48 protein-coding genes, 2 tRNA genes and 1 riboswitch (2 of these 51 only partly in view) are annotated in these 57,671 nt (G+C 69.3%); of the genes, 16 read left to right on the top strand and 34 right to left on the bottom strand.

Features of this window, described 5'->3' with window-relative positions:
* Nucleotides 1–703, bottom strand: partial view of an L-lactate permease gene (locus QWJ39_RS11710; protein WP_290258000.1) — the beginning only. Its footprint begins 1,082 nt before the window's first position; 703 of the gene's 1,785 nt are visible here — the first part of the coding sequence; the start codon lies at nucleotides 701–703; its stop codon lies off the left edge, out of view.
* 311 nt (nucleotides 704–1,014) lie between these two features.
* Here QWJ39_RS11710 and QWJ39_RS11715 point away from each other — a divergent pair, with 311 nt between their 5' ends.
* The 8 genes from QWJ39_RS11715 (at nucleotide 1,015) to QWJ39_RS11750 (ending at nucleotide 10,971) form a co-directional block, all read left to right on the top strand.
* Nucleotides 1,015–3,201, top strand: a complete 2,187-nt coding sequence (locus QWJ39_RS11715) for a malate synthase G (protein ID WP_290258001.1) — start codon at nucleotides 1,015–1,017, stop codon at nucleotides 3,199–3,201.
* Nucleotides 3,198–3,626, top strand: a complete 429-nt coding sequence (locus QWJ39_RS11720) for a heme-binding protein (RefSeq protein WP_290258002.1) — start codon at nucleotides 3,198–3,200, stop codon at nucleotides 3,624–3,626. Before QWJ39_RS11715 ends, QWJ39_RS11720 begins: the two co-directional genes overlap by 4 nt.
* A 138-nt stretch (nucleotides 3,627–3,764) precedes the next feature.
* Complete coding sequence (locus QWJ39_RS11725; protein ID WP_290258003.1) at nucleotides 3,765–5,273, top strand: LCP family protein; 1,509 nt, start codon at nucleotides 3,765–3,767, stop codon at nucleotides 5,271–5,273.
* Between the two features lie 135 nt (nucleotides 5,274–5,408).
* Nucleotides 5,409–6,317, top strand: coding sequence for a polysaccharide deacetylase family protein (locus tag QWJ39_RS11730; RefSeq protein ID WP_290258004.1), 909 nt, complete (start codon nucleotides 5,409–5,411; stop codon nucleotides 6,315–6,317).
* 104 nt (nucleotides 6,318–6,421) lie between these two features.
* On the top strand, nucleotides 6,422–6,961 hold the full coding sequence (locus tag QWJ39_RS11735) for a PadR family transcriptional regulator (protein WP_290258006.1): 540 nt from the start codon (nucleotides 6,422–6,424) through the stop codon (nucleotides 6,959–6,961).
* A gap of 5 nt (nucleotides 6,962–6,966) precedes the next feature.
* A complete protein-coding gene (locus QWJ39_RS11740; RefSeq protein WP_290258008.1) occupies nucleotides 6,967–8,676 on the top strand; it encodes an AarF/UbiB family protein in 1,710 nt (569 codons plus the stop codon).
* Between the two features lie 157 nt (nucleotides 8,677–8,833).
* Nucleotides 8,834–8,984: riboswitch (cyclic di-AMP (ydaO/yuaA leader) on the top strand.
* 6 nt (nucleotides 8,985–8,990) lie between these two features.
* On the top strand, nucleotides 8,991–10,049 hold the full coding sequence (locus tag QWJ39_RS11745) for a glycoside hydrolase family 16 protein (protein WP_290258009.1): 1,059 nt from the start codon (nucleotides 8,991–8,993) through the stop codon (nucleotides 10,047–10,049).
* A 52-nt stretch (nucleotides 10,050–10,101) separates the two neighbouring features.
* The gene (locus QWJ39_RS11750) at nucleotides 10,102–10,971 is read left to right on the top strand and encodes a class II glutamine amidotransferase (protein WP_290258011.1); all 870 of its coding nucleotides are present in this window, start codon (nucleotides 10,102–10,104) and stop codon (nucleotides 10,969–10,971) included.
* 92 nt (nucleotides 10,972–11,063) lie between these two features.
* Here QWJ39_RS11750 and QWJ39_RS11755 read toward each other — a convergent pair whose 3' ends face one another.
* From QWJ39_RS11755 to QWJ39_RS11765, 3 genes are all read right to left on the bottom strand, one after another.
* On the bottom strand, nucleotides 11,064–12,464 hold the full coding sequence (locus QWJ39_RS11755; RefSeq protein ID WP_290258256.1) for an MFS transporter: 1,401 nt from the start codon (nucleotides 12,462–12,464) through the stop codon (nucleotides 11,064–11,066).
* Nucleotides 12,465–12,609: 145 nt separating this feature from the next.
* Nucleotides 12,610–13,269 carry a dihydrofolate reductase family protein gene (locus QWJ39_RS11760; RefSeq protein WP_290258012.1) on the bottom strand — a complete coding sequence of 220 codons (660 nt, stop codon included), beginning with the start codon at nucleotides 13,267–13,269 and terminating at the stop codon, nucleotides 12,610–12,612.
* Nucleotides 13,270–13,403: 134 nt separating this feature from the next.
* A complete protein-coding gene (locus QWJ39_RS11765; RefSeq protein WP_290258013.1) occupies nucleotides 13,404–14,150 on the bottom strand; it encodes a lytic transglycosylase domain-containing protein in 747 nt (248 codons plus the stop codon).
* Nucleotides 14,151–14,365: 215 nt separating this feature from the next.
* On the opposite strand from QWJ39_RS11765, the gene QWJ39_RS11770 reads away from it, so the two are divergent.
* Nucleotides 14,366–14,782, top strand: coding sequence for a VOC family protein (locus tag QWJ39_RS11770; RefSeq protein WP_290258015.1), 417 nt, complete (start codon nucleotides 14,366–14,368; stop codon nucleotides 14,780–14,782).
* A gap of 32 nt (nucleotides 14,783–14,814) precedes the next feature.
* On the opposite strand, the gene QWJ39_RS11775 is transcribed toward QWJ39_RS11770, so the two are convergent.
* From QWJ39_RS11775 to QWJ39_RS11795, 5 genes are all read right to left on the bottom strand, one after another.
* On the bottom strand, nucleotides 14,815–15,480 hold the full coding sequence (locus QWJ39_RS11775; RefSeq protein WP_290258017.1) for a DUF2510 domain-containing protein: 666 nt from the start codon (nucleotides 15,478–15,480) through the stop codon (nucleotides 14,815–14,817).
* Nucleotides 15,481–15,689: 209 nt separating this feature from the next.
* The gene (locus tag QWJ39_RS11780; protein ID WP_290258019.1) at nucleotides 15,690–17,273 is read right to left on the bottom strand and encodes a long-chain fatty acid--CoA ligase; all 1,584 of its coding nucleotides are present in this window, start codon (nucleotides 17,271–17,273) and stop codon (nucleotides 15,690–15,692) included.
* The gene (locus tag QWJ39_RS11785) at nucleotides 17,270–17,893 is read right to left on the bottom strand and encodes a TetR/AcrR family transcriptional regulator (protein ID WP_290258021.1); all 624 of its coding nucleotides are present in this window, start codon (nucleotides 17,891–17,893) and stop codon (nucleotides 17,270–17,272) included. Before QWJ39_RS11785 ends, QWJ39_RS11780 begins: the two co-directional genes overlap by 4 nt.
* Nucleotides 17,890–19,974, bottom strand: a complete 2,085-nt coding sequence (locus tag QWJ39_RS11790) for a 3-hydroxyacyl-CoA dehydrogenase NAD-binding domain-containing protein (protein WP_290258022.1) — start codon at nucleotides 19,972–19,974, stop codon at nucleotides 17,890–17,892. The genes QWJ39_RS11785 and QWJ39_RS11790 overlap by 4 nt, the downstream gene beginning before the upstream one ends.
* 50 nt (nucleotides 19,975–20,024) lie before the next feature.
* Nucleotides 20,025–21,215: an acyl-CoA dehydrogenase family protein gene (locus QWJ39_RS11795; RefSeq protein WP_290258023.1), complete on the bottom strand. Its 1,191-nt coding sequence runs from the start codon at nucleotides 21,213–21,215 to the stop codon at nucleotides 20,025–20,027.
* Between the two features lie 250 nt (nucleotides 21,216–21,465).
* Here QWJ39_RS11795 and QWJ39_RS11800 point away from each other — a divergent pair, with 250 nt between their 5' ends.
* Entirely contained in the window at nucleotides 21,466–22,023 is a 558-nt protein-coding gene (locus QWJ39_RS11800; protein ID WP_290258024.1) for a hypothetical protein, read from the top strand.
* 15 nt (nucleotides 22,024–22,038) lie between these two features.
* Here QWJ39_RS11800 and selB read toward each other — a convergent pair whose 3' ends face one another.
* The 3 genes from selB to QWJ39_RS11815 all read right to left on the bottom strand — a co-directional run bounded on the left by selB (nucleotide 22,039) and on the right by QWJ39_RS11815 (nucleotide 25,300).
* Nucleotides 22,039–23,835: a selenocysteine-specific translation elongation factor gene (selB, locus tag QWJ39_RS11805; RefSeq protein ID WP_290258025.1), complete on the bottom strand. Its 1,797-nt coding sequence runs from the start codon at nucleotides 23,833–23,835 to the stop codon at nucleotides 22,039–22,041.
* 3 nt (nucleotides 23,836–23,838) lie between these two features.
* Nucleotides 23,839–25,170, bottom strand: a complete 1,332-nt coding sequence (selA, locus tag QWJ39_RS11810; RefSeq protein ID WP_290258026.1) for an L-seryl-tRNA(Sec) selenium transferase — start codon at nucleotides 25,168–25,170, stop codon at nucleotides 23,839–23,841.
* 35 nt (nucleotides 25,171–25,205) lie between these two features.
* Nucleotides 25,206–25,300, bottom strand: a tRNA-Sec gene (locus QWJ39_RS11815).
* A 43-nt stretch (nucleotides 25,301–25,343) separates the two neighbouring features.
* Between QWJ39_RS11815 and selD the strand changes: the two genes are divergently transcribed.
* On the top strand, nucleotides 25,344–26,366 hold the full coding sequence (selD, locus tag QWJ39_RS11820; RefSeq protein ID WP_290258027.1) for a selenide, water dikinase SelD: 1,023 nt from the start codon (nucleotides 25,344–25,346) through the stop codon (nucleotides 26,364–26,366).
* A gap of 58 nt (nucleotides 26,367–26,424) precedes the next feature.
* Here the strand turns inward: selD and nrfD are convergent, their stop codons facing one another.
* From nrfD to QWJ39_RS11840, 4 genes are all read right to left on the bottom strand, one after another.
* The gene (gene nrfD / locus QWJ39_RS11825) at nucleotides 26,425–27,516 is read right to left on the bottom strand and encodes an NrfD/PsrC family molybdoenzyme membrane anchor subunit (RefSeq protein WP_290258028.1); all 1,092 of its coding nucleotides are present in this window, start codon (nucleotides 27,514–27,516) and stop codon (nucleotides 26,425–26,427) included.
* Nucleotides 27,513–28,514 carry a 4Fe-4S dicluster domain-containing protein gene (locus QWJ39_RS11830; RefSeq protein ID WP_290258029.1) on the bottom strand — a complete coding sequence of 334 codons (1,002 nt, stop codon included), beginning with the start codon at nucleotides 28,512–28,514 and terminating at the stop codon, nucleotides 27,513–27,515. Before QWJ39_RS11830 ends, nrfD begins: the two co-directional genes overlap by 4 nt.
* Before the next feature lie 100 nt (nucleotides 28,515–28,614).
* A complete protein-coding gene (fdh, locus tag QWJ39_RS11835) occupies nucleotides 28,615–31,923 on the bottom strand; it encodes a formate dehydrogenase (RefSeq protein ID WP_290258030.1) in 3,309 nt (1,102 codons plus the stop codon).
* 77 nt (nucleotides 31,924–32,000) lie between these two features.
* The gene (locus QWJ39_RS11840) at nucleotides 32,001–32,942 is read right to left on the bottom strand and encodes a LysR family transcriptional regulator (protein ID WP_290258031.1); all 942 of its coding nucleotides are present in this window, start codon (nucleotides 32,940–32,942) and stop codon (nucleotides 32,001–32,003) included.
* A gap of 120 nt (nucleotides 32,943–33,062) precedes the next feature.
* Here QWJ39_RS11840 and QWJ39_RS11845 point away from each other — a divergent pair, with 120 nt between their 5' ends.
* From QWJ39_RS11845 to QWJ39_RS11855, 3 genes are read left to right on the top strand one after another with little or no spacing between them, the layout of a single operon-like run.
* Complete coding sequence (locus QWJ39_RS11845) at nucleotides 33,063–34,055, top strand: DUF1852 domain-containing protein (RefSeq protein ID WP_290258032.1); 993 nt, start codon at nucleotides 33,063–33,065, stop codon at nucleotides 34,053–34,055.
* 20 nt (nucleotides 34,056–34,075) lie between these two features.
* The gene (locus QWJ39_RS11850; protein ID WP_290258033.1) at nucleotides 34,076–35,122 is read left to right on the top strand and encodes a methionine synthase; all 1,047 of its coding nucleotides are present in this window, start codon (nucleotides 34,076–34,078) and stop codon (nucleotides 35,120–35,122) included.
* A gap of 2 nt (nucleotides 35,123–35,124) precedes the next feature.
* A complete protein-coding gene (locus QWJ39_RS11855) occupies nucleotides 35,125–35,697 on the top strand; it encodes a flavin reductase family protein (RefSeq protein ID WP_290258034.1) in 573 nt (190 codons plus the stop codon).
* A 253-nt stretch (nucleotides 35,698–35,950) separates the two neighbouring features.
* On the opposite strand, the gene QWJ39_RS11860 is transcribed toward QWJ39_RS11855, so the two are convergent.
* Nucleotides 35,951–36,032 (bottom strand) — tRNA-Leu (locus tag QWJ39_RS11860).
* Between the two features lie 207 nt (nucleotides 36,033–36,239).
* Between QWJ39_RS11860 and QWJ39_RS11865 the strand changes: the two genes are divergently transcribed.
* Nucleotides 36,240–36,845 (top strand): response regulator, encoded by a 606-nt coding sequence (locus QWJ39_RS11865; protein WP_290258035.1) that lies wholly within the window; start codon nucleotides 36,240–36,242, stop codon nucleotides 36,843–36,845.
* Between the two features lie 77 nt (nucleotides 36,846–36,922).
* Here QWJ39_RS11865 and pyk read toward each other — a convergent pair whose 3' ends face one another.
* The 11 genes from pyk to hisI form a co-directional block, all read right to left on the bottom strand.
* Nucleotides 36,923–38,422, bottom strand: coding sequence for a pyruvate kinase (pyk, locus tag QWJ39_RS11870; RefSeq protein ID WP_290258036.1), 1,500 nt, complete (start codon nucleotides 38,420–38,422; stop codon nucleotides 36,923–36,925).
* Nucleotides 38,423–38,526: 104 nt separating this feature from the next.
* Entirely contained in the window at nucleotides 38,527–39,984 is a 1,458-nt protein-coding gene (locus QWJ39_RS11875) for a glutamate synthase subunit beta (protein WP_290258037.1), read from the bottom strand.
* On the bottom strand, nucleotides 39,977–44,593 hold the full coding sequence (gltB, locus tag QWJ39_RS11880) for a glutamate synthase large subunit (RefSeq protein ID WP_290258038.1): 4,617 nt from the start codon (nucleotides 44,591–44,593) through the stop codon (nucleotides 39,977–39,979). The genes QWJ39_RS11875 and gltB overlap by 8 nt, the downstream gene beginning before the upstream one ends.
* 262 nt (nucleotides 44,594–44,855) lie before the next feature.
* Nucleotides 44,856–46,145 (bottom strand): prolipoprotein diacylglyceryl transferase, encoded by a 1,290-nt coding sequence (gene lgt / locus QWJ39_RS11885; RefSeq protein ID WP_290258039.1) that lies wholly within the window; start codon nucleotides 46,143–46,145, stop codon nucleotides 44,856–44,858.
* A gap of 3 nt (nucleotides 46,146–46,148) precedes the next feature.
* Complete coding sequence (gene trpA / locus QWJ39_RS11890; protein WP_290258040.1) at nucleotides 46,149–46,964, bottom strand: tryptophan synthase subunit alpha; 816 nt, start codon at nucleotides 46,962–46,964, stop codon at nucleotides 46,149–46,151.
* Nucleotides 46,961–48,325 (bottom strand): tryptophan synthase subunit beta, encoded by a 1,365-nt coding sequence (gene trpB, locus QWJ39_RS11895; protein ID WP_290258041.1) that lies wholly within the window; start codon nucleotides 48,323–48,325, stop codon nucleotides 46,961–46,963. The genes trpA and trpB overlap by 4 nt, the downstream gene beginning before the upstream one ends.
* Before the next feature lie 95 nt (nucleotides 48,326–48,420).
* A complete protein-coding gene (trpC, locus tag QWJ39_RS11900; protein ID WP_290258042.1) occupies nucleotides 48,421–49,236 on the bottom strand; it encodes an indole-3-glycerol phosphate synthase TrpC in 816 nt (271 codons plus the stop codon).
* 2 nt (nucleotides 49,237–49,238) lie between these two features.
* Nucleotides 49,239–49,526, bottom strand: a complete 288-nt coding sequence (locus QWJ39_RS11905) for an HGxxPAAW family protein (RefSeq protein ID WP_290258043.1) — start codon at nucleotides 49,524–49,526, stop codon at nucleotides 49,239–49,241.
* 113 nt (nucleotides 49,527–49,639) lie between these two features.
* Complete coding sequence (locus tag QWJ39_RS11910; protein ID WP_290258044.1) at nucleotides 49,640–50,254, bottom strand: Trp biosynthesis-associated membrane protein; 615 nt, start codon at nucleotides 50,252–50,254, stop codon at nucleotides 49,640–49,642.
* On the bottom strand, nucleotides 50,251–51,819 hold the full coding sequence (locus QWJ39_RS11915) for an anthranilate synthase component I (protein WP_290258045.1): 1,569 nt from the start codon (nucleotides 51,817–51,819) through the stop codon (nucleotides 50,251–50,253). The genes QWJ39_RS11910 and QWJ39_RS11915 overlap by 4 nt, the downstream gene beginning before the upstream one ends.
* A gap of 106 nt (nucleotides 51,820–51,925) precedes the next feature.
* Nucleotides 51,926–52,321 carry a phosphoribosyl-AMP cyclohydrolase gene (gene hisI / locus QWJ39_RS11920; RefSeq protein WP_290258046.1) on the bottom strand — a complete coding sequence of 132 codons (396 nt, stop codon included), beginning with the start codon at nucleotides 52,319–52,321 and terminating at the stop codon, nucleotides 51,926–51,928.
* 244 nt (nucleotides 52,322–52,565) lie between these two features.
* On the opposite strand from hisI, the gene QWJ39_RS11925 reads away from it, so the two are divergent.
* Nucleotides 52,566–53,210: a TIGR03085 family metal-binding protein gene (locus tag QWJ39_RS11925; RefSeq protein ID WP_290258047.1), complete on the top strand. Its 645-nt coding sequence runs from the start codon at nucleotides 52,566–52,568 to the stop codon at nucleotides 53,208–53,210.
* A 48-nt stretch (nucleotides 53,211–53,258) separates the two neighbouring features.
* Here QWJ39_RS11925 and QWJ39_RS11930 read toward each other — a convergent pair whose 3' ends face one another.
* The 6 genes from QWJ39_RS11930 to QWJ39_RS11955 form a co-directional block, all read right to left on the bottom strand.
* Nucleotides 53,259–54,113 carry a response regulator transcription factor gene (locus QWJ39_RS11930; RefSeq protein ID WP_290258048.1) on the bottom strand — a complete coding sequence of 285 codons (855 nt, stop codon included), beginning with the start codon at nucleotides 54,111–54,113 and terminating at the stop codon, nucleotides 53,259–53,261.
* 255 nt (nucleotides 54,114–54,368) lie between these two features.
* Nucleotides 54,369–54,881 (bottom strand): hypothetical protein, encoded by a 513-nt coding sequence (locus QWJ39_RS11935; protein ID WP_290258049.1) that lies wholly within the window; start codon nucleotides 54,879–54,881, stop codon nucleotides 54,369–54,371.
* A 78-nt stretch (nucleotides 54,882–54,959) separates the two neighbouring features.
* The gene (locus tag QWJ39_RS11940; protein WP_290258050.1) at nucleotides 54,960–55,469 is read right to left on the bottom strand and encodes a hypothetical protein; all 510 of its coding nucleotides are present in this window, start codon (nucleotides 55,467–55,469) and stop codon (nucleotides 54,960–54,962) included.
* 134 nt (nucleotides 55,470–55,603) lie between these two features.
* The gene (locus tag QWJ39_RS11945) at nucleotides 55,604–55,870 is read right to left on the bottom strand and encodes a hypothetical protein (protein ID WP_290258051.1); all 267 of its coding nucleotides are present in this window, start codon (nucleotides 55,868–55,870) and stop codon (nucleotides 55,604–55,606) included.
* A 110-nt stretch (nucleotides 55,871–55,980) separates the two neighbouring features.
* Complete coding sequence (locus QWJ39_RS11950) at nucleotides 55,981–56,421, bottom strand: hypothetical protein (protein ID WP_290258052.1); 441 nt, start codon at nucleotides 56,419–56,421, stop codon at nucleotides 55,981–55,983.
* A gap of 406 nt (nucleotides 56,422–56,827) precedes the next feature.
* Nucleotides 56,828–57,671, bottom strand: partial view of a diacylglycerol kinase family protein gene (locus QWJ39_RS11955; protein WP_290258053.1) — the 3' portion only. It continues 53 nt past the right edge of the window; only the last 844 of its 897 coding nucleotides appear in the window; its start codon lies off the right edge, out of view; its stop codon occupies nucleotides 56,828–56,830.

Raw genomic sequence — 57,671 nt, forward strand, 5'->3', positions numbered from 1 at the left:
AGACCAGGGCGACGGGCCAGGTCTGGCGCACGCCGCGCTTGCCGTCGACGATGAAGACCAGGATCAGCGGGACCAGGACCGCGACGAACGGGGTCTGCCGGCCGGCCATGGAGCTGAGCTCGTGCAGCGGGATGTTGGTGACACCGTTGAGCGCGATGATCGGCGCGGCCATGGCGCCGAACGCGACGGGCGCGGTGTTGGCCAGCAGCGCCACGATGGCCGACTTCAGCGGCTTCATGCCGGCCGCCATCAGCATGGCGCCGGAGATGGCCACCGGCGCGCCGAAGCCGGCGAGGGCCTCGAGCAGGGCGCCGAAGCAGAACGCCACCAGGATGGCCAGGATCCGCAGGTCGTTGGAGATGGAGCGGATGGTGCGGCCCAGCGCCTCGAACCACGGGGTGGCCACGGTCAGTTTGTAGACCCACAACGCGTTGATGAGGATCCAGAGGATCGGGAAGATCGCGTAGAAGGCACCCTGGGCCGTGGCGCTGAGGACCTGGACTATGGGCATATGCCAGCCCACGACCGCCAGGACGATCGAGAGCAGCAGGCTGGCGATGGCTGCCTTCGGGGCCCTGACCCGGAACACGCCGAGCAGGACGAATAAGAGGAGCAGCGGCAGCGCGGCCACCACGGCGGAAACAGCAAGGGACCCGGCGATCGGGTCTACGACCTGCTGAAACGGCTCAAACCTGGGACTCACAAAAACTCCTTTGTTTTACGAGTGGTGGCGGGCCTCTGACCCGGGCGTCATGGGGCGACGGGAAGATTTTCCGCATGGCGAAATAGATCTCTTATTGTGTGGATAGACCATATGTGCGATCCACATCACAGTCAACAGCTTGCCGCAGAATGGTCGGACCACCGCCGACGGTCCGCGGACGGGCGTTGACAGTCCGCCGCGGGGCTGGATAGTTTTTACTTATTGATATTTTATTTCCGCATTACGGAACTGCTAAGACACCGCAGAGACACCCGCAATGCACCACAGCAACTGAACGGAGCGTGACCGGAATGTCGAATCACCTGGAGACCAACGGACTCCACGTCGCGGAGGAGCTGTACTCCTTCGTACGGGACGAGGCGCTGCCCGGCACCGGACTCGACGCCGGGGAGTTCTGGGACGGCGCGGCCGGCCTGATCGCCGAATTCTCCCCCCGCGTCCGCGAACTCCTCGAGGTCCGCGACCGGCTGCAGCAGCAGATCGACGAGTACCACCGCACGCAGGCCGGCGCGGAGATCGATCACGAGGCGTACGAGGAATTCCTGCGCTCGATCGGCTACCTGGTGGAGGAACCGGCCGACTTCAGCATCAGCACGGACGGCGTGGACAGCGAGATCGCCAGCGTCTCCGGCCCGCAGCTGGTGGTCCCGCTGCTGAACGCCCGCTTCGCCGCCAACGCCGCCAACGCCCGCTGGGGTTCGCTCTACGACGCCCTCTACGGCACCGACGCCATCGACGACGCCGAGGGCCGCGGGCACACGGAAGGCTACAACCCCGTCCGCGGCGCCGCCGTCGTCGACTTCGGCCGGCGGCTCCTGGACGAGCACACGCCCCTGGCCTCCGGCTCCCACGCCGACGTCACGGCCTACCGGATCACCGACGGCGCGCTCGCCGCCGAGACCCCCGCCGGGACCACCGGCCTGGCCGATCCCGCCCAGTTCGCCGGCTACCGCGGCAACGAAGACCAGCCCGAAGCCATCCTGCTGGTCCACCACGGGCTGCACATCGAGATCCAGGTGGACCGCGGGCACCCGATCGGCTCCGGTGATCCGGCCGGCGTCAAGGACATCGTCCTCGAATCTGCGCTGACCACCATCATGGACCTCGAGGACTCCGTGGCCGCCGTCGACGGGGGCGACAAGGTGGACGGCTACCGCAACTGGCTGAAGCTGATGCAGGGCACGCTCACCGCCGAGGTGTCCAAGGGCGGCCGCAGCTACACCCGCCGGCTGAACGAGGACCGAAGCTACACCGCCCCGGACGGTTCCGAGCTGGTCCTGCCCGGCCGTTCCCTCCTGCTGATCCGCCAGGTGGGCCACCTGATGACCAGCGACGCCGTCCTGGACGCCGAGGGGCAGCCCGTCCCCGAGGAGATCCTGGACGCACTGTTCACCGGGCTGGGCTCGGTGCACGACCTGCGCGGCGCCACGGCCGGACGGAACTCCCGCGCCGGGTCCGCCTACGTGGTCAAGCCCAAGATGCACGGCCCCGAGGAGGTCGCCGTGGCCTGCGCGCTGCTGGCCGGCGCCGAAAAGGTACTCAAGCTCGAGCCGCTGACCCTGAAGATCGGCATCATGGATGAGGAACGCCGCACCTCGGCCAACCTCAAGGCCTGCATCAAGGAGGCCCGGGACCGTGTGGCCTTCATCAACACCGGCTTCCTGGACCGCACCGGCGATGAGATCCACACCTCCATGCTCGCCGGCCCCATGGTCCGCAAGGCGGATATGCGCAACTCCAGCTGGATCAAGGCGTACGAGGAGTCCAACGTGGACACGGGCCTGGCGTGCGGCTTCGCCGGACGGGCCCAGATCGGCAAGGGCATGTGGGCCGCCCCGGACAACATGGCGGACATGCTGGCGCAGAAGGCCGGCCACCCGCAGGCCGGCGCCGACTGCGCCTGGGTCCCGTCCCCCACCGCGGCAACATTGCACGCCATCCACTACCACCAGGTGGACGTCGACGCCCGGCAGGCCGAACTGGCGGGCAAGCGCCGCTCCACCCTGCGCCAGCTGCTCACCATCCCGCTGGGCGACCCGGCCGGTTGGTCCGCCGAGGACCGCCGGAACGAGCTGGACAACAACATCCAGAGCACCCTGGGCTACGTGGTCCGCTGGGTCAACGACGGCGTGGGCTGCTCCAAGGTCCCCGACATCCACGGCACCGCCCTGATGGAGGACCGCGCCACCTGCCGGATCAGTTCCCAGCACGTGGCCAACTGGCTGCTCCATGGCATCGTGACGCAGGAGGAGGTGGAAGCCTCGCTGCGGCGGATGGCCGCCGTCGTCGACGGGCAGAACGACGGCGACCCCGGCTACCGGCCGATGTCCCCCGAGTTCGATGGCGAGGCCTTCCTCGCCGCCCGCGAATTGGTCCTCGAGGGGGCCGCCCAGCCCTCCGGTTACACCGAACCCGTGCTGCACCGCCGCCGGGCCGCCCACAAGCACGCCAACGACCTTGCAAGGAACGCCTCATGACCCTGACCCTGGACACCGCCCGGACCATCATCGACCAGGCCCTCGCAACGGGCGCCGAGCACGGCTTCAAGCCGCTCACGGTGGTCGTCCTGGACGCCGGCGGCCACGTCACCGCCGCCGCCCGCCAGGACGGTGCGTCGAACAACCGCTTCGAGATCGCCCAGGGCAAGGCCTACGGGGCGCTGGCCCTGGGCATGGGTTCCCGCTCGATCATGGCGCGCGCCGAGCAGCAGGCGTACTTCATCGCCGCGGCCGCCGCGGCGATCGGCGGCCGGCTGATCCCGGTCCCGGGCGGGGTCCTGATCCGCGACGCCGACGGCGCGCTGCTGGGCGCCGTGGGCATCAGCGGGGACACCTCGGACAACGATGAGACGGCGGCCGCAACCGCCGTCCGTGCGGCCGGCCTGACCGCCCAGGTGGACTGAGAAACCACCCGGCGGTTGACAGCGGCACCGGCAGGGGACGTGACACCCCCGGCCGGTGCCGCTGGCGTTTTCCGGGGAAATCTCCAGCGACGGCCAGTATCATGGCCGGGTTCGAGAGTCTGTCGAGAGGTTGCTCCATTGCGTCACGAATCGTCCGCCCCGGGCAAGGGGACCCCTGAGCCCTACCCGGGCTACGGCACCCTGGTGGAGGGCAGCAGCAACTACCGTCAGGGCCGCCGGCCGCGCTGGCTCAAGATCACCGGCATCACCGCGGCCGTGATCCTGGTGGGTGTGATCGCCTTCGGCGGTTACTGGCTCTGGCGGCTCCAGTCCAACATCAGCACCTCTGCGCTCGGCGCCGGCGGGGTGCGCACCGAGGGCCCGGTCAACGACAGCAAGGACCGGCTGCAGATCCTGGTGCTGGGCAGCGACACCCGCAGCGGCAAGAACGGCCAGTACGGCTCGACGGCCGACTCCTCCGGCTACGGACAGTCGGACGTGATGATGCTGTTGGACATCTCGGCGGACAACAACCACGTCAACGTCGTCAGTTTCCCCCGCGACCTCCTGGTGGACGTCCCCGCCTGCAAGGACAGCGCCACCAACGAACAGCATGCGGGCCGGTCCGGAGTCATGATCAACTCCGCCATGGCCGAGGCCGGCATCGGCTGCGCGGTGGACACCGTCAACAAGCTCACCGGCATGGAAATCGACCACTTCATGATGGCCGACTTCAACGCCGTGAAAGAACTCTCCAACACCGTCGGCGGCGTCGACGTCTGCGTGGACACCGCCGTCAACGATCCCGACTCCGGCCTGAAGCTGCCCAAGGGCACCTCCCAGGTCCAGGGCGAACAGGCCCTGGCCTTCCTGCGCACCCGGCACGCCTTCGCCAACGGCGGGGACCTCGGCCGGATCAAGGCCCAGCAGTCGTTCCTGGCGTCCCTGACCCGGAAGCTGAAGGCCGACGGCACGCTCAGCGACCCGCAGAAGGTGCTCAGCATTGCCGACACCATGACCAAGAACCTCACCGTCGACGACGGCCTCGCCTCGGTCCCAACCATGCTGACCCTCGCCAACCGGCTGAAGAACATCGACCCGGCCAAGGTCAACTTCATCACCACCCCCACCGTCCCGGCGCCGTCGGATCCCAATCGGCTGACCTTGGACGAGCCGGCGGCGGACAACCTCTTCGCCGCACTGCGCCGCAGCCCGGACCTGTCCCAGCCCGCGCCGGCCTCGGCGGCCCCGGAGACCTCCAGCGCCCCGGCCGCCCCCGCCTACAACAAGGCACTGCAGCCGGTCACCGTGGCCAACGGCACCAACGTCGCCAGCCGCGGCACCGAGATCGGCACGATCCTCTCCGACGCCGGGTTCACGAAGCTCTCCCGCATCCCGGCCCAGCCGCGGCAGCAGACCATGGTCTACTTCGGCGCCGGGTTCGAGGACGTCGCCGCCGACGTGGCGGCGGTGTTTGGCCTGCCGGCTTCCAGCGTGCAGCAGGTCCCCGGGGTGCAGGGCGTCCAGCTCTACGCCGGCGAGGACTTCGCCACGGGTTCCAAGCCCGCGGCGCCGCCGTCGCAGGCCGGCGGGGCAGTGTCCCAGACCGGCAGCGACACGACCTGCCAGGCCACCGCCGGCGGGTAGCGGCCGACACGCGGCGGGACACCGCGTCACCGGGGCGCCGGCACGCCCCGGCGTCCACTACGATGGGCGAGGTTTGAGACGGCAGGATTACGCAGACTACCCAGTAGCCGGGCCGCGAAGAGAACGGACATGCACGTGGCGTGGACCCCTGACCGGAGGTCATTCCTGGCGGCCGCTGCCGCCCTTTCCCTCGGGGCCCTGGCGGCGCTGCCGCAGGACAGCCGCCCGAAGGATCTCCGCGAGCCCGACGCAACCCCGGCCGACGGGCCTCTGGTGGAGACGGCCGGCGCCGACGCGCAGCCTGCCCCGGTCCCGGCCACGGCCCAGCCCCAGGGTGCCCCGTCCCGGGACCAGGTTATTGGGGCCTTCTCCCATCGCACCGCCGGCTACTGGGGGCTCGCCGCCCCAGGTGTGCTCTCGCGCCTGCCCGCGCCCGCCGGCGTCGCCCTGACCTTTGACTTCTGCGGCGGTACCGGCGGCAACGCCGCGGACACTGGCGTCCTCACCGAACTCCGCCGCCACGGGGTTCCGGCAACGCTGTTCCTCAACCACCGCTGGATCGCCGCCAATGCCGCCCTGGCCGCTGAACTCGCCGCGGATCCCCTCTTCGAGCTCGCCAACCATGGCACCTCACACCGGCCGCTGTCCGTGTCCGGCAAGAGCGCCTACAACATTCCGGGCACCCGCAACCCGGGCGAGGTCTACGACGAGATCATGACCAACGACGCCCGCATCGCGGAGCTCACCGGAAAGCGCCCGCTCTTCTTCCGGCCGGGGACCGCCTACCTCGACGATGTCTCCGCCCAGATCGTGCATGCCCTCGGGGTCACGCCCGTCGGCTTCTCCGTCAACGGCGACGCCGGTGCCACGCTCCCCGCCCCGGCCGTGGCCAAGGAAATCTCCGGCGCACACGCCGGGGACATCGTCATATCCCACGGCAACCACCCCGCCGGCGGGACCGCGGCCGGCCTGGCCCGCGCCCTCGATGCGATGAAGCAGCGCGGCGAGGTCTTCGTCCACCTCCCCCGGCCCGCAGCCGCCTGAGGCTCCCACCCCCGTCGCCCTATCGCCCACAGCGCAACCCTGTTGTTTCCGCATATCGGGACGTATCGTTAAGTATCGTTAGCGAACCCTTGGAGGAGAGCACCATGCGTAACTCATACCCGATGGGCGGCTTCGGCGCCCCCAGCTTTGATGGCATGTGGCAGGCCGTCGAGGACCTGCGTTCACGCTTCGAAAAGCGCACCGGCAGCCGCGCCGGCCGCGGCGAGGTCCGCTCGGCCGTACTGGCGCTCCTGGCGGAGCGGCCCATGCACGGCTACCAGATCATCCGCGAGATCGAGGAGCGCAGCAGCGGCAGCTGGAAGCCGAGCGCCGGCTCCGTCTACCCGACCCTGCAGCTGCTGGCCGACGAGGGCCTGATCCGCGCCGAGGAGTCCAACGGGCGGAAGATCTATTCCCTGACGGACGCCGGCCGCGACGAGGTCTCCGGCGGCACCTCGGCTCCCTGGGAGTCCGCCGACGCGGACCAGGCCCCCGGTTTCGGGGCACTGCCGAAGGCCGGCATCGAGCTGGCCCAGGCCGCATCCCAGGTGGGCCGCACCGGCACGCCGGAGCAGGTCAAGCAGGCCGTGGCCGTGCTGGACGAGGCGCGCCGCCGGCTGTACTCGATCCTGGCCCAGGACTGACGCGGGTGGCGGAGGCTGGCCGGGCCCGGGCGGACCCGGCGGCCGGGACCGGGAGCACCCGCGCCCGCTACCGGAGGATCCTGCGCTTCGCGGCCTGGCACCTCGCCGTGACCTGGTGGCACGAGCTGCTGCTCCCCCGCCTGGGCCTGCGACGGATCACCGAGCGCAGCCGGACCCGACGGATGATCCGCTTCGCCCGGCGCTTCCGCGCCCTGGCCGTGGAGCTGGGCGGCCTGATGATCAAAGTGGGCCAGTTCCTCTCCTCGCGCCTGGACGTCCTCCCGCCGGAGATCACCAAGGAACTCGAGGACCTCCAGGACGAGGTTCCCCCGGTCCCGTTCCCGGCCATCCGGGACCTGGCCGAGGCAGAACTGGGCACACCGCTGGAGAACATCTTCGCCGTCATCGAGGAGACGCCCATCGCCGCGGCGTCCCTCGGGCAGGCGCACCGCGCGACGCTGCTGCCCGCGGCGGCGGAGGATGCCGGCATGAGCGGCGTCGTGGTGAAGGTTCAGCGCCCCGGGATCGAGGCGATCGTCGACGTCGACCTGGCCGCCCTGCGCCGGGTGGGCGGCTGGCTGAGCCACTTCCGGCTGGTCTCGGACCGGGCGGACATGCCCTCCCTGGTGGAGGAGTTCGCCCAGACCAGCCTCGAGGAGGTCGACTACCTGCAGGAGGCGGCCAACTCCGAGCGGTTCGACGCCGACTTCGCCGGCGACGAGCGGGTGGCGGTCCCCCGCGTCGCCTGGGAACGGACCACCCGCCGGGTCCTGACCCTGGAAGACGTCACCGCCATCAAGATCACGGATACGGAGGGTCTTCGCGCCGCGGGGATCGACCCCGTGGAGGTGGCTCCGGTCTTCGCATCGGTGATGTTCGACCAGCTCTTCACCACCGGGTTCTTCCATGCCGACCCGCACCCGGGGAACATCTTCGTCACCCCGACCCCCGGCGCCGGAGGGTTGCCCTGGCGGCTGACGTTCATCGATTTCGGCATGATGGGCGAGGTGCCCCCGGGCACCCGGAGCGGGCTGCGGAAGCTGCTCATCGCGGCGGCCGCGCGCGACGGCGGAGGCCTGGTCTCGGCGATCGGCGAGATCGGGGTGCTGCTGCCCACGGCGGATACCGCCGAACTGGAGCGGGCCATGTCCCGGCTGTTCACCCGCTTCGGCGGCATGGGCTTCGCCGAACTGCGCGAGGTGGACCCGCGGGAGTTCCTGGCCTTCGCCAACGAGTTCGGCGAACTGGTCCGCTCGCTGCCGTTTCAGGTCCCGGAGAATTTCCTGCTGATTATCCGGGCGATGTCGCTCACCTCCGGGGTGTGCAGTTCCCTCGACCCGCGCTTCAACCTCTGGGACTCGGTGGAGCCGTACGCGGCACGGCTGCTGCGCGAGGAGCGCGGAAACCTCCTGCAGGACGCCGGCCGCCAGGTCTTCGACGCCGCGGCGGTGGCCTTCCGCCTGCCGCAGCGCCTCGACCGCCTGGCGGCCCGCGCCGAGGAGGGTTCCCTGACCGTGGGCAACCCCCGGCTGGAGCGCCAGGTGGCCCGGCTGGACCGCACCGTGCGCCGCGCGGTGTCCGCCATTCTCTTCGCCGCCCTGCTGATCGCCGGCGCCATTCTCCGGCACGACGATCCGGCCCTCGGGACGGTACTCCTGGCCGTCTCCGTGCTGCCGCTGCTGCATTCGGCCTGGCCGGGACGCCGCGGCCCCTGAGCCGCGCCGTTGACTCGGTTCCGGCCGCACCTCAAGCCGCCACGCGGAGGCCGGTGACTGCCGTTACTTAATTGTGATTAACCGGCTCAATGCCGTACGGTCGACGGGTGGACCGTCAACGTTGGTCCCAATTCCGTGCGTCGCTGAGCTCTGCCGCGCCCGGGATCCGCTAGATATAAGGCAGAGGCGGGGGACCCAAGTGTCCCGGGTATGGCGTTGGCCTGCCCTCGGGGTGAAGCCGTGGTGTCCCACGGCCGGATGACCTCATCCGAACCCGACAGCTAACTCCGCAGGCGTCGAGAGGTAAACCTTCCATGTCTGCACCCCAGGATCAGACGTGCGCCCCCGCGCGCCGTCGTGACCAGTCCGCTCCCTCCCCCCTTCGACGCACCGCCCTTCGGCTGAGGTCCCCCCGCGTCCTGTCCCTCGCCGCCGCGGCGGCCGTCGCCGTCGTCGGCCTCGGTTCACTCGGCCAGGCCACCCTGAACAGCCTGACCCAGGCGCAGGCGTCGGAGGTCTCCCAGGCCGCCCCCGCTTCCGCCCCGGCCTCGCCGTCGGCAACCCCGGCCGCACCGGCCAGCACCGCGGCCGCAGCCCCGTCCGCCCCGGCGACGACGGCGGCCCCCGCGCCGGCGCAGGCCGCTCCCCCGGCGGCGGCCCCCGCAGCCGTGCAGGCCGCACCGGCACCCGCCCTGGCCGTAGCCTCCACCGGCGGCCCCGCTCCCCTGGGTGTCCCCGGCAACTGGACCCTGGCCTTCAACGACGACTTCAACGGTGCCGGCCTGGATACCAACAAATGGGCCGCCTGCTGGTTCGCGCCCGGCTGCGGAACCATGAACAAGGTCAGCACCAGCCCCGCCAACGTCTCGGTCAGCAACGGCAACCTGGTCCTGAACCTGGCGTCGGCCACGTCCGGGGCGCTGGTCTCCTCCAACCCCCGCGGCGGCGCCGGCACCGGCTACCAGTTCACCACCGGCTACGTCGAGGCCCGGATCAAGTTCCCCGGCAACGCTAACGGCCTCTACAACTGGCCGGCATTCTGGTCCACCGGCCAGTCCTGGCCCGCCACCGGCGAGAACGACATCGCCGAGGTCCTCAAGGCCAAGATGACGGTCAACTACCACTCCACCAGCGGCGCCCAGAACCAGGGCGGCGTGGGGGGCAACTGGGCCAACGAGTACCACACCTTCGGCCTGCACCGGATGGCCAGCTCCTCGGACGTCTACTTCGACGGCGTCAAGGTCAAGTCCTACCCGACCAACGACGGCAACGCCCCGCAGTACCTGGTCCTGAACGTCGGTGCCTCCTCGACCAACCCGGCCTACGGCCCGGCGTCGCAGGTCCTGGTGGATTACGTCCGCGCCTGGCAGTAGCCCGGACGTACACTGGCTCCCATAACGCCGCGTAAACCACGGAGGAGCCACCATGTGCCGACTGTTCGGGCTCCACGCCGGCGCCCGAACGGTCCGCGCCACGTTTTGGCTGCTCGACGCGCCGGACAGCCTGTCCGTCCAGAGCCGGCGCGAGCCGGACGGGGCGGGCATCGGCACCTTCGACGAGTTTGGACAGCCGCACGTGGCGAAACAGCCGCTCGCGGCGTGGGAGGATCACGCCTTCGCCCGGGAGGCCAGGACGCTGCGGAGCACCACGTTCCTCGCGCATGTCCGCTACGCCAGCACCGGCGCCCACACCGTGGCCAACACCCACCCGTTCGAGCAGGACGGGCGGCTGTTCGCGCACAACGGCGCCTTCGGTGGCCTGGACCGGCTGGACGTACGGCTCGCGGAGTTCGGTGTCGCCGACCTGGTCCGGGGGCAGACGGACAGCGAACGCCTCTTCGCCCTGATCACCGCCGAAACCCGGCGGGCGGACGGCGACGTCGGCGCCGGGATCACCCACGCCGTGGCCTGGGCCGCCGCCGAACTGCCGGTGCTCAGCCTGAACCTGATCGTCACCACGGCCACGGAGCTGTGGGCGCTGCGCTACCCGGAAACCCATGAGCTGCACCTGCTGGAGCGCGATCCCGGGCGGATCCACGGCCCGGCCGCGCCGCTGGAGGCGCGCAGCCACCGCATCCACGCCCACAGCGAGGACCTCGCCGCCGGGCCGCAGGTGCTGATCGCCACCGAGCCGATGGACCACGACCCCGGCTGGCGTGCGCTGGCCCCCGGGGAAATGCTGCGGGTGGGCCCGGACCTGGCAGTCACGTCCACGTTTCCGTTCCCGGACGGGCCCCGGCACCGGCTCGACCTCTCGGATCTCAGCCCCGAGGCCGCCGCCTCGCAGCGTCCCTAGCCAGCCCCGTCCCTAGACTGCCCCGTCCCTAACAAGCCCCGTCCCTAACAAGCCCCGTCCCTCACAAGCCCCGTCCCTAACAAGCAAGGTGCCTAGCTGCGCTCCGCCACCGCGGAATCCGCGGCGTCACCGGCGTGGGCCTGCTCGGCGGGCTTCCGGCCCGTGGCGGGCATCGCGACGACGGCGACCACCGTCAGCACCGCGCCCACCAGCACCGCCAGGAACACCGCGCCGGAGGCGGTGACGACGGTCCCGGGGTTGGTGTCCCCGCCCGGGGTCCCGGCGTAGATGGCGTTGGCGACGGCGCCGAAGACCGCCACGCCGATCGAGCTGCCGATCGAACGGGCGAACAGGTTGGTGCCGGTCACCACGCCGCGTTCGTTCCATTCCACGCTGGACTGGGCGGCGATCAGCGTGGGCGTGGCGACGAGCCCCAGGCCCAGCCCCACGATGAAGCAGCTGGCCGCGACCAGCAGCACACTCGGTGAGGAGGCGGTCAACGCCAGCACCGCGGTCCCCACCACGGTGATGCTGATGCCGATCAGCGCGGTGGTCCGGAAGCCCAGGCGCAGATAGAAGCGGCCGGACTGGGAGGCGCTGATCGGCCAGCCGATGGTCAGTGCCGCGAGGGCGAGCCCGGCCAGGATCGGGGATGTGGCGATGGACCCCTCGAGGAAGGTCGGCACGTAGGAGGTCAGGCCCAGCATGACGGCGCCGACGCCGAAGGAGACCAGCGCCGTCGTCGCCAGCAGCCGGCGGGAGACCACCCACGGCGGCAGGACGGGCTCGGCCGCGCGGCGTTCCACCAGCACGAAGACGGCCAGCAGCACCGCACCGCTGGCGAAGACGCCGATGCTGGGGGCGGAGTTCCAGGCCCAGGCCTGGCCGCCCTCGAGGGCGCCGAGGATCAGCAGGGTCAGCGCCGCAGTGAGCAGCGCGGAGCCGAGGTAGTCCACGGTGTGGCCCTGGCGTTTGACGTCCTCCCGGAAGGAGCGAAGCAGCATCCAGCCGGCCAGCAGGCAGAGCGGGATGTTGACCAGGAAGATGCCCCGCCAGATGCCGAGGGTGGAGAACACGCCGCCCAGGGTGGGGCCGACGACGGAGGAGATGGCCCAGACGCTGGCGAGGTAGCCCTGCACCTTGGCCCGTTCGGTCAGGGTGTAGATATCCCCGGCTATGGTGATGGCCATCGGCTGGACCGCACCGGCGCCGAGGCCCTGCAGCACCCGGAAGGCGATCAGCGCCGGCATGCTCCAGGCGATGCCGCAGAGGATGGATCCGAGCAGGAACAGGCCGATGCCGATCAGGATGATGGGTTTGCGGCCGACCACGTCGGAGAGTTTCGCGTAGACGGGCACGGACACGGCCTGCGCCAGCAGGTAGGCGGAGAACAGCCAGGGGAAGGACGAGAAGCCGCCCACGTCGCGCACGATCGAGGGCACCGCGGTGGCCACGATCGTTGAATCGATCGCCACCAGGCCGGTCGAGAGCATCAGGGCAATGAGGATCGGTCCCCGGGTGGAGCGGAAGCCGACTCCGTCGCTTGTTGTCGTCACTGGTTTCGTTCCCGTCGTCGTCCACGCCGTACGGCGCCCGGAACCGCGCGGTTCCGAGGTCATAACTCCGGCGGGACGGGAATTAGTCCCGCGGACGCCGGGTAAAGACCAGGTGGGTGACGCCCGACGGCGAGGGCGTCGCCTCAATCTCAAAGCGCTTTTCCAAGTCTTCGAGCCCGTCCCAAAGCCGCTCCCCGCGGCCCAGGAGGATCGGCACCAGGACCAGGTGCAGGTGGTCGATCAGGTCGGCGGCGAGGAACTGCCGCACCGTGGCGACCCCGCCGCCGATCCTGACGTCCTTGCCGCCGGCGAGCTCCCGGGCACGTTCCAGCGCCTCGGCGGGGCCGGCGTCGAGGAAGTGGAACGTGGTCCCGCCCTCCATCTCCAGCACGGGCCGGGGATGGTGGGTGAGGACGACGACGGGCGTGTGGAAGACCGGATTGTCCCCCCACCAGCCCTTCCATTCCTCGTCCTGCCAGGGTCCGCGCTGGGGGCCGAACTTGTTGCGTCCCATGATTTCGGCGCCGATGCCGGGTGCCCAGGTGCCGGCGAAGGCCTCGTCGACGCCGAAGGAGGGTTCTCCGTCGCCGGGCAGGCCCATGGCGCGGAAGGTGCGGGTGCCGAACGCCCACTGCATCAGCCGGGTACCGGCGTGGCCGAAGGGCGCTTCGAGGCTTTGGCCCTCGCCCGTGCCGTAGCCGTCCAGGGAGATCGAGAAATTGTGTACGCGGACGAGGGACATGTGAGCTCCTTGGCGGGTGGCCGGGTTTCCGAGCCCACTCTAGGAGCGGCGGGCGGTCCGCTCAAGGACTTCGGAGCCGCGGCCTCCCCGGGCGGGGCCCCAGCGCCGTCCGGTGCGCCGCCTTGGCGGGCCTCTCAGCCCTGGGCGGCGGCCTGCGCTGCGTAGACGGTTGCCCGAGCCTGGACGTTGCGGATGTAGGCGTCGGACTGGTTATAGGCGTAGATGGCGTCGGTCCAGCCGCGCGGGGTGGTGAGGTCCCGGCCGTGGCCGCAAAGGTAGTCGGCGGCGCTAAGGGCGGCGTCGTCGATGTTGAAGGGATCGGCGACGCCGTCGCCGCTGCCGTCCCGGCCCGCCAGCCGCCAGGTAGAGGGGATGAACTGCATGGGTCCGACGGCGTGGTCCCAGTGCGGGTCGCCGTCGAGCGCACCGCCGTCGGTGTCCGGGATCGCGGCGAACCCGTCGCCGTTGAGGCTGGGCCCGACGACCGGGCCGCTGACCTGGCCGGCCGCGTTGAGGCTGCCTCCGCCGTAGCTCCCGTGCGCCGTTTCGACGAAGCCGATCGCCGCGATGGTGTTCCAACCGATGCCGCAGCCGGGGGTGGTGGCGTTCGCGGTGACCGCGGCGGCGACGTAGGCCCGCAGCGCCCGGGCCGGGATACCGGTTCGTGCGGCGGCGCCGGTTAGCCACTGCGCATCCGGGCTGGGGGTGACGTTGACCGCCGTGGTGATGTCGGCGCCCTCGAGTTTCGCTACCGCGCTTGGCGGCGCGGCGACGGCGGTCCGGATGCCCTCGCCGGACCGGCCCACCGCCCAGAACGAGAAACCGGCGATGACGGCCACGGCCAGCAGGCCGAAGACGAGGAGGCGTTTGAGTCGGAGCACCGACTAATCAAACCATCCGGCACCGACGTCGGAAGACTCCGCGCCCGGGTTGTGGGCCACGCCCGTGCGCCGCCTCCCGGCACCGCGTCCTCCGAAGCGTCCCGGGACCCCTGTCCGTGACGGCGGCGCGTTGCTAGCATAGGCGCGGACGCCGCCGACACCCGGCGGGGCGTCCGCATCCCGGAGTCCCACCCCCGTCCGCAAGGAGAACCGCCATGGCCACACACCTCAACCCCTACCTGAGCTTCCGCGACAACGCCCGCGAGGCCATGGAGTTCTACCGCGATGTTTTCGGCGGCCAGTTGACCGTGAGCACCTTCGCGGACTTCCAGGCCAGCCAGGATCCGTCGGAGGACACCTTGGTGATGCACGCCCAGTTGGAGTCCCCCAGCGGGTTCGTCCTGATGGGGTCCGACACCCCGGCGCGGATGGACTACACCCCGGGCAACACCTTCAGCGTCTCGCTCAGCGGCGACGAGGACGCGGAACTGCGCGGCTACTGGGACAAGCTCTCCCAGGACGGCACCGTCACGATGCCACTGTCCATGTCTCCCTGGGGCGACGCGTTCGGCATGTGCAACGACAAGTATGGCGTCGCCTGGCTGGTCAACATCGCCGGGAAGAAGGCCTAAGCCCCGACGCCGGGAGCGGCGTCGCCGGAGACTCAGATGATGGTGTGCCCGGCGACGGCGGTGATCAGCGTGGAGACCTTGATGCCGATGAGTGCGGCCGTCAGGACGATCATGCCGAGGGTCACCCAGACGGGCGCCAGCCCGCGGCGGGGAGCGGCCTCGTGCACCACCACTGATCGGCCGATCACGTAGAGCTCCCGGCTGAGGAAGACCCAGGCCCAGTGGAACGGGCGGACCACGCCGTCGCGGCGCAGCTTCTGCCAGTCGAGGTAGGCCAGCACGGCGGACACGGCGTAGATGATCAGGCCGGTGCCCAGAGCCAGCAGGTAGGGCAGGGTGAGGATCGACGCCGGGTCCATGGTTTGCACCCGTCGCAACCCCGTCGTCCTGGTCCGCAGGACGGGATTCCAAAATGCCAGGCTGATCAGCGGGATGATCGGCAGGGTGGCGATCAGCCAGATGAACGGGTTGTAGACCGGGGTGGACGGGCTGATCTGCGGGCGCACGGTGCGGTACGGGTTTGCAGGGGCGCCCGGGTGCCCCGCGCTGAGGTGCCCCGCACTGAGGTAGCCGGTCCAGGCCGTCCCGTCCCACCAGCGCAGGTAACCGGATCCCGCAGGGTCCGCGTACCAGCCCGGCGCGGGCAGGTTACCGGGTGCGCCGTACCCGGCGTTTGGGGTGCTTGGCGGGACAGTCATGGCCGGTCCTTCTCGAGCTGTTCGGGGTATCTCCCCCGAACCATACCGTGCGCCACCATCTGGTGGTGTCGAGCCCATTGTCGACCTGCAGAGTGGGAATCCGGTGGACGGGCGCTGACAGGACGCTGCATGTTGCCGCGCCCCTCACCCGTCCCCGCCGCCGTCGTCCGCCTTCTAACGACGCCGTCTCCCTACAACCCGTCGTCCCCTTACGCCTTACCGCCCGCCAGCGTGCGACGCAGTTCCCGCTTGAGCACCTTATGGCTTGGCCCCAGCGGGAATTCGCCGGTGAACCGGACATGCCGGGGGTACTTGTGCTTGGCCAGGTGCTGCTGGCTCCAGTCGATGATGTCCTGCTCGGTGGGCGGGTTCCCGGCGTGCGCGGGGTCCAGCACCACGACGGCGCAGACCTCTTCGCCGCGCAGTTCATCGGGCAGTCCGACGACGGCCACCTGGGCGATGGCAGGGTGCCGGGAGAGCACCTCCTCCACCTCGCGCGGGTAGACGTTGTAGCCGGAGCGGATGATGACGTCCTTGGTCCGGTCCACCACGTAGATGAAGCCGTCCTCGTCCATGGTGCCGAGGTCGCCGGTGCGGAACCAGCCGTCCACCATGGCCTCGCGCGTGGCCTCCGGGTTGTTCAGGTACCCGGCGAAGACGTTGTGGCCGCGGACCAGAATCTCCCCTAGTTCGCCCGAGGGCATGGGGACCACGCGCTCCGGCTCGCGGTGGTCGGCGATGGTGACCTCCACGCCCCAGACCGCCTGGCCCACGCTTCCGGGCCGCGCGCCGGCGTGCGGCGTGTTGGTGGAGACCACCGGAGAGGTCTCCGAAAGGCCGTACCCCTCGTAGATGGTGACGTCGAAGGCGGCGTTGAATTTCTCCATCACGGCCAGCGGCATCGGCGCGCCGCCGGAGACGCAGAGCCGCAGCGTGGGCAGGTCGGGCCGGCCTTCGGCGGCGGCGAGCAGCTGCATGTACATCGTCGGGACGCCGTGGAAGATGTCCACCTGATGCGTGGTGATGAGCTCCAGCGCCGCCTCGCCGGTGAATTTGGGCAGCAGCACCAGGGTGCCGCCCAGCCGGAACAGGGCGTTCATGCTGGCGGTCTGCCCGAAGACGTGGAACAGGGGCAGGCAGCCGAGGGCGACGTCGCTGGAGCGGACGTCGTTGGCGTCGACGGCGGAGACGGTGGCGTTCATGACCATGTTCAGGTGCGTCAGGATGGCGCCCTTCGGACGGCCCGTGGTGCCGGAAGTGTAGAAGATGACCGCCGGGTCCTCCGCTTCACGGCTCACGTAGGTCTCGCGTCCGCCGGGGGCCTCGGGGTCGAGGTGCCGGACGCCGTCGTCGCCGTTCCGGCCCGTCGCGCCCGGGCCCGGTCCGCCGTCGGCCGCCGCGGGGCCGACCAGCAGGAGGGGAATCCCGGCCTCCCCCGCCGCCTGCCGTCCCACCTCGAGGAACGCCGGGTGGCAGAGGAGCGCCGTGGCGCCGCTGTCGCGGAGCACCTGAATGACTTCCCGGACGGTCAGCAGCAGGTGCACGGGCACCACCACCCCGCCGGTTGCCTGGATGGCGTAATAGGCGGCGGGGAATTCGACGACGTTGGGGGCCATCAGTCCCACCACGTCCCCGGGGCGGACCCCGGCGGCCTCCAGCTGGCCGGCGTAGCTGAGGGCCTGCCGCCACAGGGTGGCGTAGGAATAGGACCTGCCCCCGCTGATCACGGCCGTCTTGTCCGGGTACTTGCGGGCGGATTCGGCCAGGATCGAAGCGAGCGACAACGCTGTCATGGGTTCTGCTTTCTCTCGTGTTCACGTCCGGTGAGGGGTCCGGCCAGGACGGCCGTCAGGGTGTGCTCCAGGACCGCCCGGGCCTGCTCCGGGGACTGCCCCAGATGGTCCCGCAGCAGTTTCCAGGTGGCCCAGTCCGCCGCGGCGCAGACGGAGAGGACCGTGCGGGTGCGGTGTTCCGGGTCCAGGGCGGCCAGTTCCGCGTCGAACAGCCGTTCGACGTCGACCCTGATCCGGTCCAGGTTCCCGCGCAGGTTCTCCTGCAGCGCCGCGGAGAAGGGCCGCTGCACGTCCGCCGCCCGCGCCAGCGGCGCCAGGGCTTCCAGCACGGCGGCGCGCTGGGCGCAGTAGGCCGCCATCCGCTCCCCCAGCGGGAGCCCCGCCGGGACGGGTGCGACGCCGGCGTCCTGGTCGTCCAGTTGGCGGGCGGCCGTCGCGGCCATGAGGCTCTCCAGGTCCTTGAAGTGGTCCCAGAGGGCACGGACCGAGACTCCGGCCCGGGCCGCGATCTGCCGGGCCGAGGGTTTGAGTTCGCCGTCCCGGAGGAGGGCCATGTGGGCGTCGCGGATGACCTGCCGGGTCCGCAGGGTCCGTGCGTTGCGTCCGTCGGTGGCGGTCATGCGCCGGCGAGGAACCCGGCCGGGAGCAGCGTGGCGTCGCCGGTCTGCTCGGCGTAGTGCCGCAGCCGTTCGGCGACGTACCCGTGTCCCACGTGGCCGGCGTACCAGAGGGGTCCGCCGCGGTAGGCGGGCCAGTTGTAGCCCTTGACCCAGATGACGTCGATGTCCCCGGCGCGCTCGGCGATGCCCTCGGCCAGGATCCGGGCGCCCTCGTTGATCATCGGGAACAGCAGCCGCTCGAGGATCTCGGCGTCGGAGAGGTCCCGCCGGGTGACTCCCTGGGTGTGGGAGACCTCGACGATCAGGCGTTCCACCTCGGGGTCCTCGCGGCCCTCCCGCCCGTCGTAGGCGTAGTATCCGGCGCCGGTTTTCTGGCCGAACCGCCCCGCCTCGCAGAGCGCGTCGGAGACCGGGGCGGTGGTGCCCTCGGCCTTGCGGTTGCGCCACCCGATGTCCAGGCCGGCCATGTCCCCCATCTCGAAGGGACCCATCCGGAATCCGAAGTCCTTGAGGACCCGGTCCACCTGGCCCGGGAGCGCCCCCTCCAGCAGCAGCTGCTCGGCCTGCGCGGAACGGACCTCCAGCATCCGGTTGCCAACGAATCCGTGGCAGACCCCGACGACGACCGGCGTCTTGCCGATCCGGCGCGCCGTGGCGACCCCGGTGGCCAGGGCCGCGGCGTCGGTGGCGGCCCCGCGCACCACCTCCACCAGCGGCATGACGTTGGCAGGGCTGAAGAAGTGCAGGCCGAGCACCCGGGACCGCAGGCGGGTGCCCGCGGCGATGACGTCGATGCTCAGGTAGGAGGTGTTGGAGGCGAGGATGCAGTCGGGAGGGACTACGGCGTCCAGCGCGGCGAAGATCCCCTGCTTGACGCCCAGGTCCTCGTAGGCGGCCTCAATAACCAGGTCGACGTCGGCGACGTCCCCGTAGTCGAGGCTACCGGTGATGAGGGACCGCAGTGCCGCGGCGTCCCCCTCGCTCCGGCTGCCGCGGGAGACGGACACGGCGAGGTTCTTGTCCACCTGGACGAGGCCGCGGTCCAGGGCGGAGCGTTCGGCTTCGACCACCGTGACGGGGATGCCGGCGGAGGCCAGTGCCATGGCAATGCCGCCGCCCATGGTCCCCGCGCCCACCACCCCGGCCCGGCGCACGGGCCGGGCCGCCTCCGGGTCCAGGCCGGCCGGGCGGCGGGCCGCACGTTCGGCGGCGAAGAGGTGCCGCTGGGCCGCCGATTCTTCGCTGGCGAGCCGTTCCTGGAACTTCTCCCGCTCCACCTCCAGCCCGCGGTCGAAGGACTCCTCGATGCCGGCCGCGACGGCGTCCACCGCGGCACGGGCGGCGAACGGGTCCTTGGCCTTGCCGAGCGCCGCCCCGGCGAGCCGTTCCACCGTGCCGGGGGCAGCGGCCGCCTCAGCAATCCTGTCCTCCCGGTCCCGGGTGCGCCGCGCCGGCAGGGCATTGACCCGGGCGATGGCGTCCGTGACGGCGCGGGGCGCGCCGGGGTCTTCCGCCACCGCGTCGACCAGCCCGTCGCGGAGCGCATCGGCCGCGGTGACGTCCTTGCCCGTGAGAATCATGGAAAGGGCACGGTGGGGACCCACCAGGCGGGGCAGCCTGACGGTGCCACCGGCTCCGGGGATCAGGCCCAGCGTGATTTCCGGCAGTCCAAGCCGGGCCTCAGGGGCGGCGATCCGGGCGTGCGCGGCCATGGCGAGTTCCAGCCCCCCGCCCAGGGCCACGCCGGTGATCCCGGCGATGACGGGCTTCGGGAAGTCCTCCACCTGGGCCACCAGTGCCCGGAGGTCGGGGGCGTCCGCCTGGCCGGGTTGCCCGGCGCCGGCAACTTCTGGTTCAGTGCTCTTGAACTCGGTGATGTCCGCGCCCGCGGAGAAGGCCCGTGGCTGGCCGAGCAGCAGGACGGCGGTGACGTCCGGGTCGGCGGCGGCGCGGTCCAGCGCGGCAGCCAGCGCACGGCGCAGGTCCCGCCCCAGGGCGTTGACGCTGCCGCTGCGCATGGTCAGGCGCGCGACGCCGTCCGCTACTGAGACGTCGACGATTCGATCTGCAGGTTCGCCCACGGGGTGCCTGCCTTTCTGCCGGTGGCCGAGGCCGTTCCGGCGTGGAGGGGTCAGCTGAAGGCGGAGATGCCGGTGATGTCGCGGCCCACCAGGAGGGACTGGATGGAGTCGGTGCCCTCGTAGGTACTGACCACGTCCATGTCGGTCATGTGGCGGGCGACGTGCCGCTCCAGGAGGATGCCGTTGCCGGCCAGCATGTCGCGGGCCTCGGCGCAGATCCACTTGGCCTTCTGCGCGGTGGACATTTTGACCATGGACGCCATCGGCCCGGTCAGCCGCCCGGACTCGGCCAGTTCGGCCATCCGGTGGCACATCAGCTGCATGGCGGTCAGTTCGCTGAGCATGTTGGCGAGCTTGTTCTGCACCAGCTGGAAGGAGCCGATCGGCCGGCCGAACTGTTCCCGGTCCAGCGCGTAGCGGGCGGCGATCTCGTAGGCGGCCATGCCGTGGCCCATGGCCTCCCAGGCGGCGCCGCCGCGGGTGGCGGACAGGACGGTGGTGACGTCCTTGAAGGAGGCGCAGTTCTCCAGCCGGTTTTCTGCCGGGATGCGGAGGTTGTCAATGACGATATCGGCCTGCTGGATGGCGCGCTTGCCGATCTTGCCGGTGATGACGGTGGGTTGGTAGCCATTCGGGTGGTTGCCGTCGTCGTCCCTTTCCAGGACAAACGCCTTCACCCGCCCGTCGGCGTCGTCGCGGGCGAAGATGACGACGACGTCGGCCATGTGGCCGTTGCCGATCCACCGTTTGTGGCCGTTGAGGATGTAGCTGTCCCCGTCCCGTCGGGCGGAGGTTTCCAGGGCGACGGAGTCGGAGCCGTGCAGCGGTTCGGTGAGGGCGAAGGCGCCGATCTTCTCCATGGCCGCCATGGCGGGGAGCCAGCGGCGGCGTTGGTCCTCGGAGCCGAGCATGTTGATGCTGCCCATGGCCAGGCTCGAGTGGACCCCGACGAAGGTGTTGATTGAGCCGTCGCCGCGGGCGATCTCGCGGGCCACGATGCCGGCGGCGCGGCGGCTCAGTCCCGGGCAGCCGTAGCCCCGGATGGTGCTGCCGATGATGCCCAGCCCCGCCAGGCCTGGAATCAGTCCGGAGGGGAACTCGGCCCGCTCCCAGTGGTCGTTGATGACGGGAAGGATGTCCGCCTCGACGAAGGCCCGGACCCGGTCCCGCAGCCCGCGTTCCTCCGCGGAGAGTTCGTCGTCGAGCAGGAAGTAATCACTGGTGATCTCCGGTCCGGACACTGCGGGGCTCCTTTGCCTAGGGGTGTGCGGCCCCTGCGATCCAGGTCACATCGGGGCAACAATTTGCATCGTAACTGCAAATTGTTGGCAGCCCAAGGGTTTGGCCGCGGCGTTCCGGATGACGGACCGGTTCCGCCGTCGTCCGCCCCGTCCCGCCAGTGCGCGGCGGATCCCCTGCCGGATCACAGCATCCGCCCAGTCTTCTGCCCTTTACTTGGGGCGGAAACATCCAGTTTTGAGGAGAAATACCGTGGACGAACAGAGCTACCCGGAGGGCGCCGGCCAGGCCCCCGGCACCCCGCCCTATGGCCCCACCACGCCGCCCACCATGCCGGTGCCGCACACCGGGCCGGCTGCACCGAATGCCGGGCCGGTTACATCGAACGCGGGGCCGCAGCCGGTGTCGTCGGCCCCGGCGGCCCCGGTGTGGGGAACCCCGGGCCCGGCCTACCCGGGCAACGGGTCCGCAGGTCCCGGTACCCCCGGTCCCGGAATCCCGGGCCCCGGCGCCCCCGGCCCGGGACGGCCCGCCAAGAAATCCTGGTGGAGCCTGCCGAAGGTCCTGGTGGCTGCCGGTCTCGCGGTGTTGCTCGCCGGGGGCGGCGGCGCCGCGATTGGGTACTCGATGGGCAAGACGGACGCGGCGCACCAGGCCGCACAGCGGTTCCAGAACGGCCGCCAGGGCGGCTTCAACGGCCAGGGCCGGCGCGGCGGCGGGCAGGGCCAGCCGACGGGACCGGGCTCACAAAACGGTTCCCAGGACGGTGCCCAGGGTGGTGGCACCCCGAGCGGCGGCACCAACCCGTAGCCCGGCCGGAGCGGGTCAGCGCACCACGGTACGGTGACCCGCGTCCAGGCGCCGGGTCCAGCCCCGGGAATCAAGGTGTTCCAGGAGCGGGATGGCCACCCGGCGGGTCGTGTCGAGCGCCTGCCGGGCCTGGCTGGTGGTGAACGGCTGGTCCAGGCGAGCCAGCGCGCGCATGGCAAGGGCCGGCGCGGCGGGCAGCAGCACCACCCCGTCCCGCAGCCGCAGCAGCCGCCCGGCGCGTTCGGCCGCGGCCAGTTCGCGGTTGCCCAGGCCCAACCGGGCGAGGTCGTCGGCCTCCGGGGCGTGGAACGGGTCCGCGGTCAACCGGCGTTCGATCTCGGCGACGGCGGTCTCGGCGGCGCCGAGATCGTCACGGCTGCCGGGCACCCGGATGTGGCCGGCGTCGGCCTCCAGCGTGGCCCCCTCGATCACGTGGGGCAGCAGCCGTTCGTCCGGCAGGTTCAGCAGGCCGGCCGCGGCCCCCATGGAGAGCCCGGGAGCCAGCGGGTCCCGTTGCCGAAGCTCCTCGACGGCCGCGCGCAGCCGCTGCTGCCATGCCTCCAGGACGGGGGCGTGCACCCACCAGTCCCCCACCACGTGGATGTCGTCAAACCCCGCGGGGTCCTGGCCGGTCAGCAGTCCCAGCCGCCGCAGGTGGTCCTCCCGGACCGCGCCGCGGGCCGCGACCGAGCCGGGGAGGTCGCCGGCGGGGTCCATCGCGGCCAGCCGCCTCGCCCATTTCGCCCCATCGCCGCGGCGCTCCAGTGCGGGCGGGTCGGCGTCGAGAATGCGGGCGCCGCCCAGGACGGAGTGCCGGCCGGGGTCCCGCAGCACCAGCCGGTCCCCCAGCACCAGCGGCAGCGCCCGGTCGAGCACCAGGCGGGCAAGGTCGGCTCCGAACGGACGCAGCCGGGCCGGGACCGCGGCGCTTCCCACGTGCACCATGATGTTCTCCGGCACCTCCGTGTACTCCAGGCCCGATGCGCGTTGGATGCCGACGACGGCGGTGGTGGGCCAGGCGTCCGGGGTGACCAGGACGTCGCCCCGGTGGATTTCGGCGGGGCCGACGTCGCGGAGGTTCAAGGCCACCCGGCTGACCGGTTCCACCGAGGTCCGTGCCGTGTCGCAGCTTTGCAGCCCGCGGATGGTCACCGGCCGTGCGGTGGCGTCCCCGAGGAGCATCAGCCGGTCCCCGCGGGCCAGGGTTCCGGCGGCCAGGGTCCCCGTCACCACGGTCCCGGAGCCGGTGATGGTGAAGGACCGGTCCACCCAGAGCCGCACCCGTCCGGTCAGGGTGGGCGCCGGCACCCGGGCGAGGACGTCGTCGAGCGCGGCCCGCAGCTCGTCCAGTCCGGTGCCGTCGATGGCGGCGACGGCGACGGCGGGCGCGTCGCGCAGGCCGGTTCCGGCGAGCTCCGCACGGGTCCTTGCCAGGACCTCGGCGCGGCGCTGCTCCGAGGCCCGGTCGGACCGGCTCAGGACGATCACGCCGTGCTCGATGCCGAGTGCCAGGACGGCGTCCCGGTGGTCACCGGACTGCGCCTGCCACCCCTCGTCGGCGGCCACCACAAAGCAGACCACGGGCGCGGGCCCGATGCCGGCGAGCATGTTCCCGAGGAACCGCTCATGTCCCGGAACGTCCACGAAGGCGACATCCCGGCCGGAAGGCAGCGCGGTCCAGGCGTAGCCCAGGTCGATGGTCAGCCCGCGGCGGCGCTCCTCTTCCCAACGGTCCGGTTCCATTCCCGTGAGGGCGCGGACCAGGGTGCTTTTGCCGGAATCAACGTGTCCGGCCGTGGCAATGACGTGCATGGGTCAGGCGTCGCCCCCGGCACCGGCGGCAGCGAACGCTGCCCGGGCCTGGCGGACTGCGTCGAGGATCCGGTCGTCGTCGGCGGCGGGCACGCAGCGGAGGTCGATCAGGCAGGCGCCGTCGTGAACCCGCGGCAGCACGGCCGGGGTGCCGGTACGCAGCGGCCCGGCGAGTCGTTCCGGCAGCCGCAGTGCCCAGCCCGGCAGCGGCACGCCGGGGGCACCGCCGCCGCCGACCCTGCCGTCGTGGGCCACAACCGGCACGTCGAGGGCCGCGGCGAGACGGTCCGTGCGCCGGCGCAGCTCGTCGGCGTCGGCGTGCAGGGCCTGGGACACGGGCGTGGCGCCGGCGGTCACGGTGGCTTCGAGGGCGGCGAGGGCGAGCTTGTCGGCGCGGACAGCGCGGGCGAGCGGGTGCCGGGCCAGCCTGTCGATGATGTCCTTGCGGCCCAGCAGCAGGCCCGCCTGGGGGCCGCCCAGGAGCTTGTCGCCGCTGGCGATCACGACGTCGGCGCCGTCCAGGAGTGCCGAGGTCACGTCGGGCTCGTCGGGCAGCAGGGGGTCCGGGGCCAGCAGTCCGCTGCCGAGGTCGGCCACCAGGGGAACGTCGCCGGACCGGGTAAGCCGGCTCAGTTCCCGGACCGGGACGGCTGAGGTGAACCCGTCGACCCGGAAGTTGCTGGGGTGGACCTTGAGCACGCACCCCGTCTGCGGTCCGATGGCGTCCGCGTAGTCGGCCAGGTGTGTCCGGTTCGTGGTGCCGACCTCACGCAGCACGGCGCCGGTGGATTCCATCAGGTCCGTCAGCCGGAAGCCGGCGCCGATTTCGACCAGTTCGCCGCGGCTCAGGACCACTTCCCTGCCGGCCGCCAGGGCAGTGGTGGCCAGGACGAGGGCTGCCGCTCCGTTGTTGACCACCAGCGCGGCCTCCGCGGCGGGGCAGGCCGCGAGCAGCGCCGCCCGGGCGCCGGCTCCCCTGCTGGAGCGGCTGCCGTCCCGGAGGTCGAGTTCGACGTCGACGTAGCCGCTGGCGGCGATGAGGGCTTCCTTTGCGGCGTCCGAGAGCGGGGCGCGTCCGAGGTTGGTGTGGACGATGACCCCGGTGGCGTTGAGCACCGGCCGCAGGGTTGTGGCACGGCGGGCGTTCACCTCCGCCGTCAGCGTCGATTCCACCTGGCCGGGGGCCAGTTCGCCGCGCCGGGCCCGGTCCTGGACGTCCCGGATCATTTCGCGGATGACGTGGCCGCCGAGCCGTCCGGCGGCCTCCCGGATGGCGGGCAGGGCAAGCAGGTCGTTCGTCCGCGGAATATGCCGCCGGGGGTCGGTCTGGTCCACGGTCCTCCTCGGCCGGCGGCAGTCACGCCTGAAGTTGGCGGTGGCGGACGGGAATCGAACCCGCCAGGCCGAGATGCTCGGCCGCACCGGTTTTGAAGACCGGGGGGCCCACCAGGACCCGGACGCCACCGCGCATCAATATAGCAGGGTTGCCTTGGGGGTACGCTGGGCGGGTGACCGAGGCCCAGACAACCATCCGGGAGCCGGAAGAGGGCGCCGCGCCCATCCGGCTCACAGGCTTTGCGCACGGCGGAGGATGCGCCTGCAAGATCCCGCCGGGCGAACTCGAGGACGCCGTCCGCGGCCTGATCGGGCACCCCGGGCCGGAGGTGCTGGTCGGTCTGGACAGCGGCGACGACGCCTCCGCCGTCCTGGTCCGCGAGGACCTGGCGGTGCTGACCACGGCCGACTTCTTCACCCCGGTCGTCGACGACGCCTACGACTGGGGACGCATCGCCGCGGCCAACGCCCTGTCCGACATCTACGCCATGGGCGGCCGGCCCGTGACGGCCATCAACCTCCTCGGCTGGCCGCGCGGCGTGCTGCCGATGGAACTCATGACCGAGGTCCTCCGCGGTGGGCTCAGCGTCGCCACCGAGGCGGGCTGCCCGGTACTGGGCGGGCACTCCATCGACGATCCGGAGCCCAAGTACGGCATGGCCGTCACCGGCGTCGCCCACCCGGACCGCCTGCTGCGCAACGACGCCGCCGCGCCCGGCCTGCCCATCACCCTGACCAAGCCCATCGGCGTCGGGCTCCTCAACAACCGCCACAAGCAAACCGGCGAGGTCTTCGCCGAGGCGGTCGAGACGATGGCACGCCTCAACAGCAACGCCTCCGACGCCGCCGTCGCCGCCGGGGCGAAAGCCGCCACGGACGTCACGGGTTTCGGCTTGTTGGGACACCTCTACAAGATGGTCCGCGCCTCCGGAATCGGCGCCGTGATCGACCTCCAGTCTGTCCCCCTGGTGGACGGGGCACGCGAGGCGCTCCGCGACGGGTTCGTCTCCGGCGGCACCAAGCGCAACCTGGACTGGGTGCGCGCCCACCTCGATGCCGGCACCGGCATCACCGAGAACGACCTGCTGCTTCTGGCGGACGCGCAGACTTCCGGCGGCCTGCTGGTGGTCGGCGAGGTGCCCGGCTACCCGGTGATCGGTCATACGACGGCGGGCCAGGGCATCCGGATCCGCTAGACCCCGCGGACCGACGGCCGGGGCGGCCGGCGCCGCGTGGTCGGCCCGGGCCGGTTCGTCAGCTGCCGGTGGTGATGGCGTCGCCGGTGATCCCGGCGGCCCGCCGCTCCGCCAGGCGCCGCTTCTGCGGTTCGATCGTGTAGCGCGGATCCCTGGCCGAGGCGAGCCCCGCCTCGAACACGCCGAAGCGGGTCAACGCCGAACCTGCCAGCAACGCCAGTCCCGACGCCGCCGCCACGATCCGGTTCCGGCCTCCCAGCAGGGTGCCCAGTCCCCCGGCCAGGACAAGCCGTTCGCTCCACGTCAGCATGGTGCCGGCCTTGCCCTTGTGCAGGGGCTCCGCGGCCACCGGGTCCATCCGGCGTTCCATGATCTTCATCGCCACCACGTCCCCGACCACGCCTAGAAGCGCGAGGTTCCGCGCGGGGCCGGCCTCACGGACCGGCGTCGTCACCATCGCGAGCCCGGCGGAGGCCAGGCTGGCGGAGCTGACGAACACGAACGGCAGTTCCCCGTGCATCTCATTCCAGGTCGGCGTCGCGGTGTCGCCGAGGAGGACGGCCGTGTAGGCAGCCAGCGGGCCTGCGAAGACGGCGGCTTCGAGGCCTGCCGGGCCCTCGACGGCGCGCAGCACGCCCCGCAGGGGTCCCAGCGGCAGCCGTTCGCCGGTCAGCCGGTCCACCTCAGCCGCGGCGGCGACGCCGGCCCCGGCGCTGAAGGCGCTGAGGATCCAGGAGCCGACGCTCATCGGCGAGGTCACCTTGAAGGTGCGCAGCATGTGCAGGAAGCGCTCCGGGCGTCCGAGGTCCTTGACCAGGGCGGCGGCGCCAAGGCCGACGGCGCCAAGGGCACCGAGCCTGGCGTTCCGCCTCAGCAGCGGCCGTCCGCTCAGCTGGGCGCCGGCGGCCAGCAGGGCCGATCCGCCGGCAACGCCACCGAGGAACAGGTACGCAGCGACATCGTCGCCCCACGGCGCCGGCTTGACGACGGGGCGGCCGTAGTAGGAGGTGAACTCCGGCTCCGGCACCATCGGCATTTCGCGGGAGCCGTCACCGTTGTCCCTGCGCCGACCGGTTCCCCGCTTGCCCCCGTTGCGGCGGCGTCGGGCGGGTTCCGCGGGACGGAAGCTGTCGAATTCGGAAAGCGTCACTCGCGTCCTCCAAGGAATGCCACGGCGGCGGCCGCCGCCATGCCGGCCACCGCGACGGCGGCGCGCCGGTACATCTTCGGCAGGTCGGCCGTGGGAACCCGCGGGTCCGGCGGGAGGCCGTAGACCTCGGGTTCGTCAAGGAGCAGGAAGACAGAGCCGGTGCCGCCCACGCCGTCGTTCTCGTTCGCGCCGTAGAGCCGCGCCTCGGTCATACCCTGGGCGTGAAGGGTGGCAACGCGCTCCTTGGCGGTCTGCACCATGTCGTCGTGGTCGCCGAACTTGATCGACGTCGTCGGGCAGGCCTTGGCGCAGGCAGGCGTCTCGTCGGCCACGAGCCGGTCGTAACACAGCGTGCACTTCTGGGCGACGCCCGCGTTGGGGACCTCGGGGTGCCCGGCATGCTGTTCCTCGCGGCTGGTGGCAACCTTGACGGTGCCGTTGCTGCGCCGTTCGATGACGCCGAAGGGGCAGCCCGCCACGCAGGTGCCGCAGCCGTTGCAGACGTCGTCCTGCACCACCACCGTGCCGAATTCGGTGCGGAACAGCGCCCCGGTGGGGCACACGTCCAGGCAGCCGGCGTGCGTGCAGTGCTTGCACACATCCGAGGACATCAGCCAGCGGAAGTCGGCGGTGTCCGGCGGGGTGGTGTCCGCGCCGGCGACGACCTCCCCGGGCTGGGGCGGCGGCCCGATGCGCGGCATGCCCAGGCTGACCAGCGCACGGCCGGATTCGCGCGCCTCGGCGATGCGGTCCTGGCCCTGCTCGATGAAGGCGACGTGCCGCCAGGTGCTGGCGCCGAGGGACCCGGTGTTGTCATAAGAGGAGCCCAGCAGTTCCAGGTTCCCGTCCTGCGGATTGTGGTTCCATTCCTTGCACGCCACCTCGCAGGCCTTGCAGCCGATGCAGATGGAGGTGTCTGTGAAGAATCCCTTGCGGGGATGGTTGTGTTCCCAGTGCGCGTCGATGGTGGGGTCGGTCGGTCCGGTCAGCTGGCCCATGCGGTCCTCCAACGTCGGGTCGGTGTCCGGGCGGCAGCGAGGTGCCACCGCCCGGACCGGGCAAGATCTGCTGCGTGCCGGGCAGCCGCCGATGAGCGGGTCACGGCGTCTGCCCGCCCGGGTGTTCACCCTCGGCGGCCGGGTGGGTCACCGTGCTGTTGCTGGTCTCCACGGTGAGCCCGGCGCGCTCCTGGTACTCGGCGACGAGCGCCAGCAGTTCCGGTCCCCGCGGCCTGCGCCCGGGGCGGATGTCGCAGGAGGCCACCTTCCCTTCCTGGATCTGGACGTTGGGATCGAGGGTCACGCCCAGCAGGTCGTTGGCGGCGTCGCCGCTGACGACGGCGCTGTTCCCGACCCCCCAGTGGTAGGGCAGCCCGATCTGGTGCACGGTGTGGTCTCCAACTCTCAGCGGCGTCATCCGCTCCGTGACCAGCACCTTCGCCTCGATGGCCGAGCGCGCCGAGATGATGGTGGCCCACCCGTAGGGCTCCAGTCCGCGTTCGGCGGCGAGTTCGGGCGAGACCTCGCAGAACATCTCCGGCTGCAGCTCGGACAGGTACGGCAGCCAGCGGCTCATGCCGCCCGCCGTGTGGTGCTCGGTGAGCCGGTACGTGGTGAACACAAACGGGTAGACATCAGCGCCAGGATCGCCTGCGCTGGGCGCGCTGAGGTTGTCCTTCCGCGGGTACTTCAGGCGTGACGGGCTCTGCTGCTGCGGGTAGAGGCCGTTGGCGACCGGTGATTCCTGGGCCTCGTAGTGGGTCGGGAGCGGCCCGTCCACGAGTCCCTTCGGCGCGAAGAGCCAGCCCTTGCCGTCGGACTGCATGATGAACGGATCGTCGCCGCTGAGCGCGGCCGGTCCGCCCACGGACGGGTCGGGTTTGGTCCCGGGCGCAAGGGTCGGCGGGAAGTCGGGGACGTCGTCGCCCACCCACTTGCCTTGTTCCTCGTCCCACCAGACGTACTTCTTGCGTTCGCTCCACGGCTTGCCGTCGGGGTCGGCGGAGGCGCGGTTGTACAGGATCCGGCGGTTGGCCGGCCACGCCCAGCCCCACTCCGGGGCCGCTGGTCCCTGCTCCTCGCCCGGCTTCCGGTTGGCGGCCTGGTTGATGCCGTCGGCGTACACACCCGTGTAGATCCAGCACCCCCCGGACGTGGACCCGTCGGCGCGGAGCTCGGTGTAGGCGGAAAGGGGCTTCCCGGCATCCGGTCCGGTGAGGTGACGGCCGTTGATTTCGGCCAGCACCGACTCGGGATCCGGGTCGCCGTGCTCGTCCGTCGGGTAGTCCCACGTCAGGTCCAGCAGCGGACGGTCGCGTTCGTCCTGGGAGTCGGCGAGCTTCTCCCGGATCCGGTGACCGAGTTCGTAGAAGAACTGCAGTTCGCTCTGGCACTCCCCCGGCGGGGCCACCGCCTGGTGGCGCCACTGCAGCAGCCGCTGGGTCTGGGTAAAGGACCCTGCCTTCTCCACGTGGGTCGCCGCCGGCAGGAAGAAGACCTCCGTCTCGATGTCCTCGGTGCTCAGTTCCCCGGACTCGATCTCCGGGCCGTCCTTCCACCACGTCGCCGACTCGATCATGTTCAGGTCGCGGACCACCAGCCACTTCAGGTGGGACATGCCCAAGCGCTGCATCCGGCCGTGGGCCGAGCCGACCGCCGGGTTCTGGCCGAGCAGGAAGTAGCCTTCCACCTCATCCCGAAGCATGCTCATCACGGTCTCGTAGGTACCGTGCGCACCGGTCAGGCGCGGCAGGTAGTCGTACGCCCAGTCGTTCTCCGCCGTCGCCGCGTCACCCCACCACGCCTTCAGCAGGCTGATGGTGTACGCGTCGGCGTCGGCCCAGAATCCCTTTTGATTCTTCGAGGCGTTTGCCTTGAGGTACTCCTCAAGGGTGTCGTGGCGGCCGGCACTGGGCATCGGCAGGTAGCCGGGCAGCAGGTTGAACAGCGTGGGAATGTCGGTGGAACCCTGGATGCTGGCGTGGCCGCGCAGGGCCATGATCCCGCCGCCCGGGCGCCCCACATTCCCTAGCAGCAACTGCAGGATGGCGGCGGCACGGATGAACTGGGCGCCCAGGGAGTGCTGGGTCCAGCCCACGGCGTAGGCGAAGCAGGTGGTTCGGTCGCGGCCGGAGTTCTCCGTGATCGTCTTCGCAAGGTAGGCGAAGTCCGCCTCGCTGATGCCGCACATGTCGCGCACCATGTCCGGGGTGTAGCGGGCGTAGTGCCGCTTCACAATCTGGAAAACGGTCCGCGGGTTCTGCAGCGTGTCGTCGCGGAGCACCTCGGCGTGTTCGAGGGGCGGGCCGCCGCTGCCGAGCGCGTCGCCGGCGGCACGGGCCCCGGCTTCGGCGCCGTGTTCCGGACCGCCGGGTTCGGTGATGGAACCGTCGTTGGCTTCGTCGTAGGCCCAGGACGAGTTGTCGTAAGCGCCCTTCTCCGGGTCGAAACCGGAGAACAGGCCGCCCAAGTCCTCGGCGTCGCGGTAATCCTCGTGGACCAGCGTGGCCGCGTTGGTGTACGCGCTCACGTACTCCTTGAACCACAGGTCATTGGCGATGACGTAGTTGATCAGGGCGCCAAGAAGCACGACGTCGGATCCGGCCCGGATCGGCAGGTGCTTGTCAGCGACCGCCGAAGTGCGGGTGAACCGGGGGTCGATGTGGATGACCTTGGCTCCGCGTGCCTTCGCCTCCGCCACCCACTGGAATCCGACCGGATGGCACTCGGCCATGTTGGATCCCTGAATGATGATGCAGTCGGCGTTGGCCATGTCCTGCAGTGATTGCGTAGCACCACCGCGTCCAAACGAGGCTCCCAAACTGGGAACCGTGGCGGAGTGTCATATACGGGCTTGGTTCTCCGTCTGTACCGCTCCGGCGGCGGTGAAGAGCTTCTTGATCAGGTAGTTCTCTTCGTTGTCCAGGGTGGCGCCGCCGAGGGAGGCGATGCCCATGGTCCGGCGCAACAGGCGCCCGTGGTCGTCGGTCTGCTGCCAGGTCCGGCGGCGGCTTTCGATGAAGCGGTCGGCGATCATGTCGACGGCGGTGGAGAGTTCCAGCCGCTGCCATTCCTTGGCGCGCGGGGCGCGGTAGAGGACCTTGGTCTGACGGCCGGGCGAGTTGACGAGCTGCTCGCTGGCGGAGCCCTTCGGGCAGAGCCGGCCGCGCGAGATGGGCGAATCCGGGTCACCCTCTATCTGGACGACGCGTTCGTCTTTCACATAGACGCGCTGGCCGCAGCCGACGGCGCAGTACGGGCAGACGCTTTGCACCACCTTATCGGCGGTGGCCGTCCGCGGGGCGATGCTTCGGGTCTTGGGCGAGGTCACGGAGGGACCCCGCCCGAGCAAATCGCCGGTGCTGAGCTGCCGGATAACCGGCCATTCGAGAAAACTCCGCGGTGCCATCTTTGGAGCTTATCCCAGATCACATTTGGCGCAACAGGAACGCGCCGCGGGGGTGGCACCCGCCTTACCGGTTGCAGTCAGCCGAGTAGCCCTATCCCGAACTCAGAGACCACGGCCCGCAATTCCCCGAGGTAGCGCTTCGCCTGCTCGGTCAGCGGTATCGCGGCGTGACCGATCCAGCCGATCTCGATGCGTTCGTCAACGTCGAGCGGAATGGCGACGATCTCGGGGTCGAGTTCCCCGCTGATAATGCCCGTCGAGATCGTGTAGCCGTGGAGCCCGATCATGAGGTTGAAGATCGTGGCACGGTCGGAGACCCGGATCTCCTGCTTGCTGGACATGGTGGAGAGAATCTCTTCGGCGAAGTAAAAGGAGTTGTTCGCACCTTGATCGAATGTCAGCCGCGGCAAGCCGGCCAGATCGTCGAGGGTCGCGCGCTCCTTGGACGCCAGCGGGTTGTTCCGTGCAACGAAAATGTGCGGATCTGCGTGGAAAAGTGGCGTGAACGCGAGCCCGGATTCCCGGAGCAGCTTGTCGATGACCTTGCGGTTGAAATCGTTTCGGTAAAGGATGCCTATCTCGCTACGGAGGGTGCGGACGTCCTCGATAATGTCCCAGGTGCGGGACTCACGGAGCGAGAACTCGTATTCGGCCACGTCAGTGGCCTTGACCATCCGGACGAAGGCGTCCACGGCGAAGGAGTAGTGCTGCGTTGACACCCCCAGCAGACGCCGCGTCGGCGGCCTGCCAAGGTAACGCTGCTCGAGGAGGGCGAATTGCTCCACGACCTGCCGCGCATACCCGAGGAACTCTGCCCCGTCCGCGGTGAGGGTGACCCCGCGGGCGGAGCGAACCAGGAGTGCGCGGCCCACCCGGGCCTCAAGGTCTTTCATCGACGCGGACATGGTCGGCTGGGCTACGTAGAGAAGATCGGCGGCCGCGGAGATCGACCCTTCAGCTGCAACTTCGATGAAGTAGCGGAGCTGTTGCAGGGTCAGTCCGCTCGAAAGATGTGGCATAGGCAAATGCTATATCAGCGCATAGCAAGGCACAGTTACTCGATAGCTGTCGGCAGGCTGCACCATTGACACATCTCTTCTGGACGGCCATCCCGGCCCATCACCACGGATTGGCAGCACATGGCAGACGACTTCACCTTCAGCATCCGCACCACACGCTTCGACGAGGACTACACCCCGTCGGAGGACTCCCGGATCACGACCAATTTCGCCAACCTGGCACGGGGCGAGCACCGCCGGGAAAACCTCCGCAACGCCCTCACCATGATGCGGCGCCGCTTCAACGATCTCGCAGACTGGGACAACCCTGACAGGGAGCGCTACGTGATCGACCTTGACATCGTCTCCGTGCAGATAGAGTTCACCGCCGATGGTAAGGATCGGCAGTTCCCCCTGTTCGAGGTTCTCGACATCTCGATCGTCGACCGGCTGAACGGGGTCCGCCACCATGGGATCGTCGGGAACAACTTCTCTTCCTACGTCCGTGACTTCGACTTCAGCGTCGTGCTGCCGGCGGCAGCAGCGGAGTCCGGGAAGCCCACCATCCCCGAGGACTTCGGCGATCTTCACGGCAAACTGTTCCAGCAGTTCCTCGACTCCCCGGCATGCCGGGAACGCTTCCCGCAGCCGCCCGTGGTGTGCATCAGCGTCTCGACAAGCAGGACCTACCGGCGAACGGAGAACCGGCACCCGGTCCTGGGCGTCGAGTACCAGCAGGACGAGTTCTCACTGACCGACGCGTACTTCGCAAAGATGGGGCTTCAGGTCCGCTATTTCATGCCACGCGGCAGCGTTGCGCCGCTTGCCTTCTATTTCCGCGGCGATCTGCTCAACGACTACTCCAACCTGCAGCTCATCGGCACGATCAGCACCATGGAGACGTTCCAGAAGATCTACCGCCCGGAGGTCTACAACGCGAACTCCGCCGCCGCCGCCGTCTACCAGCCGAGCCTGGGCGAGCAGGATTACTCGCGGACCCAGATCGCCTACGACCGTGTCGAGCGCGGTCAGCTCGCGATCACGCAGGCGAAGTACACGGAAGAGCACTTCATCACGCCCCACAAGGATCTACTGGACCAGTGGACCGCCAACTACCCCGCTCTCGTCAACTGACACACGGAGAATCCTCACTCATGAACACACTTTTGCCCACCACCGTCGTCGGAAGCCTGCCGAAGCCATCGTGGCTCGCCCAGCCGGAGACTCTTTGGTCCCCGTGGAAGCTGGAGGGAGATGCACTGCTCGAGGGCAAGGAGGATGCGCTGCGCATCGCAATCCACGAGCAGACCCGACGCGGCATCGACATCGTCGGTGACGGCGAGCAGACCCGCCAGCACTTCGTCACGACCTTCATCGAGAATCTCAGCGGGGTCGACTTTGAACAGCGCAAAACCGTGCGCATCCGCGACCGCTACGACGCGAGCGTGCCGACCGTCGTCGGACCGGTGCGCCGCGAACGGCCCGTCTTCGTCGACGACGCAAGGTTCCTCCGCGCAACCACCGACCGCCCGATCAAGTGGACTCTTCCCGGTCCGATGACGATGGTGGACACGCTCTACGATGACCACTACAAGAGCCGCGAGAAGCTGGCCTGGGAGTTCGCCACGATCCTGAACCAGGAGGCGAAAGAGCTGGAAGCGGCCGGCGTGGACATCATCCAGTTCGACGAGCCCGCGTTCAATGTTTTCCTCGACGAGGTTAAGGACTGGGGCGTGGCCGCCCTGGAGAGAGCGGCAGAGGGACTGCGCGCGGAGACCGCCGTGCATATCTGCTACGGCTACGGGATCAAGGCCAATAACGACTGGAAGGCGACCCTCGGCGCGCAGTGGCGGCAGTACGAGGAGACCTTCCCGCTGTTGCAGGCCTCCAGCATCGACATCATCTCGCTGGAATGCCAGAACTCCCACGTGCCCATGGACCTCATCGAACTCCTCCGCGGCAAGAAAGTCATGCTCGGGGCCATCGACGTCGCAAGCGAGACCGTCGAGACCCCGGAGGAGGTCGCCGACACGCTCCGCCGGGCCCTCCAGTTCGTGGATGCGGACAAGCTGATCCCCAGCTCCAACTGCGGCATGGCACCGTTTCCCCGGGATGTGGCACTGGCGAAGCTGAGTGCCCTGAGTGCAGGGACGAGCATCGTTCGCGAGGAGCTCGCCCGCTCCGCTCCCGGGGCGTCGTAACCGTGTTTCACGCCTACCCTCCGGATACCTGGCTGCAGGCACCCGCGCAACGCTTCACGTCTTCCCTCACGGCCGACGAATTCAAGGCGCTGTTCCGCGGCCACCCGGGAGGTGTCGCCGTCATCACCGCAGATGCCGGCGAAGGACCGGTGGCGCTGACGGTATCGTCGGTCGTGTCAGTCAGTGCGGACCCTCCATTGCTGATCTTCTCGGTCTCGGCGCTGTCCTCGGCGTCGGAGGTACTTCTGCGCGCCGACACCGTCGTCGTGCACCTGCTGGACGCGCACGACGTCGACCTTGCGAAGCGTGGAGCGACCCCCGGGGCCGACCGCTTTGACCAGACGCACCGCTGGTCGACCCTTGCAACCGGAGAGGCGGTGTACGACGACGCGCGTGCCTGGGTGCGCTGCGCCGTGATCAACCGCATGGAGGTCGGGACGTCCACGATCCTCGCCGTCCACGCCTTGGAGTTCCGCATGATGCGTGACGTCCAAGCGGGCGAACCCGGCGACGCACTGGTTTACCACAACCGTTCGTGGCACCGGCTGGGCGAGCATTCGAAGCTTGAGGACTGAGCGCCGCACCACTTCAAGGAACTCTGGCCCTAGCCGGCCTCGGCGTGGTCCCCTCCGACGAGGGGTCGCGCCGCGGGCCGAACCGCATGCGGACGCCGCTTTACTGCGTCGCCGCCTCTGTCCGGGGGAACTTTCAGGGTCAATGCCCGACGCCGGCTGCCTGGCTAACGGCGAGTCCGCGCCAAAGTGCCCCCGGACGGAGCGCTGCACAGACGTTAAAGCAAAAAACCCCTCTGACGAGGGGTCCAAACTGTGCCCGAGGTGGGACTCGAACCCACACACCTTTCGATACCGCATTTTGAGTGCGGCGCGTCTGCCAATTCCGCCACTCGGGCGCGGAGACACCGGCTGTCATAATCGGCCGCTCCAGGGGTCCTGTGAGCAACGCGATCGCTTCCGGTGCGCGGATTTACTCTACATGCAGATAGGCTGAATTCCAGAATCGCGCCAGTGAAGCCGCATCGATCCCCAACGGCCCCAGTACACCCGCGGACGCGCCACAGAATGGCACAACGCCCGCCGTACCTTTTCAAGGAGTTCCCGTGTCAGAACAGACGGATTCCACCCCCGCTTCCCAGCCCGCCCGCCGCGTCGTGGTCGCCGAGGATGAGACCCTCATCCGCCTGGACATCATCGAGATCCTGCGCGGCGAAGGCTACGACGTCGTCGGCGAGGCGGACAACGGCGAGAAGGCCGTGCAGCTCGCCGAGGAGCTGAAGCCGGACCTGGTCCTCATGGACGTGAAGATGCCCGTCATGGACGGCATCTCCGCCGCCGAGAAGATCGTCAAGGCGCGCATCGCCCCGGTCGTGCTGCTGACCGCCTTCAGCCAGAAGGAACTGGTCGAGCGCGCCCGCGACGCCGGCGCCATGGCCTACGTGGTCAAGCCCTTCACCCCCGCGGACCTGATCCCCGCCCTGGAGATCGCCCTGTCCCGGCACGAGGAGATCAAGGCCCTGGAGAGCGAGGTCAGCGACCTGCAGGAGCAGTTCGCCACCCGCAAGCTGGTCGAGCGCGCCAAGAGCCTGCTGACCACCAAGATGGGCCTGACGGAGCCGGAGGCTTTCCGCTGGATCCAGAAGACCTCGATGGACCGCCGCCTGAGCATGCGCGAAGTCGCCGAGACCATCATCAACCAGGTCAACTAGGGCCACACAGCACGTAAACAAGGAGGGCCCCGCCGCTGGTTTCCAGCGGCGGGGCCCTCCTTTCTGTGTCCAAAGAACTAGATCTTGTTGTTCTTCTTCTTCTTTTCCGGCCACGGGCCGAGCTTGTCCTTGGTGACGGTCGCGTCGCCCTGGCTGCCGGCGTCGGCGAGATCGCCCACGCGGTGCACCTTGAGCATGTTGGTCGAACCGGCCTTGCCCGGAGGCGAACCGGCGGCGATAACCACCATGTCGCCGTCGTCGACGAGGTCCATCTCGAGGAGGTTGCGGTCCACCTGGGCCGTCATCTCATCCGTGTGACCCACCATCGGGACCAGCACCGGCTGGATACCCCAGGTCAGCGCCAGCTGGTTCCACACGTGCTCCACCGGGGTGAAGGCGAACACCGGGCGGGTGGGGCGCAGGCGGGAGAGGCGGCGGGCGGAGTCACCGGACTGGGTGAAAGTACAGATGTACTTGGCCTCCAGCTGGTCGGCGATCTCGACGGCGGCACGGGTGATGGCGCCGCCGCGGGTCTTGGGCTTGGTGCCCAGCGGGGGGACGCGCTCCAGGCCGTGGACCTCTGTGGATTCGATGATCCGGGCCATGGTCTTGACGGTCTCGATCGGGAACTTACCCACGCTGGTTTCGCCGGAGAGCATGACCGCGTCGGCACCGTCGAGCACGGCGTTGGCGCAGTCGGAGGCCTCGGCGCGGGTCGGGCGCGGGTTGTCGATCATGGATTCGAGCACCTGGGTGGCGACGATGACCGGCTTGGCCCAGCGGCGGGCCAGTTCGACGGCGCGCTTCTGCACGATCGGCACTTCCTCCAGCGGAAGCTCCACACCGAGGTCGCCACGGGCCACCATGATGGCGTCGAACGCGTCGATGATCTCCGGCAGCTGCTCCACGGCCTGCGGCTTCTCGATCTTTGCGATCACCGGAACCCGGCGGCCCTCCTCGTCCATGATCTCGTGGACGCGGGTAATGTCGGAGGCATCGCGGACGAAGGACAGCGCCACCATGTCGACGCCGCGCTTCATGGCCCAGCGGAGGTCATCCTCGTCCTTTTCGCTCAGCGCGGGCACGTTGACGGCCACGCCGGGGAGGTTGATGCCCTTGTTGTTGGACACGAAGCCACCCACGACCACCTGGGCGACGACCTTGACGTCGTCGACCTCCAGGGCGCGCAGGGCCACCTTGCCATCGTCGATCAGCAGGGCATCGCCCGGGTTGACGTCCTCGGTGAGGCTCTTCAGGGTGGTGGAGCAGATGTCCTTGGTGCCCGGGACGTCCTCGGTGGTGATGGTGAAGATGTCGCCGACGGCGAGCAGATGCGGCCCGTCGACGAAGCGGCCGAGGCGGATCTTGGGACCCTGCAGGTCGGCCATGATGGCGACGGCCTTGCCGAGCTGCTTGGAGGCCTTGCGCACGTTCTCGTACGTGTTGTCGTGCACGGAGTAGTCGCCGTGGCTCATGTTCATCCGGGCCACATCCACGCCGGCTTCCAGCACGGCGAGAGTGTTCTCGAAGCTGGCGATCGCCGGTCCAAAGGTGGCCACAATTTTAGCGCGTCTCATATACCTACCCTAGTAGTCTCTTGGTTGTTTAAGCTGACGGGGAGAAGAACGGCAGGCGTCCTTCACGGGCCGGCGAGGGATCGCCCCGCCGGCCCGGAGCCGGTTTAGAGGACCGAGATGGCACGGTCCGTCGGCGCGACTGGCGCGGGCAGCGTGGTGCTGCCCATCAGGAACTTGTCCACCGCGGCGGCGCAGGCCCGGCCCTCGGCGATCGCCCAGACGATCAGCGACTGGCCGCGGCCGGCGTCACCGGCGACGAACACGCCCTCGGTGTTGGTCATGTAGTAGCCGTCCCGGGCCACGTTGCCGCGGCCATCGAAGTCGGCGTGGACCTGCTCGGTGATGCCGGCCGGTTCGGCGCCGGTGAAGCCGAGCGAAAGGAACACCAGGTCAGCCGGGATGATCCGCTCGGTCCCGGCCTTGGGCAGGCGCTTGCCGTCGACGAACTCAGTCTCGGCGACCTTGACGCCGGTGAGCTTGCCGTTCTCGCCGACGAACTCGACGGTGGACGCCAGGTAGGTCCGCTCGCCGCCTTCCTCGTGGGCGCTGGCCACCTCGAACAGGGTCGGGAAGGTGGGCCACGGCTGGTGCGGCGCACGCTCGGCGGCCGGCTGCTTGCCGATCGCCAGGGTGGTCACGGAGGCGGCCTGGTGCCGGTGGGCCGTGCCGAGGCAGTCCGCGCCGGTGTCGCCGCCGCCGAGGATCACCACGTGCTTGCCCGCGGCGTTGATCTGGTTCTCCACGGTCTCCCCCGCCACCACGCGGTTCGCGGGCACCAGGTAGTCCATGGCGAAGTGCACGCCCTCGAGCTCGCGGCCCGGGATCGGCAGGTCACGGGGCACGGTGGCGCCGGTGGCGATCACGACGGCGTCGTAGCGGCGGCGCAGCTGTTCCCAGGTCACGTCGGTGCCGACGGCGACGCCGGTGCGGAAGCGAGTGCCTTCGGCCTTCATCTGGTCCAGCCGGCGGTCGACGTGGTCCTTTTCCATCTTGAAGTCGGGGATGCCGTAACGCAGCAGGCCGCCGATCTTGTCGTCGCGTTCGTAGACGGCAACCGTGTGGCCCACCCGGGTGAGCTGCTGGGCCACGGCCAGGCCGGCGGGACCGGAGCCGACGACGGCGACCGTCTTGCCGGTGAGGCGCGCCGGCGGCAGCGGGGTGACCCAGCCGTTGTCGAACGCCTGGTCCACGATCGAAACCTCAACCTGCTTGATGGTCACGGCGGGCTGGTTGATGCCCAGCACGCAGGACGCCTCGCAGGGAGCGGGGCAGAGCCGGCCGGTGAACTCGGGGAAGTTGTTGGTGGCGTGCAGCCGCTCCATCGCCTCTTCGCCTTTGTCCCGCCAGACCAGGTCATTCCATTCCGGGATCAGGTTTCCCAGCGGGCAGCCCTGGTGGCAGAACGGCACGCCGCAGTCCATGCAGCGGCCGGCCTGGGCGTTCAGGACACCCTTCTCCTGCGCCTCGTAGACCTCTTTCCAGTCCATGATGCGGACCGGGACGGGACGGCGCGGCTGGGTCTCACGCTGGCGTACTTTCAAAAATCCGCGTGGATCAGCCACCGGTAACCTCCAGGATTCGAGACCAAACTTCTTCGCCGTCGGGGTCCAGGCCCTCTTCGATGGCGTCGAGACGGGTTTGCAGGACCGCCGCGTAGTCGCGCGGCAGGACCTTAGTGATGCGGGCGGCGGTGTCGTCGAAGTCCTCGAGCAGCCGGGCGGCGTGCTGGGACTCGGTTTCCTCCACGTGCCGGGTCAGCAGCGCGCGGACGATCTCGCGGTCCTCGGCGTCCAGCTCGCGCAGCAGCAGTTCGCCGGCGTCGAGGGCCTGCTTGTTCACCCGTTCGGGCTGCAGGTCCAGGACGTAGGCGGTGCCGCCGGACATGCCCGCGCCGAAGTTCCGGCCGGTCCGTCCGATGATGAGCGCCTGGCCGCCGGTCATGTACTCGCAGCCGTGGTCGCCGATGCCCTCGACGACTGCGGTGGCGCCGGAGTTGCGGACCATGAACCGCTCCCCCACCTGGCCGCGCAGGAACAGCTCGCCGCTGGTGGCGCCGTAGCCGATCACGTTGCCGGCGATGACGTTGCGCTCGGCCGGGAAGACGTTGGTGCGGTCCGGGCGGACGATGACGCGGCCGCCGGAGAGGCCCTTGCCGACGTAGTCGTTGGAGTCGCCGAACATGCGCAGCGTAATACCCGCGGGCAGGAACGCGCCGAGCGACTGGCCGGCGGTGCCGGTCAGGGTGATGTCGATGGTGTCCGGGGCGAGCACGTCGGTGCCGAAGGTCTTGGTGACCTCGTGGCCCAGCATGGTGCCCACGGAGCGGTCCGTGTTGATCACGTCGACGGAGATCTTCACCGGCGTCCGGTCGCTGAGGGCCTCAGCGGCCATCCCGATCAGGCGCTGGTCGAAGTGTTTGTCCAGTTCGTGGTTCTGGCCGGTGAGGTTGCGCAGCGGCGCGTCGTCGTCGAACTCCAGCCCGTGCAGGATGGGGTCCAGGTCCAGGCCCTCGGCCTTCCAGTGGCTGATCGCCTCGCGGGTGTCCAGCATCTCGGCGTGGCCGATTGCCTCCTCCAGGCTGCGGAAGCCCAGTTCGGCGAGGATTTCGCGGACTTCCTCGGCCAGGAATTCGAAGAAGTTGACCACGAACTCGGGCTTGCCGTTGAACCGGGACCGGAGTTCCGGGTTCTGCGTCGCGACTCCCACCGGGCAGGTGTCGAGGTGGCAGACGCGCATCATGATGCAGCCGGAGACCACCAGCGGCGCGGTGGCGAAGCCGTATTCCTCGCCGCCGAGCAGCGCGGCGATGACCACGTCGCGGCCGGTCTTGAGCTGGCCGTCCACCTGCACCACCACGCGGTCGCGCAGGCCGTTGAGCATCAGGGTCTGCTGGGTCTCGGCGAGGCCGAGTTCCCACGGCACACCGGCGTGCTTGAGCGAGTTCAGCGGCGAGGCGCCGGTGCCGCCGTCGTGGCCGGAGACCAGCACGACGTCGGCCTTGGCCTTTGTCACGCCGGCGGCCACGGTGCCGATGCCCACCTCGGAGACGAGCTTGACGTGCACCCGGGCCGAGGGGTTGGCGCGCTTGGCGTCGTAGATCAGCTGCGCGAGGTCCTCGATCGAGTAAATGTCGTGGTGCGGCGGCGGGGAGATGAGTCCGACGCCGGGCGTGGAGTGCCGGGTCCGGGCCACCCAGGGGTAGACCTTCTGGGCCATCAGCTGGCCGCCCTCGCCGGGCTTGGCGCCCTGGGCCATCTTGATCTGGATGTCGTCGGCGTTGGTCAGGTAGAGGCTGGTGACGCCGAACCGGCCGGACGCGATCTGCTTGACCGCAGAGCGGCGGGTGGGGTCCAGCAGCCGCTCGACGTCCTCACCGCCCTCGCCCGTGTTGGACTTGCCGCCGAGGCGGTTCATCGCGATGGCGAGGGTTTCGTGGGCCTCCTGGGAGATGGAACCGTAGCTCATGGCGCCGGTGGAGAAGCGCTTGACGATGCTTGAGACCGGTTCCACTTCCTCCAGCGGCACGGCCGGACGCAGTCCGTCCTTGAACTTCAGCAGCCCGCGGAGGGTCATCAGGTTGGTGGACTGGTCGTCCACGCCGCGGGTGTAGGCCTTGAAGATGTCGTAGCGGCGTTCCCGGGTGGCGTGCTGCAGCCGGAAGACCGTCTCCGGGTTGAACAGGTGCGGTTCGCCGTCGCGGCGCCACTGGTACTCGCCGCCGCCCAGCAGCGGCTGGTGCGGCTGCTCGATCCCGTTCTCCGGGTAGGCCATGCGGTGCCGGGCGGCCACCTCGGCCGCGATCACGTCGAGGCCGACGCCGCCGAGCTGGGAGTGGGTGCCGGCGAAGTATTCATCCACCAGTTCCTGGCCGAGGCCGAGCGCCTCGAAGGTCTGGGCGCCGGTGTAGGAGGCCACCGTGGAGATGCCCATCTTGGACATGATCTTCAGGACGCCCTTGCCCAGGCCCTTGATCAGGTTGTAGACGCCGTCCTGCGGGGTGACGCCGGTGACGTCGCCGCAGGCGATTAGCTGTTCCACGGATTCCATCGCCAGGTACGGGTTGACCGCGGACGCGCCGTAGCCGATCAGCACGGCCACGTGGTGGGTCTCGCGGACGTCGCCTGCCTCGACCACCAGCGCGGTCTTGGTGCGGTTGGCGCTGCGCAGCAGGTGGTGGTGCACGGCGCTGACCAGCAGCAGGGACGGGATCGGGGCCCACTGGGCGTTCGAGTCGCGGTCCGAGAGCACGATGTACTGCACCCCGCGGTTGATCGCGCCGGAAACCTGCTCGCAGATCTCGGTCAGCCGGGCCCGGAGCGCGTTCTCGCCGCCCTCGGGCCGGTACAGGCCGCGGACCTTCATGGCTACGCGGTCGCCGTCGGCGTTCTCGATGTTCGCGATCTTGGCCAGCTGGTCGTTGTTGATCACGGGGAACGGCAGCGAGACCTGCGGCTGGCGGACCCGCTTGGTGTCCAGCAGGTTGCCGTTGGGGCCGATCGCGCAGGTCAGCGACGTGACCAGTTCCTCGCGGATGGCGTCCAGCGGCGGGTTGGTGACCTGGGCGAAGGACTGCACGAAGTAGTCGAACAAGAGCCGGGGCCGCTTGGAGAGCACGGCCACCGGGGTGTCCGAACCCATGGCGCCGAGGGGTTCGGCACCGGTCCGGGCCATCGGGCCGAGCAGGATCTTCAGTTCCTCGGTGGTGTAGCCGAAGGTGCGCTGGCGGATGTTCACCGACGCGGCGGTGTGCACCACGTGCTCGCGCTCTGGCAGGTCCTTGAGGTCGATCAGGTTGTCCTTGAGCCATTCGGCCCACGGGTTGGCCGCGGCCACCTCGGCCTTGACCTCGGAGTCGTCGATGATCCGGCCCGCCTCGGTATCCACCAGGAACATCTTGCCGGGCGAGACGCGGCCCTTCTTGACCACCTTGGCCGGTTCGACGTCGATCACGCCGACCTCGGAGGCGAAGACCACCAGGCCGTCCTCGGTGATCCAGTAGCGGCCCGGGCGCAGGCCGTTGCGGTCCAGGGTGGCGCCGACCAGGGCGCCGTCGGTGAAGGACACCGCGGCGGGGCCGTCCCACGGCTCCATCAGCAGGGAGTGGTACTCGTAGAACGCCCGGCGGGCGGGGTCCATGGTGGCGTGGTTTTCCCAGGCCTCGGGGATCATCATCATGATCGAGTGCGTGATGGGCCGGCCGGAGAGCCAGAGCAGCTCGGCGACCTCATCGAACGACGCCGAGTCCGAGGCGCCGGGGGTGCAGATCGGGTACAGCTCCTCGGGGCTGTCGCCCAGCAGCGGGTTGGCCAGCTGCGACTGGCGGGCCCGCATCCAGTTCCGGTTGCCCTTGACGGTGTTGATCTCGCCGTTGTGCGCGATGGTGCGGAACGGCTGGGCAAGGGGCCAGGACGGGAAGGTGTTGGTGGAGAAGCGCGAGTGCACGATCGCCAGCTTGGTCTTGAAGCGCTTGTCCGAGAGGTCCGGGTAGAACGGCTCCAGCTGCGCGGTGGTGAGCATGCCTTTGTAGACGATCGTCCGGGACGAGAGCGACGGGAAGTAGACGCCGAACTTGTTCTGCGCGCGCTTGCGGATCCGCCAGGCCCGGGAGTCCAGGTCGTTGTGGGAGAGCGCCTCACCGGTGCTGGAGGCCAGGAACGGCTGGGAGAAGTAGGGCATGCAGGCCCGGGCCATGGCGCCGACCAGGTCGGCGACGACCGGCACCTCACGCCAGCCGAGGACGGTGAGGCCCTCATCGGCGGCGAGGGCTTCGATGCCTGCCTTCGCGGCGTCGGCTTCGCGCTGTTCGGCGGGGAGGAAGGCGGTGCCCACCACGTACTGGCCGGCGGCGGGCAGCTCGAAGCTGGTCACGGCGCGGAAGAACTCGTCCGGGATCTGCATGAGGAGGCCGGCACCGTCGCCGGTTCCCTCATCGGCTCCGACGGCGCCGCGGTGTTCGAGGTTGCGCAGGGCGGTGAGGGCGGCATCGACGATGTCGTAGCCGGGTTCGCCGCGGAGGGTGGCAATGATGGCCAGGCCGCAGGCGTCCTTCTCCTGCTCCGGGTTGTAGAGGCCTGCGGCGTCGGGCAGTGCCGCGAAGCGCCGGAAAGGCGAGAGTGCCGTCGCGGGCTGGTCCGGTTCGGACCAGCTGGGGCTGTGCAGAGTTTGGGTCATGGGAGACGTCCTTCCTCCTGATCGAGCGTATGGGAGGGACAACATTGGCCCGTGACGCTGCGCCGGTGTGACGGGCACAACAGTGTGATTTTCCTACTGGAATTGTAGGCCAGGGCCGCATACTGCACGAACAGTTACGCGGGCCGCCGGCCGGACTTGCGCGCGGCTGTTATGTGCCGGACGCGCTGTCCTGTGAGACCACGACGCTGTGGGTAACGGGCCCGGCCGGGGGTTTCCCTGCAGCCCGAATGCCGGTCCTGAACTATGGGGTGGCGTCAGTCTCCGGCGCGGTTCCGGCGGCGCGGCGGCCGGTTTTCCCGGTTGCCGGCTTCGCGGCGGCGGCATCGTGGCCGCCGTTGGGTTCGCCCGCGGCTACGGCCTGGGCCGAAGCCCGGTCCGGACCGCTGGTATTCACCGGGAGATTATCACGGGATTCATTATCTGAGACAGCCGAGTCCGAATGGCGGACGGCCGGGACGGTGGCCTTCTCGGCGTCGCGGCCGCCCTCGACGGCGTCGCCGTCGCGGTCCTCCGCGTCCCGTTCGCCGTCGCGCTCTTCCGCACTGCCTTCGGCGGCATCGCGCTCCTCCGCGCTGCCTTCGGTGACGTGGTCGTCGTCGGCATCCTCAGCGTCACCCTCGACGGCGGCGGGTTCGCGGCCGGGCAGGTACACGGTGTCCTCGCCCGTCTTCTTCCGCAGCCCCAGGAGGATGAAGGCCAGCAGCGAGCCGGCCAGGACCAGGAGGCTGGTCCAGACGTTGAGGCGGGTGGTGATGCCGAACAGGCTGATCTGCTCGGCATCGTCGATGCGCATGGCCTCGATCCAGACCCGACCCAGAGTGTAGTACATGGCGTAGAGCCAGAAGAGCCGGCTGCGGCGGAAGGAGAACCTCCGGTCCAGGGCCAGCAGGATCACGACGCCGACGAGGTTCCACAGAGACTCGTAGAGGAAGGTCGGGTGGAAGAGCGTGTCCGCCGGCATTCCTGCGGGGAAGTTCGGGTTGGTGGGGTCCACCTGCAGGCCCCACGGCAGGGTGGTGGGGCCGCCGAAGAGTTCCTGGTTGAAGTAGTTGCCCCAGCGGCCGATGGCCTGGGCCAGCAGCAGGCCGGGCGCGGCGGCGTCGACGAAGGCGCTGAGCTTGACGCCGGCGCGGCGGCAGCCGATCCAGGCGCCCACCGCGCCGAGCAGCACGGCGCCCCAGATGCCCAGGCCGCCACGCTGGATCTGCGGGATGAGCGAGAGGTCGCCGGTGCCGTCGAATCCGGGGCCGAAGTAGGCGTCCGGGGAGGAAACCACATGGTAGAGCCGGCCGCCGATGATACCGAACGGGATGGCCCAGATGGCGATGTCCCAGACGCTGCCCTCAGGGGCACCGCGCTTGGCCCAGCGCACGGAGGTGAGCCAGAGGCCGGCGATGATGCCGGCCAGGATGCACAGCGCGTAGGCGTGGATCCGCAGGGAGCCCCAGGGCAGCGGGATGTCGAATCCGGACCAGACCGGGCTCGGTATGCTCGCGGGAACCAGCGCTGCCGCGTGGAGGACTGCCTGCATTGACTACGCTTCTTCCTTGGTGAGGCCGGTGCTGAGCTCTTTCGTCAGGGACGCTACCGCATCGACGCCGCCCTCACCGATCGCCGCGACCAGTGCGGTGCCGACGATCACGCCGTCCGCGTAGGCGGCGATTTCACGGACGTGGCCGGCGTTGGAGACGCCCAGGCCCACGCAGACGCGTTCGGCGCCGGCGGCACGGGCCGCGGACACCACGTTCTTCGCGGCGGAGCTGACCGAGGTGCGGGCACCGGTGACGCCCATGATGGAGACCGCGTAGACGAAGCCACGGCTGGCGTCCACGGTCCGCTTCATCCGTTCCGGAGTCGAGGACGGCGCCACCAGGAACACCCGGTCCAGTCCGTACTTGTCCGAGGCGGCCATCCATTCGGTGGCCTCGTCCGGGATCAGGTCAGGCGTGATGAGCCCGGCTCCCCCGGCCTCGGCCAGGCGGCGGGAGAATTCGTCCACGCCCATCCGGACCACGGGGTTCCAGTAAGTCATGACCAGGACGGCGGCGTCGGTCTTGCTGGTGATGCCGCGGACGACGTCGAAGACCTGGCTGACCTGGAATCCCTTGGCGAGGGCCTCGGTGGTGGCGGCCTGGATGACCTGGCCGTCCATGACCGGGTCCGAGTACGGGATCCCGATTTCGATCAGGTCGGCGCCGTTTTCGGCCAGCGCGATGCCGGCGGCGATGGTCTCCTCGACGGCGGGGTACCCGGCGGGCAGGTAGCCGATCAGCGCGGCGCGGCCCTGGGACCGCGCGCGGTCGATAGCGGCGGCTGACTTGCTGGCCGTTGCAGGCGTCTCGGAGCTCACAGCTGCTCCCCTTCCTTGGCGATCTCCGCTTCCGGAGAGTTCTTGTCCAGCAGGTCGAACCATTCCGCGGCGGTGGCCACGTCCTTGTCGCCCCGGCCGGAGAGGTTTACCAGCACGATCTTCTCGTGCACGCTCTCCGGGTTGCCGGACTCTGCCGCTTCCGCGGCGAGGCGCTGGCCGATCTTGATGGCACCGGCAAGGGCGTGGGCCGACTCGATGGCGGGGATGATGCCCTCGGTGCGGCACAGCAGCCGGAACGCGTCCATGGCCTCGCTGTCCGTGATGGGCTCGTAGCTGACGCGGCCGATGTCCGAGAGGTAGGAGTGCTCCGGGCCGACGCCCGGGTAGTCCAGGCCGGCGGAGATGGAGTGTGATTCGACCGTCTGGCCGTCCTCGTCCTGCATCAGGTAGGAGCGGGCGCCGTGCAGCACGCCCGGGCGGCCGAGCGTGATGGTGGCGGCGTGGCGGCCGGTCTCGACGCCGTCGCCGCCGGCTTCGAAGCCGTAGATCTTCACGGAGGAGTCGTCCAGGAAGCCGTGGAAGATGCCGATGGCGTTGGAGCCGCCGCCGATGCAGGCGCAGACCGCGTCCGGCAACCGGCCGGTCTGTTCCAGCATCTGGGCGCGGGCTTCCTCGCCGATGACCTCGTGGAAGTAGCGCACCATGGCCGGGAACGGGTGGGCGCCGGCCGCGGTGCCCAGCAGGTAATGGGTGCTGTCCACGTTGGCAACCCAGTCGCGCAGGGCCTCGTTGATGGCGTCCTTGAGCGTCTGGGAGCCGTTCGTCACGGGGACCACAGTGGCGCCGAGCAGCTCCATCCGGGCGACGTTGAGGGCCTGCCGGCGGCAGTCCTCGGCGCCCATGTAGACGACGCACTCGAGCCCCAGCAGGGCCGCGGCGGTGGCGCTGGCCACGCCGTGCTGGCCGGCGCCGGTCTCGGCGATGACGCGGGTCTTGCCCATCCGCTTGGCCAGCAGGGCCTGGCCGAGGACGTTGTTGATCTTGTGCGAGCCGGTGTGGTTGAGGTCCTCGCGCTTGAGGAAGATCCGCACTCCCCCGGCGTGCTCGGCGAACCGCTTGGCCTCGGTCAGCAGCGAGGGCCGGCCGGAGTAGTTCTTGTTCAGCTCGGCGATCTGGGCGGTGAACTCGGGATCGGCCTTGGCCTTCTCGAAGGTGTCCTCGAGTTCGTCCAGGGCGGCGATCAGGGATTCGGGCATCCAGCGGCCGCCGTAGGAACCGAAGTACGGTCCCGGGGCGTGCCGCAGCGAGGGCGTGCCCTGCGCTGCTTCGTCGGGCCGGTTGCCCTGCAGGAACGCGTCCGCGGGGCTTTCCTCTGAGCCGGTCATGGGTGCATCGACCATCAGTCTCACCATCCTGTTCCACTGCTAACTAGATCTTGGGGGCCGCACGGAGACGCCGGAGGGCCGGACCGCAGAGGCCCGGCGCTCTCCCGGCGTCAGGACCGTGCTGCGATTTCCTCGGCGCCCGCGGCCATGAATTCGGCGATCCGCTCCTGCGGAGTCGCGTTCTTGACCAGGGCTTCGCCGACGAGGACGGCGTTGGCGCCGTGCGCCGCGTAGTGCCGGACGTCGTCCACGTCGCGCACACCGGACTCGCCGACGACGAGCGCGCCGGCGGGGATGGCGGCGACGAGGTCGGCGAAGACGGAGCGGTCGACGTCGAGCGTCTTGAGGTTGCGGACGTTGACGCCGATGATCCTGGCGCCCGCGGCCGCGGCCCGCTCGACTTCCTCCGGGGTGTGGGTCTCGACCAGGACGTTCATCCCCAGCTCGTGGCTCAGCGCCGCATAATCGCGGAGCTGGGCGTCGGAGAGGGAGGCGACGATCAACAGGACCAGGTCCGCGCCGTGGGCGCGGGCTTCCCAGAACTGGTACTCATCGATCATGAAGTCCTTGCGCAACAGCGGCACGTCCACCGCAGCGCGGACCGTGTCCAGGTCCACAAGGGAACCGTGGAAGCGGCGCTGCTCGGTCAGGACGCTGATCACGGCCGCGCCGCCGTCGGCGTACTGCCGGGCCAGCGAGGCCGGATCGCCGATGGTGGCCAGCGCACCCTTGGAGGGGCTGCTGCGCTTGATCTCGGCGATCACCTTCAGCTGGTCCCTGGCGGAGTCCCCGCCCAGGGCGGCCCAGGCGTCCCTGGCCGGAGCGACGGCCGCCACGCGATCCCTCAGCTCGGCGAGCGAAACCAGCCGCTGGCGGGCCTCCATATCCTCCCGGACACCGGCATTGATGTCGTCGAGAACACTCACTCCTAGTGGCCGGAGTTCTTCAGCTTGCTGCCGCCCACGCCGTAGCCGGCCTTGCGCATGGCGAAGCCAACGACCAGGCCCACGAGCATGATGACCGCGCCGGCGACGAAGATCGGGGTGTTGGCGATCACGAAGGCGATCGATGCGATGAGTGCGCCCACCAGCATGATGATCACGGTGGTCCAGGCGGCGGGGCTGTTGCCGTGGCCGGTGGGCTCGCTGTGGTCGACGTCGTCGTAGATGCCGGTGCCGGCGGCGGGCTTCGGTGCAGACATGGGGGCTTTGCTCATGGAAATCTCCTCAGGATCAATACTGCTTACATTCTGCCATTTTTTGGCCGTGACAATGGCCGGGGGCGCGGGCGGGCCGGTCGGCACGTGAGCCGGGCCGCGCGGGGCGCTGCCTACGTCGGGTCGTCGCCGCGGGTGAGCCGGTCCCAGCTGTCGATTTCGTCGGCGGGACCCCCGGTGCCGGCCTTGACGGCGGCGGCGTCATATTTCGTCCGGCTCTTCCAGTGTCGGCTGGCCGGGACGACCAGCAGCGCGGAGAGGCCCAGCAGCGCCCCGGCGATGACGGCCAGGAGGGGGAAGACGGTGGTGGCCACCGAGACGTTGCTGCCGCTGATGCCGGTGGCGGCGGCGATGGATCCCTGCGCGGCGGCCAGTGGGTCCGCCAGCACGGTGCCGGCGGCGGTGACGATTCCGGCGGCGGCGAGCAGGATGATGACCGTGATGACCCAGCGGGCGACCTTGCCGGCGATGGCGGCGGCGAGTCCGCCGGCGAGGGCCACGAGGGCCAGCGCCGTGACCGCCGTCGCGGCCTTGCTCCCCTGCACCTGGAGGCCGTCACGGTTGGCGACCGCCTGGCCCAGTTGCCCGGCGTCCAGCCGGACGGTGAGCCAGGTCTGGGTGGTGGCGCCGAAGACCGCAAGGGCCAGCACCACGATCAACAGGACCAGGCTGGACTTGCGGGCCCAGGGGGGAACCACCGGGCCGGTGCTCTTGACGGTGCCGCTCATGCCCGGCTCCCCTCGGCACCCGGGAGGCTGTCCGGGGTGATGGTGTGCAGCGACTGGGCCGTGTGGACCGCGCGCATGGGGGCCGCGGCCTTGTTGATGGTTTCCTGGGCTTCCGCGGCGTTGACCGAGTCCGCCACGATGCCGCCGCCGGCCTGGACGTAGGCGCGTCCGTCGCGCAGCAGGGCGGAACGGATAGCGATGGCCATGTCCATGTCGCCGGCGAAGTCGAGGTAGCCCACCACGCCGCCATAGATGCCGCGGCGGTGGGGTTCCAGCTCGTCGAGGAGGCGAAGGGCGCGCGGCTTGGGGGCGCCGGAGAGCGTACCGGCCGGGAAGGTGGCCTTCAGGACGTCGTAGGCGGTGGCGTCGGGGGCGAGCCGGCCGACGACGGTGGAGACCAGGTGCATGATGTGGCTGAACCGCTCCACCTCCATGAACTGGGTGACGTCCACGGTGCCGGCGACGCAGACCTTGGAGAGGTCGTTGCGGGAGAGATCCACCAGCATCAGGTGCTCGGCGCGTTCCTTCTCGTCGGCGAGCAGCTCCTCGGCGAGGGCCTTGTCCGCTTCCACGGTCTTGCCGCGCGGGCGGGATCCGGCGATCGGGTGGGTGATGACCTCATCCCCGGTGACCGTCACGAGCGCCTCGGGCGAGGAGCCGACGATCGAGTATTCGCGGCCGTCGGCGTCGGCCAGGCTGAACAGGTACATGTAGGGGCTGGGGTTGGTGTTGCGCAGCACGCGGTAGACGTCCAGCGGGTCCGCGCCGCACTCCATCTCGAAGCGGCGGGAGATCACCACCTGGAAGACCTCACCGTCGACGATCGCCTCCTTGCCGCGGTCCAGGGCTGCGAGGTACTGGTTTTCGTCCCAGCGCTCCTGGACGCTGGAGGCGAAGTCCAGGGCGGCGGATTCGAGCACTGAGACCGGCTGCGCGGTGGGGGTGCTGACCTTGGCGAGCAGTTCCTTGACCCGGGCGACCGCGTCGTGCCAGGCCTCGTCCACGCGCTCGGAGCTGTTGTCGAAGTTGATCGCATTGGCGATCAGCAGGACGGTGCCGTCCATGTTGTCGTGGACGGCCATGTCGGTGACGAGGTTGAGCGCCATTTCGGGCAGTTGCAGGTCATCCTCGGGCGGGCTGGTGAGCTTCTCCCAGTGACGGACGGACTCCCAGCCAAGGAAGCCGACCAGGCCGGAGGTGAAGGGCGGCAGGCCCTCGAAGCGTTCGGTGTGCAGGGCGCGGACGGTGTCCCGGACCGCGTCCACGGGGCTGCCGGACAGGGGGACGCCCACGGGGGGTTCGCCGAGCCAGTGCGCCTGGCCGTCCTTGGTGGTCAGCGTGGCGCGCGACCGGGCACCGATGAAGGAGTACCGGGACCAGGATCCGCCCACGGCGGCGGATTCGAGCAGGAACGTTCCCGGCTGGCCCTGGGCGAGCTTGCGGTAGAGGCCGATGGGCGTTTCGGCGTCGGCCAGCACCTTGAGCCGGACCGGGATGACGCGGTTGCCGGCCGCGAGCTCGCGGAACTCCTCCAGGCTGGGGCTGATGATTCCGAGGTCCTGCATGGCTGCGTACTTCCACCTGTTCTATAGGTCTTAGGTGTGCGGATTGGTTCGGCTGCGGTTGTTACCTGCCGCGGCGTCGACGGCTGCCCGGAATGATGCCGGGCGGTCAGCCGGCGTGGCCGACGATGGCGTCGAGGTCGCGTCCGTCGAAGCAGGTGCGGGTGCCGGTGTGGCAGGCCGCGCCCACCTGGTCGACGCGGACCAGCAGGGCGTCGCCGTCGCAGTCCAGCGCGAGCGACTTGACCCACTGGACGTGGCCGGAGGTATCGCCCTTGCGCCAGTATTCCTGGCGGGACCGGGAGTAAAAGGTCACCCGGCCGGTGGTCATGGTCCGATGCAGCGCCTCGTCATCCATCCAGCCGAGCATTAACACCTCGCCGGTATCGAACTGCTGGATGATCGCGGCGACCAGTCCGGCGGCGTCCCGCTTCAGGGATCGTGCGAGGTCCTCGGGGAGGGGGCCGGAAGGCGCGGCGGGGGCGGGGGCGGGCTGCTCAGACATCACCCCCAAGTCTAGTGCCTGCGCGGGACACGCCGCCCGCCGGGTCCCAGTGCGAAGCCCCCGGCGCTACCGAACGACCTCCGGGCGACCTCGACGCCGTGCACCGGGGCACCCGCCGGGGCCTGGCCCGCCGTCGTCGCCCTATCTCTTTCATCACCCGCACCACGGGTTACGGCCATGGGATGTGAAATGGCGGCCGTTTCCTGTGCGCAGGGAGGGGCGTCTCGTGCTAGTTTCACAAGTGATGCATTTCGTCGACCCGTCCCGAGAAGTCCTGGCCGAAACCCTGCTTGCGGCCGGCCCCGACTCCCCCACGCTCTGCAAGGGCTGGCAGACGCGTGATCTTGCCGCGCACTTGTACCTGCGCGAGCGTAAGGCGCGCGTTGGACTGGGCCTGCTCATCAAGAGCCTGAGGAAGACCTCGGATGAGGCGACGGCGGAACTCGCGGAGACCCTGAAGAGTCCCGAGGCGTACGCGAAGCTGGTCAACACCTTCCGCGCCGGGCCGCCCGCCCTGTCCCCCATGCGGATCAAGGCGCTGGACGAGAGCTCCAACCTGACTGAATATTTCGTCCACACCGAGGACGTGCGCCGGGCCGTGGACCGCTGGGCTCCGCGGGCGCTGGACGAGGGCTATTCGGATGCGCTGTGGGATGACCTGATCAAACGCGCCGCCATCCTCTACCGCGGCGTCGATCTGGGCATCGTGCTGGTGAGCCCCTCCGGACCCCGGCACGTCGCCAAGCGGGCCCCCGTCTCCGTGGCGATCGTCGGCGAGCCCGGCGAACTCCTCATGCACGCCCACGGCCGCACCCGGCACGCGCTGGTCACCTTCGAGGGTCAGCCCGACGCCGTCGCCCTCCTGCAGTCCGCCGAAGTCGGGCTCTAGGCGACTGCCCGCGGGCGCGACTGTAGGGAGGCCATGAGCTGGGACAGCTCAAGGTTTGGTGGCGGCCAGCGTCCGGGCGAGCCTGGCAGCAGCTGCGGTCCGCGCCCCTGTGGCCTCGGATTGTGAAGGCTCCTCGCTGACGCATTCCCGCAGTGCGGCCGTGACATCGGAGACCAGGTCGGGGGAAGCGCAGGACCTGTAGTCCGCGCCGTCGGCAGCGACGGCACGTGAACGGTTGACCGTCCCGGCCACCATGACGGCGATCTCGGTTCTTCGGGCCATGCCAAGCTTGCTCAATATTGAGGAGACCATGTTCTTTACCGTCTTCTCCGCGATGAACATCTCGTGACCAATCTGCCGATTGCTGAGCCCGGTGGCGATGCCCAGGGCAACCGTTGATTCGCGCTTCGACAGGTCCCGCAGCCTCAGCTCGTCGACCCCTGGATGCACCTCCCGGGCCGGTCCCATGAGGGCCGGATAGAACCTGCGGCTGTACGCGGCGTGGCCGGAGAGGACGCGGGAAATGAGCCTGAGCTGCTCACCGCTGTCATCCAGCTTCGAGAGACAACCCCAGGCACCCGCAAGGATTGAGCGGATAAGCACCGATTCGTCGTCGCCGGCCGTCACCAGGATGCACCGGATAGATGGGTCGGCCGTGAAGACGGCGCGGCATACTTCCGCTCCCGAGCCGTCCGGAAGATCATCATCGAGAATGGCCAGGGCCGGGCGCAAGGCAGGAATCCGGCGGGACGCCTCACGCGCCGACCCGGACTCGCCCACGACAACCAATCCGGCAGACTCCACCAAATAGCGCGCGCCACGCCGCACAATTTCGTGGTCGTCCAACAGGTACACACCGCCAGTAGCGGCAACGGGCAGAGGGAATTCCGGGTCAGCCATCATTGCTGTTCCGATCTGTCGCCTTTGCCTCCAAAGGCGCCGTCCGTGAATCACTGGGCCCGCTTAGAACAACGCGGGTGTTTCCCGCCCTGGGTCACCAGGCCCTCCCGGGAACCGCGCACCGCCCCCACGACGCCGACCACGAGGGTCCAAACCCTAGACCCCACCGGGCCCACCGGACAGTGTCTAGCGTCCCGAGAGCAGGCCGCGGCGGATTCCCGCCGTCGCACGACCGCGCAAAGGACGCTTCCCTAGCTGTCAGTTGTCAGGTACCGCGGCAGGTTGCTGCGCGCGCGTCGGTTGGCGACGGGCAACCAGGTCGGTAACACCTGCTCCAATGAGGGCCAGGATTAGCGGTGATTTGGCACCTTCTGCAGCGATCACCAGGATCAGGGACTGCTGCTCCCCGGCGGGGTGCGGTCCAGTCGTCATCACAGTGCCGATGAACGCAACAGCAGCCAGGGTTGCCAGCGCAACGATCCGGGCGGCTGTGCCCCGGAGGATTTTGCGGTGCGCCATCACCGCTGCGAGGGCGAGAAGAATCAGACTCAGCCGCCACGCATATGGCAACCAGCCGTTTGAGATCCCAACGGCACGGGAATCTAGGGTCATGAATGCGCCCATCCCGGACATCACAAGCTGCATCGTGAGATAGCCCGTCAAGAGAATGAGCAGCAGCGAACCCGCCACAGCGGTGACAACAGCAATTGCAGGCCCGCGTTCCGGCGCCAACGTTGCACTCGGCCTGTTCAGACTAGTCAGCTTCTGCACCGAGACTCCCCCCATTAGTTGTGCCTCGACTCTAAACCCTCGGGAACGGTCCGATAGGAATCAGGGAAATCCGGTGATTCACGTCATGGTGTTCGCCTTGGCCGCGGTCGGAGGACACGCAGTGCCGATCGTGGGTCGCTGCCCGGACCTGTAGGCCGAGGCTATGACGGGTCCAAGCTCATCCATCACCGTATGGTTCCCGGGGAGCACCACATGGGCCAGAAATTCGGACTCCAGCGTTGCAACGCCCGCTGTCGCTGCCGCGAGTTTGGCATCCGTCGACAGGGCTAAGGCGTGCCAGAAGCGACGGGCATCGAGTTCGAGCACTCGTGCGGAAGCGTCCCGGCCGGGGACCTCGGAGACTCCATCCGGAGCAGTAGCGTGCGCCTTTGCCGGCACCAGCGGAAGCACCATCCGGAATTGCCTTCCGCAGGCCCTGAACGAAATAGCGTTCAGATGGCCACGTTGGCTGAAAATAATCTCGGTTGCCCCAAAGTTCAGCAGGGAACGTTCGATGTGTTCCCGTGAAGCACCGACGCTAATGGAATCACCCCGCGTGTAAAAACTCCGGGAGTCGTAAATTGCCACACCTCCAACTATCCCCCGCCGAGCCGTCTTCTCAGCAACGTGCGGATCTGTTTGTTTGCTTCTTGAGCGGGCCCACATGATTCGGGCACGAGGGAACCGGCCGGCCTCAATCCTGGGTGGCCGCCGGCAGCAGTTCAGGGCTGCACGGAGTCGAAGAACCGATAGGGCGGCTGCGCCATGGAAGGTTCTTCCGGGTGTGATTTGGATCGGATGAAATCGATATTTTCCTGCGACAGGACCGTTTCGCCGTGTCTATCAGAATCGGCGTTCTCTCCGGATTCGGCATTGATTTCGGCCGAGATGGTCCGGGGTAGAACTACACAACCAGGGTTGTCGATAAACCACTGCTTGCTGGCCGGAGACAGGCGGTGCCAGTGTTCCTCAAGATGCATGGAAGTCATTGTTTCCTTTTCCGTTGCGGGTCGTTCCAGGACGATGCTTTCTCGGCCCCCAACTACGTGCCGAGAAAGCAACCCGCGGCGCAGAATTCGCGCCAGTGCGCCTGGGAGTATTAGTCGAAGCTGATGTCGGCCGCGGACCGGCGGACTGCTTCGATTCGCTGCTCTTCGAGAAGCCCCAAAGTATCCAGTTCTTCTGATCTATGCGCGCGTTCCGCGTCGGCTTGCACTGAGATCTCGCGCAGGATCGTGCCAACCAGGTGCGCAAGACCTGACTTAAGGTCCTGCAAATTGGTGTTGGTAATGAGGAGGCGGCGGTCAGAGACTCGCAGCTCGACGTCGCTGTAGCCCTCTTCCGCCAAGCGCCGGGTGACGCTCTGATCATGAAGCAGGTCCAGTTCCCGGGGCTGGGGCCTACGGGAGAAGACGACAGGGACAATGTATCGAGACGCGGCCTTCGCCGTGCCGAGGTCGTGAGGCAGGGCGGAGGCGAGAACCCCGCTGAGGGCGAGTCTCCCCACGGTTTGGACGGGCTGTACTGGGGTGGTGGTCATGGCATAGCGCCAACATTTCTTGGAGATGCGCAGTCGACAACGCCGGAAAACGGGCGGATCAACGGCGGCTGGAGGTCGACGAACCCGAAACCGGGCCTATCGGTAGGGAGGACAGGGCCGCAAGAGTCCGGCCTGCACGCGGCAGAACGGTGGGGCCGCCCTCGTCATCCCAGCTCATCACCACGAGGTTGCAGTGACCGGATGTCGCAGCCGCATGGTGCCGGCGGCGGGCGCGGAGCTGGTTTCAAATAGTCGGAATACCGGATGTCCAGTCAGGCCGTCCCGATACTCTGACTGTACGCCCTCGTCCGCTGAGATACGTGGAAACTGACACATCAATGGTCAAGCGGTGGGTTCGGATCGCCCGGCGGTCCACCATCCAGCGACTGGGGCAAGGCCTCAGGAGTCACACGACTGCCAAGGCCCCCTTGGCGCTCTCCACCAGCACGTGCGTTGCCGCCGGAAGGTGAAGGACCTCGCCGTCGATCTGGCACGGAACGGCGTCCCTCGTGGTGAAGGCGTAACTGCTCACGCTTGGCTGGTGGCCGAGGCCCAGCGTCACAGCCCGCAGCGTCATCAACGCCATCTTCCACCGCCCGGCATGTGGCAGCGTCACCACCTCGAACATGCCGTCGTCCGGAGTGCCCATTTCGCTGACCGTTCCGTACTTGGCCATCCGGGAAATGTTGGCAAGGATCAGGCTGTCAAAGCGCGCAGTGGCTCCGTCTCCCCGAATGAGCTCAAACGGACTCAACGCCGAAAGGGTGCGGGCCACGGATATGAGTTCGAGGATTTTTCCCTTGCGGCCCTTCTCGATGCCGATCGCCATCAAGGGTGTGAGTCCGAAGCCTATATACGAATGGGCGTACTGCGTCTGCTCGCCGTGTTCCCCGCTGAATCGGATGCGCAACAAGTCGATGTGGCGGATCCGGCCTTCACGCACGGCAGCAGGCAACGAACGCGCGGGCATGCTGCGGTGATGATCATTGGCGTTGCCGGCCGCGACGACGGTACACACAGCCCTGCTGTCGCGTACATCCATGACCCCGTTGACGACCTCGTGGTACCCGCCGTCGCCGCTGATGGAAACAATAAGGGGCGCACCCCTGGCGGCCGCGGACCGCGCCAGCTCCCGGGCATGCCCGGCGAACTCCGATGGCATCGACTCAACCGGCAGACCCGGCAATCCGTCAGCCAGGCTTCGCCGCACCTCATCGATCCTGGCACCCATCCCGGGCTTGCCGGGATTG

The sequence above is a fragment of the Arthrobacter sp. YD4 genome (genome assembly GCF_030410515.1).
GTDB lineage: Bacteria > Actinomycetota > Actinomycetes > Actinomycetales > Micrococcaceae > Arthrobacter.

Excerpts from the sequence above, each read along its gene's own strand:
- QWJ39_RS11715 (WP_290258001.1), top strand. The coding sequence starts at position 1,015 with ATGTCGAATCACCTGGAGACCAACGGACTCCACGTCGCGGAGGAGCTG.
- QWJ39_RS11720 (WP_290258002.1), top strand. The coding sequence starts at position 3,198 with ATGACCCTGACCCTGGACACCGCCCGGACCATCATCGACCAGGCCCTC.
- QWJ39_RS11735 (WP_290258006.1), top strand. The coding sequence starts at position 6,422 with ATGCGTAACTCATACCCGATGGGCGGCTTCGGCGCCCCCAGCTTTGAT.
- QWJ39_RS11745 (WP_290258009.1), top strand. The coding sequence starts at position 8,991 with ATGTCTGCACCCCAGGATCAGACGTGCGCCCCCGCGCGCCGTCGTGAC.
- QWJ39_RS11750 (WP_290258011.1), top strand. The coding sequence starts at position 10,102 with ATGTGCCGACTGTTCGGGCTCCACGCCGGCGCCCGAACGGTCCGCGCC.
- QWJ39_RS11755 (WP_290258256.1), bottom strand. The coding sequence starts at position 12,464 with ATGCTCTCGACCGGCCTGGTGGCGATCGATTCAACGATCGTGGCCACC.
- QWJ39_RS11760 (WP_290258012.1), bottom strand. The coding sequence starts at position 13,269 with ATGTCCCTCGTCCGCGTACACAATTTCTCGATCTCCCTGGACGGCTAC.
- QWJ39_RS11770 (WP_290258015.1), top strand. The coding sequence starts at position 14,366 with ATGGCCACACACCTCAACCCCTACCTGAGCTTCCGCGACAACGCCCGC.
- QWJ39_RS11775 (WP_290258017.1), bottom strand. The coding sequence starts at position 15,480 with ATGACTGTCCCGCCAAGCACCCCAAACGCCGGGTACGGCGCACCCGGT.
- QWJ39_RS11780 (WP_290258019.1), bottom strand. The coding sequence starts at position 17,273 with ATGACAGCGTTGTCGCTCGCTTCGATCCTGGCCGAATCCGCCCGCAAG.
- QWJ39_RS11785 (WP_290258021.1), bottom strand. The coding sequence starts at position 17,893 with ATGACCGCCACCGACGGACGCAACGCACGGACCCTGCGGACCCGGCAG.
- selB (WP_290258025.1), bottom strand. The coding sequence starts at position 23,835 with ATGCACGTCATTGCCACGGCCGGACACGTTGATTCCGGCAAAAGCACC.
- QWJ39_RS11830 (WP_290258029.1), bottom strand. The coding sequence starts at position 28,514 with ATGGGCCAGCTGACCGGACCGACCGACCCCACCATCGACGCGCACTGG.
- QWJ39_RS11840 (WP_290258031.1), bottom strand. The coding sequence starts at position 32,942 with ATGCCACATCTTTCGAGCGGACTGACCCTGCAACAGCTCCGCTACTTC.
- QWJ39_RS11845 (WP_290258032.1), top strand. The coding sequence starts at position 33,063 with ATGGCAGACGACTTCACCTTCAGCATCCGCACCACACGCTTCGACGAG.
- QWJ39_RS11850 (WP_290258033.1), top strand. The coding sequence starts at position 34,076 with ATGAACACACTTTTGCCCACCACCGTCGTCGGAAGCCTGCCGAAGCCA.
- pyk (WP_290258036.1), bottom strand. The coding sequence starts at position 38,422 with ATGAGACGCGCTAAAATTGTGGCCACCTTTGGACCGGCGATCGCCAGC.
- gltB (WP_290258038.1), bottom strand. The coding sequence starts at position 44,593 with ATGACCCAAACTCTGCACAGCCCCAGCTGGTCCGAACCGGACCAGCCC.
- lgt (WP_290258039.1), bottom strand. The coding sequence starts at position 46,145 with ATGCAGGCAGTCCTCCACGCGGCAGCGCTGGTTCCCGCGAGCATACCG.
- trpB (WP_290258041.1), bottom strand. The coding sequence starts at position 48,325 with ATGGTCGATGCACCCATGACCGGCTCAGAGGAAAGCCCCGCGGACGCG.
- QWJ39_RS11905 (WP_290258043.1), bottom strand. The coding sequence starts at position 49,526 with ATGAGCAAAGCCCCCATGTCTGCACCGAAGCCCGCCGCCGGCACCGGC.
- QWJ39_RS11910 (WP_290258044.1), bottom strand. The coding sequence starts at position 50,254 with ATGAGCGGCACCGTCAAGAGCACCGGCCCGGTGGTTCCCCCCTGGGCC.
- QWJ39_RS11915 (WP_290258045.1), bottom strand. The coding sequence starts at position 51,819 with ATGCAGGACCTCGGAATCATCAGCCCCAGCCTGGAGGAGTTCCGCGAG.
- hisI (WP_290258046.1), bottom strand. The coding sequence starts at position 52,321 with ATGTCTGAGCAGCCCGCCCCCGCCCCCGCCGCGCCTTCCGGCCCCCTC.
- QWJ39_RS11925 (WP_290258047.1), top strand. The coding sequence starts at position 52,566 with ATGCATTTCGTCGACCCGTCCCGAGAAGTCCTGGCCGAAACCCTGCTT.
- QWJ39_RS11930 (WP_290258048.1), bottom strand. The coding sequence starts at position 54,113 with ATGATGGCTGACCCGGAATTCCCTCTGCCCGTTGCCGCTACTGGCGGT.
- QWJ39_RS11945 (WP_290258051.1), bottom strand. The coding sequence starts at position 55,870 with ATGACTTCCATGCATCTTGAGGAACACTGGCACCGCCTGTCTCCGGCC.
- QWJ39_RS11950 (WP_290258052.1), bottom strand. The coding sequence starts at position 56,421 with ATGACCACCACCCCAGTACAGCCCGTCCAAACCGTGGGGAGACTCGCC.